The sequence below is a fragment of the Streptomyces sp. NPDC053427 genome, assembly GCF_044544985.1.
Classification (GTDB): domain Bacteria; phylum Actinomycetota; class Actinomycetes; order Streptomycetales; family Streptomycetaceae; genus Streptomyces.
In genome coordinates this window covers 354738-410162 of record NZ_JBITYA010000006.1, presented here as the reverse complement: position 1 = coordinate 410162, position 55425 = coordinate 354738, and the positions used below count along the sequence as shown (strand labels likewise).

General features: G+C 71.2%; 54 protein-coding genes and 2 tRNA genes (2 of these 56 running past the window's edge). 45 read left to right on the top strand and 11 right to left on the bottom strand.

Annotated features, from left to right (window positions below; translation table 11 throughout):
- Both ACIGWZ_RS19310 and ACIGWZ_RS19305 read left to right on the top strand, forming a co-directional pair.
- A protein-coding gene (locus tag ACIGWZ_RS19310; RefSeq protein WP_400066131.1) for an aminotransferase class IV crosses the window boundary here: on the top strand, positions 1–796 show its 3' portion. It extends 29 nt beyond the left edge of the window; the window shows 796 of its 825 coding nt (coding positions 30–825); its start codon lies beyond the left edge, outside the window; its stop codon occupies positions 794–796.
- 64 nt (positions 797–860) lie between these two features.
- Positions 861–1691: a GNAT family N-acetyltransferase gene (locus ACIGWZ_RS19305; RefSeq protein WP_400066129.1), complete on the top strand. Its 831-nt coding sequence runs from the start codon at positions 861–863 to the stop codon at positions 1689–1691.
- A 22-nt stretch (positions 1692–1713) separates the two neighbouring features.
- On the opposite strand, the gene ACIGWZ_RS19300 is transcribed toward ACIGWZ_RS19305, so the two are convergent.
- Positions 1714–2250, bottom strand: coding sequence for a DsbA family protein (locus ACIGWZ_RS19300; protein WP_400066127.1), 537 nt, complete (start codon positions 2248–2250; stop codon positions 1714–1716).
- Positions 2251–2441: 191 nt separating this feature from the next.
- On the opposite strand from ACIGWZ_RS19300, the gene ACIGWZ_RS19295 reads away from it, so the two are divergent.
- Positions 2442–2912, top strand: a complete 471-nt coding sequence (locus tag ACIGWZ_RS19295) for a hypothetical protein (protein WP_400066125.1) — start codon at positions 2442–2444, stop codon at positions 2910–2912.
- A 68-nt stretch (positions 2913–2980) separates the two neighbouring features.
- Complete coding sequence (locus tag ACIGWZ_RS19290; protein ID WP_400066123.1) at positions 2981–3136, top strand: hypothetical protein; 156 nt, start codon at positions 2981–2983, stop codon at positions 3134–3136.
- A 63-nt stretch (positions 3137–3199) separates the two neighbouring features.
- Here ACIGWZ_RS19290 and ACIGWZ_RS19285 read toward each other — a convergent pair whose 3' ends face one another.
- Positions 3200–3766 (bottom strand): CGNR zinc finger domain-containing protein, encoded by a 567-nt coding sequence (locus ACIGWZ_RS19285; RefSeq protein WP_400066121.1) that lies wholly within the window; start codon positions 3764–3766, stop codon positions 3200–3202.
- Between the two features lie 228 nt (positions 3767–3994).
- Positions 3995–4408 carry an SsgA family sporulation/cell division regulator gene (locus tag ACIGWZ_RS19280; RefSeq protein ID WP_003959770.1) on the bottom strand — a complete coding sequence of 138 codons (414 nt, stop codon included), beginning with the start codon at positions 4406–4408 and terminating at the stop codon, positions 3995–3997.
- A 189-nt stretch (positions 4409–4597) separates the two neighbouring features.
- On the opposite strand from ACIGWZ_RS19280, the gene ACIGWZ_RS19275 reads away from it, so the two are divergent.
- The 4 genes from ACIGWZ_RS19275 (at position 4598) to ACIGWZ_RS19260 (ending at position 5859) form a co-directional block, all read left to right on the top strand.
- The gene (locus ACIGWZ_RS19275; RefSeq protein ID WP_400066119.1) at positions 4598–5029 is read left to right on the top strand and encodes a TIGR02611 family protein; all 432 of its coding nucleotides are present in this window, start codon (positions 4598–4600) and stop codon (positions 5027–5029) included.
- A gap of 53 nt (positions 5030–5082) precedes the next feature.
- A tRNA-Val gene (locus ACIGWZ_RS19270) sits at positions 5083–5154 on the top strand.
- An 87-nt stretch (positions 5155–5241) separates the two neighbouring features.
- Positions 5242–5703, top strand: a complete 462-nt coding sequence (locus ACIGWZ_RS19265; protein ID WP_400066116.1) for an SRPBCC family protein — start codon at positions 5242–5244, stop codon at positions 5701–5703.
- Positions 5704–5787: 84 nt separating this feature from the next.
- Positions 5788–5859, top strand: a tRNA-Val gene (locus ACIGWZ_RS19260).
- A gap of 125 nt (positions 5860–5984) precedes the next feature.
- Here ACIGWZ_RS19260 and ACIGWZ_RS19255 read toward each other — a convergent pair.
- A complete protein-coding gene (locus ACIGWZ_RS19255; protein WP_400066465.1) occupies positions 5985–6710 on the bottom strand; it encodes an exonuclease domain-containing protein in 726 nt (241 codons plus the stop codon).
- 201 nt (positions 6711–6911) lie between these two features.
- Here ACIGWZ_RS19255 and ACIGWZ_RS19250 point away from each other — a divergent pair, with 201 nt between their 5' ends.
- The 3 genes from ACIGWZ_RS19250 to thrS all read left to right on the top strand — a co-directional run bounded on the left by ACIGWZ_RS19250 (position 6912) and on the right by thrS (position 10764).
- A complete protein-coding gene (locus ACIGWZ_RS19250; protein WP_400066114.1) occupies positions 6912–7478 on the top strand; it encodes a DUF4365 domain-containing protein in 567 nt (188 codons plus the stop codon).
- Entirely contained in the window at positions 7478–8656 is a 1179-nt protein-coding gene (locus tag ACIGWZ_RS19245) for a hypothetical protein (RefSeq protein WP_400066113.1), read from the top strand. The genes ACIGWZ_RS19250 and ACIGWZ_RS19245 overlap by 1 nt, the downstream gene beginning before the upstream one ends.
- 125 nt (positions 8657–8781) lie before the next feature.
- On the top strand, positions 8782–10764 hold the full coding sequence (gene thrS, locus ACIGWZ_RS19240) for a threonine--tRNA ligase (RefSeq protein WP_400066111.1): 1983 nt from the start codon (positions 8782–8784) through the stop codon (positions 10762–10764).
- A gap of 54 nt (positions 10765–10818) precedes the next feature.
- Here the strand turns inward: thrS and ACIGWZ_RS19235 are convergent, their stop codons facing one another.
- Positions 10819–11466, bottom strand: a complete 648-nt coding sequence (locus ACIGWZ_RS19235; RefSeq protein WP_400066109.1) for an ion channel — start codon at positions 11464–11466, stop codon at positions 10819–10821.
- A gap of 60 nt (positions 11467–11526) precedes the next feature.
- Between ACIGWZ_RS19235 and ACIGWZ_RS19230 the strand changes: the two genes are divergently transcribed.
- The 3 genes from ACIGWZ_RS19230 to ACIGWZ_RS19220 all read left to right on the top strand — a co-directional run bounded on the left by ACIGWZ_RS19230 (position 11527) and on the right by ACIGWZ_RS19220 (position 14177).
- Positions 11527–12084: an HIT family protein gene (locus tag ACIGWZ_RS19230; RefSeq protein ID WP_400066107.1), complete on the top strand. Its 558-nt coding sequence runs from the start codon at positions 11527–11529 to the stop codon at positions 12082–12084.
- A gap of 90 nt (positions 12085–12174) precedes the next feature.
- Entirely contained in the window at positions 12175–12972 is a 798-nt protein-coding gene (locus ACIGWZ_RS19225) for a polysaccharide deacetylase family protein (RefSeq protein WP_400066105.1), read from the top strand.
- Complete coding sequence (locus ACIGWZ_RS19220; protein ID WP_400066102.1) at positions 12972–14177, top strand: YncE family protein; 1206 nt, start codon at positions 12972–12974, stop codon at positions 14175–14177. The genes ACIGWZ_RS19225 and ACIGWZ_RS19220 overlap by 1 nt, the downstream gene beginning before the upstream one ends.
- Positions 14178–14210: 33 nt before the next feature.
- Here the strand turns inward: ACIGWZ_RS19220 and ACIGWZ_RS19215 are convergent, their stop codons facing one another.
- Positions 14211–15890: a hypothetical protein gene (locus tag ACIGWZ_RS19215; RefSeq protein WP_400066100.1), complete on the bottom strand. Its 1680-nt coding sequence runs from the start codon at positions 15888–15890 to the stop codon at positions 14211–14213.
- A gap of 129 nt (positions 15891–16019) precedes the next feature.
- Positions 16020–18218, bottom strand: coding sequence for an elongation factor G-like protein EF-G2 (locus ACIGWZ_RS19210; protein WP_400066098.1), 2199 nt, complete (start codon positions 18216–18218; stop codon positions 16020–16022).
- A 264-nt stretch (positions 18219–18482) separates the two neighbouring features.
- Between ACIGWZ_RS19210 and pgsA the strand changes: the two genes are divergently transcribed.
- The 15 genes from pgsA to ACIGWZ_RS19135 all read left to right on the top strand — a co-directional run bounded on the left by pgsA (position 18483) and on the right by ACIGWZ_RS19135 (position 34080).
- Complete coding sequence (gene pgsA / locus ACIGWZ_RS19205; RefSeq protein WP_400066096.1) at positions 18483–19151, top strand: phosphatidylinositol phosphate synthase; 669 nt, start codon at positions 18483–18485, stop codon at positions 19149–19151.
- Positions 19148–20086 (top strand): phosphatidylinositol mannoside acyltransferase, encoded by a 939-nt coding sequence (locus ACIGWZ_RS19200; protein ID WP_400066094.1) that lies wholly within the window; start codon positions 19148–19150, stop codon positions 20084–20086. The genes pgsA and ACIGWZ_RS19200 overlap by 4 nt, the downstream gene beginning before the upstream one ends.
- Positions 20083–21243 carry a glycosyltransferase family 4 protein gene (locus tag ACIGWZ_RS19195; RefSeq protein ID WP_400066092.1) on the top strand — a complete coding sequence of 387 codons (1161 nt, stop codon included), beginning with the start codon at positions 20083–20085 and terminating at the stop codon, positions 21241–21243. Before ACIGWZ_RS19200 ends, ACIGWZ_RS19195 begins: the two co-directional genes overlap by 4 nt.
- A 76-nt stretch (positions 21244–21319) precedes the next feature.
- Positions 21320–21865 carry a hypothetical protein gene (locus tag ACIGWZ_RS19190; RefSeq protein ID WP_400066090.1) on the top strand — a complete coding sequence of 182 codons (546 nt, stop codon included), beginning with the start codon at positions 21320–21322 and terminating at the stop codon, positions 21863–21865.
- A 222-nt stretch (positions 21866–22087) separates the two neighbouring features.
- Complete coding sequence (gene pdxS, locus ACIGWZ_RS19185; protein ID WP_400066088.1) at positions 22088–22999, top strand: pyridoxal 5'-phosphate synthase lyase subunit PdxS; 912 nt, start codon at positions 22088–22090, stop codon at positions 22997–22999.
- A 29-nt stretch (positions 23000–23028) separates the two neighbouring features.
- On the top strand, positions 23029–23619 hold the full coding sequence (pdxT, locus tag ACIGWZ_RS19180; protein ID WP_400066086.1) for a pyridoxal 5'-phosphate synthase glutaminase subunit PdxT: 591 nt from the start codon (positions 23029–23031) through the stop codon (positions 23617–23619).
- Positions 23620–23682: 63 nt separating this feature from the next.
- Complete coding sequence (locus ACIGWZ_RS19175) at positions 23683–24435, top strand: YebC/PmpR family DNA-binding transcriptional regulator (RefSeq protein WP_400066084.1); 753 nt, start codon at positions 23683–23685, stop codon at positions 24433–24435.
- Between the two features lie 247 nt (positions 24436–24682).
- Positions 24683–25231, top strand: a complete 549-nt coding sequence (ruvC, locus tag ACIGWZ_RS19170; protein ID WP_400066082.1) for a crossover junction endodeoxyribonuclease RuvC — start codon at positions 24683–24685, stop codon at positions 25229–25231.
- On the top strand, positions 25228–25848 hold the full coding sequence (ruvA, locus tag ACIGWZ_RS19165) for a Holliday junction branch migration protein RuvA (protein ID WP_400066080.1): 621 nt from the start codon (positions 25228–25230) through the stop codon (positions 25846–25848). The genes ruvC and ruvA overlap by 4 nt, the downstream gene beginning before the upstream one ends.
- An 82-nt stretch (positions 25849–25930) precedes the next feature.
- Positions 25931–27022, top strand: a complete 1092-nt coding sequence (gene ruvB / locus ACIGWZ_RS19160; protein ID WP_400066078.1) for a Holliday junction branch migration DNA helicase RuvB — start codon at positions 25931–25933, stop codon at positions 27020–27022.
- Between the two features lie 162 nt (positions 27023–27184).
- Entirely contained in the window at positions 27185–27727 is a 543-nt protein-coding gene (yajC, locus tag ACIGWZ_RS19155; RefSeq protein WP_400066076.1) for a preprotein translocase subunit YajC, read from the top strand.
- A gap of 150 nt (positions 27728–27877) precedes the next feature.
- Positions 27878–29644, top strand: coding sequence for a protein translocase subunit SecD (gene secD, locus ACIGWZ_RS19150; protein ID WP_400066074.1), 1767 nt, complete (start codon positions 27878–27880; stop codon positions 29642–29644).
- 1 nt (position 29645) lies between these two features.
- On the top strand, positions 29646–30761 hold the full coding sequence (gene secF / locus ACIGWZ_RS19145) for a protein translocase subunit SecF (protein ID WP_400066072.1): 1116 nt from the start codon (positions 29646–29648) through the stop codon (positions 30759–30761).
- Positions 30758–31306, top strand: a complete 549-nt coding sequence (locus ACIGWZ_RS19140; protein ID WP_400066070.1) for an adenine phosphoribosyltransferase — start codon at positions 30758–30760, stop codon at positions 31304–31306. The genes secF and ACIGWZ_RS19140 overlap by 4 nt, the downstream gene beginning before the upstream one ends.
- Before the next feature lie 173 nt (positions 31307–31479).
- A complete protein-coding gene (locus ACIGWZ_RS19135; protein WP_400066068.1) occupies positions 31480–34080 on the top strand; it encodes a RelA/SpoT family protein in 2601 nt (866 codons plus the stop codon).
- 63 nt (positions 34081–34143) lie between these two features.
- On the opposite strand, the gene ACIGWZ_RS19130 is transcribed toward ACIGWZ_RS19135, so the two are convergent.
- The gene (locus tag ACIGWZ_RS19130) at positions 34144–35373 is read right to left on the bottom strand and encodes a DUF349 domain-containing protein (RefSeq protein WP_400066066.1); all 1230 of its coding nucleotides are present in this window, start codon (positions 35371–35373) and stop codon (positions 34144–34146) included.
- A 252-nt stretch (positions 35374–35625) separates the two neighbouring features.
- Positions 35626–36456 (bottom strand): peptidylprolyl isomerase, encoded by an 831-nt coding sequence (locus tag ACIGWZ_RS19125; RefSeq protein WP_400066064.1) that lies wholly within the window; start codon positions 36454–36456, stop codon positions 35626–35628.
- A 198-nt stretch (positions 36457–36654) separates the two neighbouring features.
- Between ACIGWZ_RS19125 and ACIGWZ_RS19120 the strand changes: the two genes are divergently transcribed.
- The 4 genes from ACIGWZ_RS19120 to ACIGWZ_RS19105 all read left to right on the top strand — a co-directional run bounded on the left by ACIGWZ_RS19120 (position 36655) and on the right by ACIGWZ_RS19105 (position 40926).
- Positions 36655–37368, top strand: a complete 714-nt coding sequence (locus tag ACIGWZ_RS19120) for an MBL fold metallo-hydrolase (protein ID WP_400066062.1) — start codon at positions 36655–36657, stop codon at positions 37366–37368.
- An 11-nt stretch (positions 37369–37379) separates the two neighbouring features.
- A complete protein-coding gene (hisS, locus tag ACIGWZ_RS19115; protein WP_400066060.1) occupies positions 37380–38642 on the top strand; it encodes a histidine--tRNA ligase in 1263 nt (420 codons plus the stop codon).
- Positions 38643–38826: 184 nt separating this feature from the next.
- Positions 38827–39471: a vitamin K epoxide reductase family protein gene (locus ACIGWZ_RS19110; RefSeq protein WP_400066058.1), complete on the top strand. Its 645-nt coding sequence runs from the start codon at positions 38827–38829 to the stop codon at positions 39469–39471.
- A 96-nt stretch (positions 39472–39567) separates the two neighbouring features.
- Positions 39568–40926 carry a replication-associated recombination protein A gene (locus ACIGWZ_RS19105; RefSeq protein WP_400066056.1) on the top strand — a complete coding sequence of 453 codons (1359 nt, stop codon included), beginning with the start codon at positions 39568–39570 and terminating at the stop codon, positions 40924–40926.
- A 47-nt stretch (positions 40927–40973) separates the two neighbouring features.
- On the opposite strand, the gene ACIGWZ_RS19100 is transcribed toward ACIGWZ_RS19105, so the two are convergent.
- The gene (locus ACIGWZ_RS19100) at positions 40974–41726 is read right to left on the bottom strand and encodes a DUF2470 domain-containing protein (protein ID WP_400066054.1); all 753 of its coding nucleotides are present in this window, start codon (positions 41724–41726) and stop codon (positions 40974–40976) included.
- Between the two features lie 182 nt (positions 41727–41908).
- On the opposite strand from ACIGWZ_RS19100, the gene rpsD reads away from it, so the two are divergent.
- Positions 41909–42520, top strand: coding sequence for a 30S ribosomal protein S4 (gene rpsD, locus ACIGWZ_RS19095; RefSeq protein WP_393541036.1), 612 nt, complete (start codon positions 41909–41911; stop codon positions 42518–42520).
- Positions 42521–42545: 25 nt separating this feature from the next.
- Here rpsD and ACIGWZ_RS19090 read toward each other — a convergent pair whose 3' ends face one another.
- Complete coding sequence (locus tag ACIGWZ_RS19090; protein WP_400066051.1) at positions 42546–44744, bottom strand: ATP-binding protein; 2199 nt, start codon at positions 44742–44744, stop codon at positions 42546–42548.
- 181 nt (positions 44745–44925) lie between these two features.
- On the opposite strand from ACIGWZ_RS19090, the gene ACIGWZ_RS19085 reads away from it, so the two are divergent.
- The 11 genes from ACIGWZ_RS19085 to ACIGWZ_RS19035 all read left to right on the top strand — a co-directional run.
- Positions 44926–45360, top strand: a complete 435-nt coding sequence (locus ACIGWZ_RS19085) for a DUF948 domain-containing protein (protein ID WP_400066050.1) — start codon at positions 44926–44928, stop codon at positions 45358–45360.
- An 8-nt stretch (positions 45361–45368) separates the two neighbouring features.
- Positions 45369–45716, top strand: a complete 348-nt coding sequence (locus ACIGWZ_RS19080; protein WP_400066048.1) for a DUF6167 family protein — start codon at positions 45369–45371, stop codon at positions 45714–45716.
- The gene (alaS, locus tag ACIGWZ_RS19075) at positions 45716–48385 is read left to right on the top strand and encodes an alanine--tRNA ligase (protein ID WP_400066046.1); all 2670 of its coding nucleotides are present in this window, start codon (positions 45716–45718) and stop codon (positions 48383–48385) included. The genes ACIGWZ_RS19080 and alaS overlap by 1 nt, the downstream gene beginning before the upstream one ends.
- A gap of 14 nt (positions 48386–48399) precedes the next feature.
- Entirely contained in the window at positions 48400–48864 is a 465-nt protein-coding gene (gene ruvX / locus ACIGWZ_RS19070) for a Holliday junction resolvase RuvX (protein ID WP_400066463.1), read from the top strand.
- Positions 48865–48996: 132 nt separating this feature from the next.
- Entirely contained in the window at positions 48997–50709 is a 1713-nt protein-coding gene (mltG, locus tag ACIGWZ_RS19065) for an endolytic transglycosylase MltG (RefSeq protein WP_400066044.1), read from the top strand.
- On the top strand, positions 50706–51533 hold the full coding sequence (locus ACIGWZ_RS19060; protein ID WP_400066042.1) for a shikimate dehydrogenase: 828 nt from the start codon (positions 50706–50708) through the stop codon (positions 51531–51533). Before mltG ends, ACIGWZ_RS19060 begins: the two co-directional genes overlap by 4 nt.
- 113 nt (positions 51534–51646) lie before the next feature.
- Positions 51647–52831, top strand: coding sequence for a chorismate synthase (gene aroC, locus ACIGWZ_RS19055; RefSeq protein WP_400066040.1), 1185 nt, complete (start codon positions 51647–51649; stop codon positions 52829–52831).
- Positions 52828–53385: a shikimate kinase gene (locus ACIGWZ_RS19050; RefSeq protein ID WP_400066037.1), complete on the top strand. Its 558-nt coding sequence runs from the start codon at positions 52828–52830 to the stop codon at positions 53383–53385. The genes aroC and ACIGWZ_RS19050 overlap by 4 nt, the downstream gene beginning before the upstream one ends.
- Positions 53382–54473 (top strand): 3-dehydroquinate synthase, encoded by a 1092-nt coding sequence (aroB, locus tag ACIGWZ_RS19045; protein ID WP_400066035.1) that lies wholly within the window; start codon positions 53382–53384, stop codon positions 54471–54473. The genes ACIGWZ_RS19050 and aroB overlap by 4 nt, the downstream gene beginning before the upstream one ends.
- Positions 54474–54478: 5 nt before the next feature.
- The gene (aroQ, locus tag ACIGWZ_RS19040; protein WP_400066032.1) at positions 54479–54919 is read left to right on the top strand and encodes a type II 3-dehydroquinate dehydratase; all 441 of its coding nucleotides are present in this window, start codon (positions 54479–54481) and stop codon (positions 54917–54919) included.
- Between the two features lie 240 nt (positions 54920–55159).
- A protein-coding gene (locus ACIGWZ_RS19035; protein WP_400066030.1) for a Pro-rich N-terminal domain-containing protein crosses the window boundary here: on the top strand, positions 55160–55425 show its beginning. It continues 580 nt past the right edge of the window; the window shows 266 of its 846 coding nt (coding positions 1–266); it begins with the start codon at positions 55160–55162; its stop codon lies beyond the right edge, outside the window.

Genomic DNA, 55425 nt, shown 5'->3' with positions numbered 1-55425 from the left:
GGACGCCGACGGCGCCCGGATCTCGGTCTTCGACCACGGGCTGACGGTCGGCGACGGGGTCTTCGAGACCATCAAGGCCGACCGAGGACGCGCCTTCGCCCTCACCCGTCACCTCGAGCGCCTGGCCACCTCCGCCCGCGGGCTCGGCCTGCCCGAACCCGACCTCGACGAGGTGCGGCACGGCTGCGCGGCCGTCCTGGACGCCAACCCGATGGCGCTGGGCCGGCTGCGGATCACCTACACCGGTGGCCTCTCCCCGCTCGGCTCGGACCGCGGCGACAGCGGCACCACGCTGGTCATCGCGGCCTCCGAGGCCCACCGCCGCCCCGACACCACCGCCGCCGTCACCGTCCCCTGGACCCGTAACGAACGCGGCGCGCTCAGCGGTCTGAAGACCACCTCGTACGGCGAGAACGTCGTCGCGCTGGCCCGAGCCCGCGAACTGGGCGCCTCCGAGGCGCTCTTCGCCAACACGGTCGGCGCGCTGTGCGAGGGCACCGGCTCCAATGTCTTCGTCGTCCTGGACGGCGAGCTGCACACCCCGCCGCTGCACTCCGGCTGCCTGGCCGGCATCACCCGCGCCCTGACCGTCACCTGGGCGGGCGCCAAGGAGACCGATCTGCCGCTGGACGCCCTCGAGCGGGCCGAGGAGATCTTCCTGACCTCCACCTTGCGCGATGTCCAGGCCGTGACCCGCATCGACGGCCGCCAACTGGCCGACGGTCCGGGCCCGGTGACGGCCGAGGCCATGCGGATCTTCGACGAGCAGGCGGCCGCGGACTTCGACCCCCGGTAAGGCCCCGGCGGCCGCCGGGTGCGGTCCGGGTGATGCGTGGTGCGCGGCAGGGTAGGAAGTCCCCGTGACCACTACGCTGCGCCCCGCGGGAGCCGAAGAACGCCATGACGACGGGGGCCGGGCCCGTTCCTACGACGTCTGTGTCAACAGCCGCCGCGTCGGCGGGATCCGGCTGGCCACCGATGCCCGGTTCGGGCCGGTCGCCGGCCGGATCGAGGCGCTGGACATCGACCGGCCGGACCGGCACCGCGGCCGCGCCACCGTCGCCGCGCTGGCCGCCGAGGAAGTGCTGCGCGGGTGGGGCTGCAAGCAGATCGAGGTGACCGTCCCGGCCGACGCGGAGGCCGCCGTACGCCTGGCCGCCGCCCTGGGCTACACCGAGCGCAGCCGCAGGATGACCAAGGCGCTGGACGTGCCGCCCGAGCTTCCCGAAGGCAGCCATGAGCGCCGGATGAGCGCGGCGGAGTACCCGGCCTGGCGCGACGCGGCGATCGCCGAGCACATCCGGGTGCAGACGAGCCTGGGCGTGCCCCGGGAGCGGGCCGAGCGGGCGTCGTACGACGGGCACGCCGCGATGCTGCCGGACGGCGCGCAGACGCAGGGCCACGCGTTGCGGATTCTTTCGCGCCACGGGGCGGACGTCGGCACCTTGTGGCTGGCGGTGGAGATCCCCGGGCATCCCGGTGGCTATGTCGTCGACGTGACGGTGGACCCCGGGCACCGCGGCAGGGGCCACGGCCGCACGCTGATGCTCGTCGCCGAGCGCGTCTGCCTCGCGGCGGGCCGGCCGGTGCTGGGGCTCAATGTGTACGCGGACAACGCCCCCGCGCTCGGGCTGTACGGCTCGCTGGGCTACCGGCCCACCGGGTACGAGCTGTGGAAGCGGGTCCTGTAGCCGAGGGCGGGGGGCCGGCGTCTCAGTCCTGCTCGCGCTCGGCCAGCAGCCGGTCGGCGATCTCCTCGATCCGCGTGCGCAGCCCCTCCTGGCTCGTGCCGCCGTCCGGCCGCTCGCCGCCGATCACATACGTCGGGGTGCCGGTCACGCCGATCGCCTTGCCCTCGGCCTGGTCCGCGTCGACGATCAGCAGATGCCGCCCGTCGATCAGCGCGGTGTCCATCTCCTCGGCGTCCAGCCCCAGCTCCCCGGCGACCTTCAGCAGCAGCTTCTCGCCGCCCTTGGCGAGCTCCTCGGTGCGCGCCAGCACGGCCTCGATGTACGGCCAGCCCTGCCCCTGCTCGGTGGCCTCCTCGGCGGCCTGGGCCGCGGTGTAGGCATGCTTGTGCTTGGCCAGGGGGAAGTGGCGCAGCCGGATGTCCAGCCGGTCGCCGTAGCGCTCGCGCAGCGCCCGCAGATCGTCCAGGGCGGCATGGCAGTCGGGGCACTGCAGCTCGCACCACACATCGAGGACGGGGTGCGGGGGACGGGCGGGGCCGGAGGCGGTGGCGTCGTTCATGGGGCCAGTCTTCCAGCCCGTACGCCGGAGCCCGAACCGGCACCTTCGGAGGAGGCCGACCCCGAGATGTCCCTGAAGCCGGGCGGAACATGTCCGTTCGGGCGCGGGAGAGGGCAGGATGGAAGGGAACACATCGAGCACGCGGTACGGAGCACATCGCGCGCTCGGCCATCCACCGGCAGGAGGACCGGATGCTGACCTCGACCGTCTGTGCCGCGGTGTCGGCGGCGGGCCTGTGCATCGCCGCGCTGACGGCCTACCGGAAGCGGTTCCTGGCCGCCACGCGCATCGCGGCGTTCTCGCTGATCCCCATCGGCCTGGTGATGACGGGCGTCATCGACTGGGTCACCAACGTCGTCTTCAAGCCCACGGTCTGGGCCGGATTCGGCGTGCTCGCGCTCTCGGTCGTGCTGTTCATGATCAGCAGGATGGTGGAGCGCCGCAGGGGCGGAATGGGCGGCCGCAAGGAGCGCAAGGCCGCCGCGGCATCCGGATCCGACGCGGTGGCGCCGGCCGCCTCCGCGCCGTCCCTCACCACCGGTCGCGGCGCCGCTCAGCCGGTCGCGAAGCCCGCCGCAAAAGCCAAGGCCAAGGGCAAGGGCGGTGCACCGAAGGATGACTTCTCGGACATCGAAGCGATCCTGAAAAAGCACGGGATCTGATGAACTCCCGCTGCTGAGGCGGATATTGGGGGCACGAAGACGATCATCTGCGCCATGATGCGCGCGAGATGAACGATGAGTGCGCCCTGGCCCGGGACGACGTCCCGGCCCCCGAAACGCGCGGCTGTCTTTTCGCGCTGTCCCAGCCACCGCTGATGCTCTTCCTCGGCATCATCGGCTTCCTGCTCCTCCTCGGTGCCGTACACGACCTTTACATCCTGTGACCCGTCGCGGGCCGGCGCCACGCCGTCGGCCCGCCGCGCGGCGTCCCGTGGCCGCCGGGGTCCTCAGCCCGCGGCATCCCGCTGCCGGGCCCGGTACGCGGCGACATGCAGCCGGTTTCCGCAGGTGCGGCTGTCGCAGTAGCGCCGGGAGCGGTTGCGGGAGAGATCGACGAAGGCGTGCCGGCAGTCCGGTGCCTCGCAGTGCCGCAGCCGCTCGCGCTCCCCGGCGACGACGATGAAGGCCAGCGCCATCCCGCCGTCCGCGGCCAGATGATCGGCGACCGAGGCGCCCGGTGCGAAGTAGTGGACATGCCAGTTGTAGCCGTCGTGATCGGTCAGCTGCGGAGTGGTGCCGGCCGAGGCGACCAGCGCATTCAGCAGCTCGGCGGCCTCGCGGTCGTCCTGCGCCGCGAAAACCTGGGACAGCCGCGCCCGCAGCGCCCGTACGGCCGCCAGGTCGGCCTCCCCGAGGACGCCCACATCGCTGATGTCGTTGCGCTGCACGAACTCCTCGAGCGCCGCGAGACCGGCCAGCGTGTCCGGAGCGCCCGGCGCCTCGCCCTCCGGAGCGGTGTTGAGCAGATCGACGACCGCGTCGAGGGCGCACCGGGTGTCATGGGTGATCAGCACGGTTCCGCTCCCTGGCCGAGTGGGGAGCGGACGGGTCCCGCCCCCGGTGTCGTTGCCGAATGGTCGCCGACTCTAGCGCCTGGAACAAGCCTCGGCGCCGTCTCCGCGGTGGGTCCGCGGCGACGGCGCCGAAGTGTGCCGTGTGAACTTGTCGGTCCTGCGCCGTCTCCCCGAGTCGGACGGTCGCAAGTGTGAGCGGGTAGTTGCGGTGGGCGGCTGTGGTGCGTCTCAGCTCTCCGCCAGGATGTGGGAGAGCTCGGTGTCGAGATCGAAATGCCGGTGTTCCGTACCGGGCGGTACGGCGGCGTCGGTCCTCTTGAGGAAGGATTCGAGAGCCCGCGCCGGGGCCTCCAGCAGGGCTTCGCCTTCCGGAGAGCTCAGGGCGATGCAGACAACACCCTGACCGTGGCTCCGGGACGGCCATACGCGGACGTCTCCGGTGCCCGTGGGCCGGTGCAGGCCCTCGGCGAGGAGGTCGCGGGCGAAAACCCACTCCACTGTCTCCTCGGCTCCGGTGTGGAAGGTGGCATGGACGGCATAGGGATCGGCCGTGTCATACCGCAGGCCCGCGGGTACAGGCAGTGAGGACTCGCTCGACACAACGAGGCGCAGGTGCAGCTCGCAGCTGACCGTGGTGTTCATAAGCGCCAGGGCCTTTCGCTCAGTGTGCGCTCGGGGATTCGCACGTCGGCGAAATCGACATGCCACCTACGGTGCCGTTGTAAACCCCTCTGACGGTTTTGGGTGGCTTCACGTACCTCTTACGGCGGATTGCGGGATCGTCCTCGGCGGTAATTCCGGCGGACGGATCACGTCCGGTAGGTTGGCCTTATGGATACGGAGAGTAACGGGGGGCCGGAAAACGCCGATGAGGGTGCCGCGTCGACCGAACGACCGCTCGGTTCGCGGGCGCCGCACTTCATCAAGCGGTCCCGGCCGCTGCATCTGAGCTGGCAGGTCGGGGTCTTCGTGGTCGGCCTCGCGGTGGTGGTCATCGGCGTGATCATGCTGCCGCTGCCCGGCCCCGGCTGGCTGGTGATCTTTGCCGGAATGGCGATCTGGGCGACCGAATTCGTTTGGGCCCAGCTGGTGCTGCGCTGGACCAGGCGGAAGGTCACCGAGGCGGCGCAGAAGGCGCTCGACCCCAAGGTGCGGCGTCGCAACATCATTCTCACGGTCATCGGCTTGGTGATCATCGCCGTGCTGCTCGCCGTCTATGTGTGGAAGTTCGGCTTCGCGATGCCGTGGAACGTCGGCGAGTGACCCGAAATTGGTCGGGAGCGCCCTCCGACGTGCGGTAATGTTGGCCGTGCGCCGGGCGATTAGCTCAGTGGGAGAGCGCTTCGTTCACACCGAAGAGGTCACTGGTTCGAACCCAGTATCGCCCACCCCGGCAGACGGCCCGGAGACACGAAGTCTCCGGGCCGTTGCGGTTGTTGGGCGCGCCGCGCCGTCCAGGGGCGCACACTGGGATCATGCCCGACTGGTCCAGCCGACTGCACCGCTACCGCTTCCGCAGCGAATGGCTGCTCAACGCCGCACCCGCCGTCGTCTACGCCGTCCTCGAACGGGCCGAGGCCTATCCCCGCTGGTGGCCGCAGGTGCGCGAGGTGACGCCGATCGACGACCACAGCGGGCTGGTCCGGTTCCGCTCCTGGCTCCCCTATGACCTGACGGTCGTGGCGACCGAGCGGATACGGGATCCCGGGACGGGCGTGCTGGAGATAGCGCTGCGCGGCGACATGGGCGGCTGGGTGCGCTGGACGATCCGGCCGGGCCGCGGCGGGACGCGGGTCGTCTTCGAGCAGGACGTCGAGGTCTGCAAGCCGCTGCTGCGTCGGCTCGCGCTGCTGGGCCGCCCGCTGTTCCGGCTCAATCACGCGCTGATGATGCGGGCCGGGCGGCGCGGGCTGGCCGCCTGGCTGGCCCGGGGGTGAGGCGGCCGGGAACAGGAATTTGATGGAAGGCCGCGGCGGCCTGTATTGTTCTGCTCGTTCGCGAGGGAAACCCCGCAGACACCCGGGCGATTAGCTCAGTGGGAGAGCGCTTCGTTCACACCGAAGAGGTCACTGGTTCGAACCCAGTATCGCCCACCGGGATCAAGGACCGGGCCGTCAAGAGACGGCCCGGTCCTTTTCGTTGGGGCGCGCGAGGAAGAATCGCCGGTAATGCCGTACCGCCGGCAATCGGGGAATGGCCCGGAATTGGTGAGGCCCTTTCAGGCCACCGCGGGGAGTTCCGGACGCAGCGGCCAATGGGGATCGACCGCCTCGGGGGTGCCGCTGCGGTCGAACCACGCCTGGAGTCCGCGGGCCTGTGCGGCGTGCCAGATCGCCTGGCGGGTGTGCAGCTCGCCCGGCTGCAGCCCGTCCAGCCTGGCCGCGAAGCGGCTGCCCAGCGCCCGTACGACCCGCAGCGCGGCCAGCGCGTCGGCGGCCGCCTCATGGGCGTCGGTCAGCTCGACCTCGTAATGGGCGCACAGATCCGTCAGCGTGCGGCGGCCCTTGCGGTAGCGGTCGAGGTGCTTGTCCAGCACCCGGGGATCGAGGACGCACAGGGGGTGCCCGCCCAGGTACGTGGCGAGCGAGCTGGCGCGATGGCGCTTCAACTCGCGGTCCAGGAGGGTCAGATCGAACGGGGCGTTCATCACGACGAGCGGCCGGCCGGCCACCGACTGGGCGGCCAGGGCGCGCGCGACCTCCTCCAGCACCGGCGCCGGCCAGCGGCCGTGCAGGGCGAGATGGTCGGCGGTCAGGCCGTGCACCGCGGTCGCCGCCTCGGGTATCTCGACGCCCGGATTGATCAGCCAGCGGGTGATACGCGGGGCGGAGCGCGGGGTCTCCTGGATCACCAGGGCCGCGGAGACGATGCGGTCCCGCTCGACGTCGATTCCCGTCGTCTCGGTGTCGAAGGAAGCCAGTGGACCGTCGTACCAGGGCGGCATCATCCCAACTCCTCGCATTCGTGGGGCGGATGACGACGCGGGTCATCCGAGCTGGTGATACCCGACCCGCCGCCTTCTCGAACCGTCCTTTGTTTGACGGCCACTTGACGCGGAGACAACCACATGGACGGGCCGCGTCGTCCTCTGCGGTCGCCCCGTCAGCCAGACGCATCGATCGGCACGGCCCGGAAGGCACCCGCGATGACCATCGCGCAGCCCGAACCGGGCGGGCTACTGCCTCAGCGGATCACCCCGCAGCGCGGCGGACTCGCCACGACTGCCTGCATGGAGACCCTCCAGGTGGGCTATCTGCACGCGATCGCCGCCGCCTCCGGGTGCTCCCTGGCGCAGCCCTTCCCGGACAACGGAATCGACTGGCACGTCAGCCACGCCGCGCCAGGACACACCGTCGACGACGAGATCACCATCAAGGTGCAGCTCAAGTGCACCTACCAGACCGCCCCCCGCCCGCCCGGGCCGACCTTCGCCTTCACGCTCGACAACGACCATCTGGTGAAGCTGGCCCGTACGCCCGTCTCGGTGCACAAGATCCTGGTCGTGATGCTGGTGCCACGGACCCAGGACGACTGGCTGCGGGCGAGCCACGACCGTCTCGAACTGCGCCACTGCTGCTACTGGATCAATCTGGCCGGCCACCCCGTGACCGGCCGGCGCAGGACCACTGTGCGCATCCCGACCACGCGGATCTTCGACGACCGAGCGCTCTGCGAGATCATGACGCGGGTCGGGGCGGGAGGGAGACCCTGATGTACCGGCCGACCGATGGATACGACGCGCGGCTGCTGGATCCCGCGCAGCTCGACCCCGGGGTGCTCAGCGCTCTGCTGGCCCGGCACGGCTGGCGGCGCAGGGGCGGGGCCGCCGGCCACTACGCCCGGTGGACGCCGCCCGGCACCGGCGGCGGCACCAGCCTGCTGGTGCCGCACGACCGCCGGTTCCCCGACAGCGGGGAGCTGCTGGCCGAAGCGCTGGCGGCGCTGGCGCAGAGCGCCGTACCGTCCGCCCGCGAGGTGCTGGTGGGGCTCGCGGTGCCCGGCGACGAGGTGCGCTGGGAACGGGAGATCCCGGACGACGGGTCGGGGGCGGCGCACTGGGTGGCGCAGGAGCAGTTGCGCGGCGCGGCCCGCTCGATGCTGATCGCCGGGGCGCTGGGCACCTACGCCCGGGCCGGGTATTACGGCGCCCGGCACAAGCGCAAGGCGGAGGCGTTCCTGGGCGAGGTGCTGGTCGGGCCGGTCTCGGCCGGGAGCCGGTTGACGGCGTTCGTCCCGGTGCACGGCGGGCGCAGCGCCGTCTCCGGGCTGCAGCGGGCGCTGCACGCGATCCGGGACGCCACCGACTACCAGCGCGCCACGGGCCGGATGGAGGCCTTCGACGCCGCCGTGGAGCTGGGCGTCTGCCATGAGCTGGCGCAGTCGTTGATCGCGCTGGTGCGGGACGCGGAGGGGGTCCGGATCGCGGTGGAGTGGTCGCCCGCGGCGGGGACCCCGGTCGGGTTCGCGGCCCGCCCCGAGCCGGTGGAGTTCTCGCCCGGCGATCTGCCCGCGCTCCAGCAGGCCGCCCAGCGGTACGTACGGGAGGAGCCCTCGCTGCCGGTACGGGTGACCGGTGCGGTCGTCCGGCTGCGCCGGGAGCGGCCGGGCGGGCCCGGCACGGTGCGGCTGCGGGTGATCGCCGGCGCGGATGTGGGGCAGGTGCGGGTCGCGCTCGGGGAGGAGGACTACCGGATCGCCGGGCATGCGCATCTGGTCGGGCTGCCGGTTCGGGTGAGCGGGCGGCTGGAGAGCCGGGGCGGGTTCCGCCGGATCACCGGGGGCTGCGAGGTCACGCCCGTACAGGTCGACGAGGCGGAGCGGGACCGGCTGCTGAAGTCGCTCCAGGAGAATCTCGACTTCTTCGAGGAGGCGTGCGGCGGCGAGGAATAGCGGCGCGGAACACCGGCTGCCGCATCCGTGCGGGCAAACCGTTTCGCGGTCGGGTCGGATGGCTCGGTACGATTCGGCTGCGCAGCAATCGCTGACGTGGAAGAAACATGAGTCAGGAGAGACCGGTGTCAGACGTCCGTGTGACCGTCCAACGCGATTCCGAGCGGGAAGAACGCGTGGTGACCACGGGCACTACGGCCGCCGACCTCTTCCAGGGCGAGCGCAGCATCGTCGCCGCGCGGGTGGCCGGAGAGCTCAAGGACCTCGCGTACGAGATCGCGGACGGCGACGAGGTCGAGCCCGTCGAGATCACCTCCGAGGACGGCCTGAACATCCTGCGGCACTCCACCGCGCATGTGATGGCGCAGGCCGTGCAGGAGCTGTTCCCGGAGGCGAAGCTCGGCATCGGCCCGCCCATCAAGGACGGCTTCTACTACGACTTCGACGTCGAGAGCCCCTTCCACCCGGACGATCTCAAGCGCATCGAGAAGAAGATGCAGGAGATCCAGAAGCGCGGGCAGAAGTTCGCGCGCCGGGCGGTCAGCGACGACGCCGCGCGCGAGGAGCTGGTGAGCGAGCCGTACAAGCTGGAGCTGATCGGGCTCAAGGGCTCCGCCGCGGACGCCGCCGAGGGCGCCTCCGCCGAGGTCGGCGCCGGCCAGCTGACCATCTACGACAACCTCGACGCCAAGACCGGCGAGCTGTGCTGGAAGGACCTGTGCCGCGGCCCGCACCTGCCCAGCACCCGGGTCATCCCGGCGTTCAAGCTGATGCGCTCGGCCGCCGCGTACTGGCGCGGCAGCGAGAAGAACAAGCAGCTGCAGCGCATCTACGGCACCGCATGGCCGACCAAGGACGAGCTCAAGGCGTATCTGGAGTTCCTCGCCGAGGCCGAGAAGCGCGACCACCGCAAGCTCGGCGCCGAGCTGGACCTCTTCTCCTTCCCGGAGGAGCTGGGCCCGGGCCTGGCGGTCTTCCACCCCAAGGGCGGCGTCGTCCGCAAGGTGATGGAGGACTACTCGCGCAGGCGGCACGAGGTCTCCGGCTACGAGTTCGTGAACACCCCGCATCTCTCGAAGGAGCGCCTCTTCGAGATCTCCGGGCACCTCCCGCACTACTCCGAGGGCATGTTCCCGGCCATCGAGTTCGACGAGCAGAACTACCGCCTCAAGGCGATGAACTGCCCGATGCACAACCTGATCTTCAAGTCGCGCGGCCGCTCCTACCGTGAACTGCCGCTGCGCCTCTTCGAGTTCGGCACGGTGTACCGCTACGAGAAGTCGGGCGTCGTGCACGGCCTGACCCGCTCGCGCGGCTTCACCCAGGACGACTCGCACATCTACTGCACCAAGGAGCAGATGCCCCAGGAGCTCGACACGCTCCTCACCTTCGTGCTCGACCTGCTGCGCGACTACGGCCTGACCGAGTTCGAGCTGGAGCTGTCCACCCGCGACCCGGAGTCGGACAAGTTCATCGGCTCGGACGAGGACTGGGAGGAGGCCACCGAGGCGCTGCGCCAGGCCGCCGAGAAGCAGGGCCTGCCGCTGGTCCCGGACCCGGGCGGCGCCGCGTACTACGGCCCGAAGATCTCCGTGCAGGCGAAGGACGCGATCGGCCGGTCCTGGCAGATGTCGACCCTTCAGGTGGACTTCAACCAGCCCAAGCGGTTCGGCCTGGAGTACACCGCGGCGGACGGTTCCAAGCAGCAGCCCGTCATGCTGCACCGCGCCCTGTTCGGCTCCATCGAGCGGTTCTTCGGCGTGCTGCTGGAGCACTACGCGGGCGCGTTCCCGGCGTGGCTCGCGCCGGTGCAGGCCGTCGGCATTCCGATCGGCGACGCACACGTGCCGTATCTGCAGGAGTTCGCCGAGAAGGCGCGGGCCAAGGGGCTCCGGGTCGAGGTGGACTCGTCGTCGGACCGGATGCAGAAGAAGATCCGTAACGCGCAGAAGTCCAAGGTTCCGTTCATGATCCTCGCGGGTGACGAGGACATGGCCGCCGGTGCCGTCTCCTTCCGCTACCGCGACGGGTCGCAGAAGAACGGGATCCCGCGCGACGAGGCGATCGCCGAGATCCTGGACATCGTGGAGCGCCGCGCCCAGGTGTGACGCCCGCTGCATGAGCGCACGGCCCCGGGGAGCGACCCGCTCCCCGGGGCCCGCTCATGTCTCGCCCTCCTGCCGGAAGCGGCGCAGCAGCCAGGAGGAGAAGGAGCCGACCACCGCTCCGACCAGGGCGACCCCGACGAACATCAGCCCCACCCCGGTCACCCGGCCGCGTCCGGTGACGGGCGTGGCGTCGCCGTACCCGGTGGTGGTCAGGGTCGAGGCGGCCCACCACACCGCGTCGCCGAAGGTCCGGATGTCGGCGTGCGGGGCGTTGCGCTCGTCGTGGTAGACGGCGAGGCTGGCGGCGAAGCCCAGGAGGAGAGAGGTCAGGCCGGCGTAGGTCATCACGCGGGTCTCCAGGGCGAGCCGCGGATGGTCCCTGCGCCGCTGCATCCGCTCGTGCATGTCGACGATCCGCAGCGGCCGCAGCAGCGGCAGCACGGTCACGATCAGGTCCAGCCAGCGGGTGCGCACGAAGCGCTTGCGGTCCGTGCTGTACGCCAGCCGTGCGAGGTACTCCGCTGCGAAGACGCCCCAGCTCACGGCCGTGACGGTCGTCCACAAGGCATTCCAGCCGGGGGAGAGGCCGGGGACCAGGACCCGGACCGCGTAGGAGGTCAGGAAGAGGAGGGAGGCAACGAGGAGATACGGCTCGGCGTGATTCTCCCAGTCCCGCAACCGCGCTTCCCTGTCCACCGGCACAGCATCGCGAGCCCGCCGTGAGGTCCGCCCCAGCGACACGCTGCCAAAGGGCGACGCAATATGCTGGCCCGTATGACAAGCGAGCCGGAACAGCAGATCGGAGTCGGGACACAGGACGCCTTTCAGCGCCTGTGGACGCCCCACCGGATGGCCTACATCCAGGGCGAGAACAAGCCGAGCGGCCCGGGGGCCGACGACGGCTGCCCGTTCTGCACGATCCCCGCGAAGTCGGACGAGGACGGCCTCGTGATCGCTCGCGGCGAGCGGGTCTATGCGGTGCTGAACCTCTACCCGTACAACGGCGGCCACCTCATGGTGGTCCCGTTCCGGCATGTCGCGGACTACACCGAGCTGGACGGCCCGGAGACGCTGGAGCTCGCGGAGTTCACGAAGCGGGCGATGACCGCGCTGCGTACTGCCTCCGGGGCGCACGGCTTCAACATCGGGATGAACCAGGGCACCGTCGCCGGGGCCGGCATCGCGGCCCATCTCCACCAGCACGTCGTACCGCGCTGGGGCGGCGACACCAACTTCATGCCGGTGGTCGGCCACACCAAGGTGCTGCCCCAACTCCTCGCGGACACCCGGGCGATGCTCGCGCAGGCCTGGCCCGCGTAGGCGCCGGGCCGAGGGCGTCCCGGACGACACGCAATCGGATAAATCGGATAGATCACCTAAAATTCGGCTAGTTGCCACTGTAATGGTGTGGTGACCTCCCTCGCTCGTCGCTCCGTGCTGCGCGCGGCCGCCTCGGCCGCGGCGGCCGGAGCGTTCGCCTCGGGCTGCGCCCCGGCCCGCACCGGCGCCACGGCCGTACGGGCCTCCCCGCCCCCGCACTCCGGCGGGCCGAGCGCGCCCGGCCCCGCCCCGGCGCACGCCGCCCGGCCGCCGACCAGGGTGCCCGGCCGGCCCGTACAGCTCGCGCACGGGCCGCAAGACGGCCGGGCGGTCGCGCTGACCTTCCACGGCAGGGGCGACCCGGCGCTCGCCACCGCCCTGCTGGGCGAGGCCGAGCGGGCCGGCGCCCGGGTGACCGTGCTCGCCGTCGGCGACTGGCTGGACGAGCACCCCGAGATGGCCCGCCGGATCCTCGACGGCGGCCATGAGCTGGGCAATCACACGATGCATCACCGCAATATCTGCGCCCTGCCCGAGGATGCGGCATACGCCGAGATCAGCCAGTGCGCCGACCGGCTGCGGCGGCTGACCGGCAGCATCGGCAGCTGGTTCCGGCCCTCGCAGGCCCAGCGGGCCACGGACCTGGTGACCCGGCTGGCCCGGCGGGCCGGCTATCCGCACGTCCTGTCCTACGACGTGGACTCCCTCGACTCCGACGACCCCGGTGCCCGGGCCGTCCGGCGCACGGTCCTGGACCGGGCCGGTCCGGGCTCGGTCGTGAGCCTCCACCTCGGGCACGCCGGCACGGTGGCCGCGCTGCCCCCGATCCTCGACGGACTCCGCCGGCGCGGGCTGCGCGCGGTGACGACAACGGAGCTAATGACCTGATGGCTGACCGGAACCGTACCCCCGTCCGCAGATTCCCCCGCCCCGGCCGCCGCGCCGCGCTGCTCGCCGTGGCATGTGCGCTGCTGGCGGCGGGCTGCTCCGGCGGCGGTGAGACCAAGGCCGCCGGCGACAGTCCGCGCCCCGCGAAGCCGTCGGAGGCCAAGGCCGTCGGGGCGGGCCTGCCCGGGATGCCGCCGCTCGTGGACGAGAACGACCTCTACGCCGCGGACCGGCCCAACAAGCTGGCCCGGCAGGTGCGGGACTTCCCCTCACGGGTGTACGTGCCCAACACCGGCTCCGATTCGGTCAGCGTCATCGACCCGAAGACGTACAAGGTGATCAAGACGATCCCGGTGGGCGTGCAGCCCCAGCACGTCGTGCCGTCATGGGACATGAAGACGCTCTGGGTCAACAACAACCGGGGGCACGACCTCACCCCGATCGACCCCGCCACGGGCGAGGCCGGCAAGCCCGTCAAGGTCCATGACCCCTACAACCTCTACTTCACGCCCAACGGGAAGTACGCGGTCGTGATGGCCTCGATGGACCGGCAGCTGGTCTTCCGGGACCCGCACACCATGGAGGTCCGCAAGACCCTCCCGGTGAGCTGCGCGGGCGTCAACCACGCCGACTTCTCGCCCGACGGGCGGTACTTCATCGTCTCCTGCGAGTTCTCCGGCGAGCTGCTCAAGGTCGACACCGAGAAGATGAAGGTCATCGGGCAGGAGAAGCTGCCCTTCGAGGGCGCGATGCCCCAGGACGTGAAGATCTCCCCGGACGGCAGGACCTGGTACGTCGCCGACATGATGGCCGACGGGGTGTGGGTCCTGGACGGCGACCGCTTCACCAAGCCGCGGCTGCTGCCCACGGGCAAGGGCACCCACGGCCTCTACGTCAGCCGCGATTCGCAGAAGATGTACATCTCCAACCGGGGCGAGGGAACCATCTCGCTGCTCGACTTCAAGAGCGGCGATCTCGTGGAGAAATGGAAGATCCCCGGCGGCGGCAGCCCGGACATGGGCGGGGTCTCGGCGGACGGCAAGGTGCTGTGGCTGTCCGGGCGCTACAACTCCGAGGTCTACGCGATGGACGCCCGTACCGGCAAGACGCTCGCGAAGATCCCGGTGGGCCAGGGCCCGCACGGGCTGGCGGTGTATCCGCAGCCGGGACGGTACTCACTGGGCCACACGGGGATCTTCCGGTAGGAGCGGCGTCGCTCCCCGGCCGTAGGGGCGTAACTAGGCGCTGTACTCGTCGGCGTTCCTCGGCTCCACGCTCTGGACCATGCCGCTCAGCACCAGCGAGCGGTTGTCGAAGCGCTCGGTGTCCACGCCGTTCTCCTTCAGGACGCTCATGGCGGCGGAATGCACGACCCGCAGCACCGGGGTCGCGGCGCGCAGCGCGTCGTCGGCCATGAAGCGGTGCCGCCAGGGCTTGTCGGCCCAGACATGGCGCAGGCCGAACGGCTCGGGAAGGGTGAGTTTGCCGCCCAGGAAGTCCAGGACCGGCGGGAACCAGGTGAGCGGGGCGCGGGCGGCGAGGCGGACGACCTCGCCCGCGTCGATCAGCGGGAGCGTGACCTTCTTGGTCTCCCAGAACCTGACGGTCTTGGCGACGTCCTTGGTCTTGGGCTCCGGCTTGCTCGTGAAGAGGCCGTTGACCGGGCCGAGGGCGTGACCGGTCACCTCGATGCGCAGCGTCTCGTGCAGAACCGTGACCGTGATCATCAGCGTGAGCACCAGCTGGCCGTCCCACAGGACGAACTGGACGCCCAGATAGTGGCGGTTGCCGGCGCCGAACTGCTGCTCGTTGCAGATGCGCTCTATCTCGTGCCCGCGGATCTGGTACGCGTCGGTGTCCGTGCCGTCCGGGCGGGAGACCGCGCCGGCCTTCTCGCCGACCGGTGAGACGATCCAGTGGCGCACCGAGGGGGCCGGGAAGCCGCCGGTGTGCAGAGGGGAGCGCTCCAGCAGGCGCAGCTTGTCGTGGATCACCCGGACGACGTCCCAGCTGCGGAACGGATGGATCTCGACGCCCTCCTGGGCCGGCCGCAGCTCCTCGGCGAGCTGCCAGCTGCCCCAGCGCGTGCCCATGCCGAGTATCCCCTTGGGGCCGGCGTAGAAGACGACATTGCTCTGCTGCTCGGCGGAGACTTTGGCGAGATTCTGACGGAGCGTCTCGGCGGCGGTCTGGTTCGGGTCCTGGGGCACCGCCTCGGGAATCTTGGCGGCCACCCCGCCGCCCTCGAGCAGCCCCTTCCAGGCCTCCCGCATCGTCACCGCGGCCTTCTCGCTGATCTGCTTGGCCCACCACCAGCCGACCACCGGGGCGATGACCATGGCGCGGACGTACAGCGGCCACAGGCCGTTCAGCGGCAGCTTGACCATGAAGAACAGGGCGGCGCCCGCCAGCACCACCAGCAGCGCCCCGCCGAGCAGGGAGAGGCCGCCGCTCTCGCCGTCCTTGGACAGCATCTTCTTCAGCTGGAAGACGCCCAGCCACAGCAGCACGCCGGGCAGGAACAGCAGGCCGAACAGGACCATGATCAGGGTCAGTTTGGCGTCCCGCTGCTTGCGCAGCCGCGTGGCGGACAGGCAGTGCTCGACGATGGTCTGCGGTTCCGTCCCGAAGGACTGGATGAGCGCCTTGCGGCCGCCGCCGAGCATCCGGACCTGGACCGCGCGCGCGAACGCCTCGCCGAGGTTGGGCGCGAACAGCGACAGCTTCGGCTTCTTGATCTCGGACTTGCCGGAACCGGAGTCGGCCTCGGAGATCTTGGAGAGCAGACAGTCGCGATAGGCGGCCGAGGCCAAAGCCTGGGTCGCCGCCGTCTGCCCGGCGCCACCGGCGATCGGTACCTGCGCCCCCGGGCTGAAGTCAAAGCCGTCTGCCACTACCGCCCCCATCACCGCGCGCATCCGATGATGCGGCTCTTTCCCGACTACCGCTCACGGCACACCTGCTGAGCCGGTGACCTCCGCATCTCAGCGTACAGCCGCCGTCCAGCCCAAGGGGGTTGAGCCGGACGGCGGCTGACGCACCGTCGACTATGCGCCGTTCTCGGCCTCCTCCCGCACCTTGCCGGCCAGCTGCGGCGGCATCGGCTCATGCCGTACGTAGACGCGGGTGAAGCGGCCGGTGCCGTGGGAGAGCGAGCGCAGATCGACGGCGTACCGTCCGAGCTCGATCTCGGGGACCTCGGCGCGTACGAGGGTGCGGCCCGCCCCGGACTGCTCGGTGCCCACCACCCGGCCGCGCCGCCCGGACAGATCGCTCATCGCGGGGCCGACGAAATCGTCCGGAATGAGCACGGCCACCTCGGCCACCGGCTCCAGCAGATCGATCCGGACGCCGGCGGCCGCCTCGCGCAGCGCCAGCGCCCCGGCCTTCTGGAAGGCGGCGTCCGAGGAGTCGACGGAGTGCGCCTTGCCGTCGAGCAGCGTGACGCGGATGTCGACGAGCGGATGCCCGACGGCGACCCCGCGCGCGGCCTGGGCGCGCACGCCCTTCTCCACGGACGGGATGAACTGCCGGGGCACCGCGCCGCCCACCACCTTGTCGACGAACTCGATGCCGGAGCCGCCCGGCAGCGGATCGACCGTGATCTCGCAGATCGCGAACTGGCCGTGCCCGCCGGACTGTTTGACATGGCGGCCGCGCCCGGACGTGGCCTCGCCGAAGGTCTCCCGCAGCGCCACCTTGTGCGGGACCGCGTCGACCTGCACGCCGTAGCGGGAGCGCAGCCGCTCCAGCGCCACATCGACATGCGCCTCGCCCAGACACCACAGCACCATCTGATGGGTGTCCGGGTTGTGTTCCAGGCGCAGCGTCGGATCCTCCGCCACCAGGCGGGCCAGGCCCAGCGAGAGCTTGTCGTCGTCGGCCTTGCTGTGGGCCTCGATGGCGACCGGGAGCAGCGGATCCGGCATCGTCCACGGCTCCATCAGCAGCGGAGCGTCCTTGGCCGACAGGGTGTCGCCGGTCTCGGCCCGGGTCAGCTTCGCCACGCACGCCAGATCGCCGGCGATGGCCCGGGACAGCGGGCGCTGCTGCTTGCCGAACGGCGCGGTCAGCGCGCCGATCCGCTCGTCGACGTCATGGTCCTCGTGCCCGCGGTCCTCCATGCCGTGCCCGGAGACGTGCACCGTCTCGTCGGGGCGCAGCGTGCCGGAGAAGACCCGTACCAGCGAGACCCGGCCGACGTACGGGTCGGAGGAGGTCTTGACCACCTCGGCCGCGAGCGGGCCGTCGGGATCGCAGGTCAGCGCCGGGCAGGGGGAGCCGTCGGTGCCGGTCACGGCCGGTGCCTCACGCTCCGCGGGCGTCGGGAAGCCGCCGGTGATCAGCTCCAGCAGCTCGATGGTGCCCAGGCCCTGCTTGGCGCCGTCGGAGGGCGGGGCGGCGGCCAGTACGGGATGGAAGGTGCCCCGGGCGACCGCCGTCTCCAGATCCCCGACGAGCGTCTTGATGTCGATTTCCTCGCCGCCGAGGTAACGGTCCATCAAGGACTCGTCCTCGCTCTCGGCGATGATCCCCTCGATGAGGCGGTTACGGGCCCGCTCGATCAGCGGGAGCTCGTCCGCCGTCGGTGCCCGCTCGGTACGGGTGCCGGAGGAGTGGTCGAAGACCCGCTGGGAGAGCAGGCCGATCAGGCCCTCCACGGGGGCGTGGCCGTCGGCGCCCGGGGTGCCGTACAGCGGGAGGTACAGGGGCAGCACGGCATCGGGATCCTCGCCGCCGAAGGTGTCGCGGCACAGCCGGGTCATCTCTTCGAAGTCGGCGCGGGCCGCCTCCAGGTGGGTGACGACCAGGGCGCGCGGCATGCCGACCGCCGCGCATTCGTCCCAGACCATCCGGGTCGCCCCGGCCACCCCGTCGGCGGCCGAAACGACGAAGAGGGCCGCGTCCGCTGCCCGCAGACCGGCCCTCAACTCCCCGACGAAATCGGCGTATCCGGGGGTATCCAGAAGATTGATCTTGATGCCGCCCCAGTCGACCGGGACCAGGGAGAGCTGTACGGAACGCTGCTGCCGGTGCTCGATCTCGTCGTAGTCCGACAGACACGCGCCGTCCTCGACGCGGCCCGCCCGGTTGACCGCGCCGGATGCCAGCGCGAGGGCCTCGACCAGAGTGGTTTTTCCCGAGCCGCTGTGGCCGACCAGCACCACATTCCGCAGGGCGGTGGGCCGGTCGGCCGTGGGTGCCCTTCCGGCGGCTCCCGGGTGTGTACTCGACTTCTCGCTCATGTGTCTCGCCTCCAGGTCGACACTTTGCGGTGATTCGAGCTTTCCACCGAGGTCACCATGCGTCCATACATGGCACAACGGGCGCACCCGGATCCCGCCGTTTACCATGCGCCCGCGAGCGCCCCGAGGCGCACGCCGACGGCCGTGCGCCCTGCGTGGCACCCGGCGCCGCGATGCGTTCGTGGTCGCCGGTGGCCGCCTGGCTACGATGGGCCAGCCGGTGGCCTCTTGACCGCGCGGCCCGTATCGACCTCCGGGAAGGCCATGCTGAACAAGTACGCGCGTGCTTTCTTCACGCGTGTTCTCACACCGTTCGCCGCCCTGCTCATCCGCCTGGGGGTCAGCCCGGACGCGGTCACCCTCGTCGGGACCGGCGGCGTGGTGGCCGGCGCTTTGATCTTCTACCCGGAGGGCGAGTTCTTCTGGGGCACGATCGTCATCACGCTGTTCGTCTTCTCCGACCTGGTCGACGGCAACATGGCGCGGCAGCTGGGCCGCTCCAGCCGCTGGGGCGCCTTCCTCGACTCCACCCTCGACCGGGTCGCCGACTCGGCGATCTTCGGCGGGCTGGCCCTGTGGTACGCCGGAGGCGGCGACGACCTGCTGCTCTGCGCGATCGCGATCTTCTGCCTCGCCAGCGGCCAGGTGGTCTCGTACACCAAGGCGCGCGGCGAGGCGATCGGGCTGCCGGTGAACGTCAACGGCCTCGTCGAGCGCGCCGAACGCCTCGTCATCACGCTCGTGGCCTGCGGTCTCTCCGGACTGCACGCCTTCGGCGTGCCCGGCCTCGAGATCCTGCTGCCGATCGCGCTGTGGATCGTCGCCCTCGGCAGCGCCGTCACCCTCGGCCAGCGTGTGGTGACGGTACGCCGCGAGTCGGCCGAGGCCGAGGCTGAGGCCGAGGCCGTCGTACACGGGGGGAACGGCGCATGAGGACCGTCACCGACAAGCTCACCGACGCCCTGTACGGCCTGGGCTGGAGCGCCGTGAAGAAGCTGCCCGAAGGGGTCGCCACGGCGCTCGGGCGGCGGATCGCCGACACGGCCTGGAAGCGCCGCGGCAAGGGCGTCCTCCGCCTGGAGGCGAACCTCGCCCGCGTCGTCCCCGACGCCTCCCCGCAGCGCCTCGCCGAGCTCTCCCGGGCCGGCATGCGCTCGTACATGCGCTACTGGATGGAGTCCTTCCGCCTGCCGTCCTGGAGCAAGGACCGGACAAGGAACGGCTTCGCCCCCGAGGACGTGCACCATCTCGTGGACGGCCTCGCCGGCGACCGCGGCGTCATCCTGGCCCTCCCGCACATGGGCAACTACGACCTCGCCGGCGTCTGGGTCACCACCAAACTCGACACCCCCTTCACCACCGTCGCCGAACGCCTCAAGCCCGAATCCCTCTACGACCGCTTCGTCGCCTACCGCCAGGGCCTGGGCATGGAGGTGCTGCCGCACACCGGCGGCGCCGCCTTCGGCACCCTCGCCCGCCGGCTGCGGGCCGGCGGCCTGGTCTGCCTGGTCGCCGACCGCGATCTGTCCAGTTCCGGCATACCGGTGAAGTTCTTCGGCGAGGCGACGAAGATGCCGGCCGGCCCCGCGATGCTCGCCGTACAGACCGGCGCGATGCTGCTGCCCGTCACCCTCTGGTACGACGAGGGCCCCGTCATGCGCGGCCGCGTCCACCCGGAGATCGAGGTCCCCGAAACCGGCACCCGTACCGAAAAGGCCGCCCAGATGACCCAGGCGCTCGCCGACGCCTTCGCCTCCGGCATCGCCGACCACCCCGAGGACTGGCACATGCTCCAGCGTCTGTGGCTCGCCGACCTGGAGCCGCGCGAGACGCCCGGCGCACCGGCCGCCGGAACGGAGACGGCATGAAGATCGGCATCGTCTGCCCGTACGCCTGGGACGTCCCCGGCGGCGTCCAGTTCCACATCCGCGACCTGGCCGAGCACCTGATCCGCCTGGGCCACGAGGTCTCCGTCCTGGCCCCCGCCGACGACGAGACCCCGCTGCCCTCGTACGTCGTCTCCGCCGGCCGCGCCGTCCCGGTCCCGTACAACGGCTCGGTCGCCCGTCTCAACTTCGGCTTCCTCTCCGCTGCCCGGGTCCGCCGCTGGCTGCAGAACGGCGCCTTCGACGTCATCCACATCCACGAACCGGCCTCCCCCTCGCTCGGCCTGCTCTCCTGCTGGGCGGCCCAGGGCCCGATCGTGGCGACCTTCCACACCTCCAACCCGCGCTCCCGGGCCATGATCGCCGCGTACCCGATCCTGCAGCCCGCGCTGGAGAAGATCAGCGCCCGGATCGCGGTGAGCGAGTACGCCCGCCGCACCCTCGTCGAACACCTCGGCGGCGACGCGGTGGTCATCCCCAACGGCGTGGACGTCGACTTCTTCGCCCGCGCCGAGCCCGAGCCCGCATGGCAGGGCAGGACCCTCGGCTTCATCGGCCGCATCGACGAGCCCCGCAAGGGCCTGCCCGTCCTGATGAAGGCGCTCCCCGCGATCCTCGCCGAGGTGCCCGACGCCCGCCTCCTGGTGGCCGGCCGGGGCGACGAGGAAGAAGCGGTCGCGGCCCTGCCCCCCGCAATGCGCTCCCGGGTCACCTTCCTCGGCATGGTCACCGACGAGGACAAGGCCCGCCTCCTGCGCAGCGTCGACCTCTACGTGGCTCCCAACACCGGCGGCGAGTCCTTCGGCATCATCCTCGTGGAGGCCCTGTCGGCCGGCGCGCCCGTCCTGGCCAGCGACCTGGACGCGTTCGCCCAGGTCCTCGACCAGGGCGAGGCCGGCGAACTCTTCGCCAACGAGGACGCGGACGCCCTCGCCGCCGCCGCCGTACGCCTCCTGAACGACCCGGCCAGACTCGCCGAACTCCGCGAACGCGGCGCCAAGCACGTACGCCGCTTCGACTGGTCGACGGTCGGCGCCGACATCCTGGCCGTCTACGAAACGGTGACCGCGGGCGCCGCCTCGGTGGCGACGGACGAACGGGTGGGCCTGCGGGCACGGTGGGGCCTGGCCAGGGACTGAGGCCCCGCGCGGCGGGAACAGCCCGCCGCGGGCTGAACGGCGGGCGGGCCGCCGCGTCCGGGTAACGTGACGGCCCGTGACCACCCTGATCTGGATCGCCGTCGCGATCGTCCTCATCGGTATCTACCTGAGCTGGACGGCCGGCCGCCTCGACCGCCTGCACGCCCGCATCGACGCGGCCAAGGCGGCCCTCGACGCCCAGCTGCTCCGGCGGGCCTCGGTCGCCCAGGAGGTGGGAACCTCCGGCGTCCTCGACCCGGCCGCCTCGATCGTGCTCTACCAGGCCGCCCACGAGGCCCGTCAGGCCGAGGACGACCACCGCGAGGTCGCGGAGAGCGAGCTCAGCCAGGCGCTGCGCGCGATCTTCGCCGAGGACGCCCAGCTGGAGGCCGTACGCGAGGCGCCCGGCGGTGAACGGACGGTCACCGAACTCACCGCGGCCGTGCGCCGCGTCCCGATGGCCCGCCGCTTCCACAACGACGCGGTACGGGCCGCCCGGGCCGTCCGGCGCCACCGCCTCGTCCGCTATCTCCGGCTCGCGGGCCATGCGCCGTTCCCGCTGGCCTTCGAGATGGACGACGAGCCGCCGGCGGTCCTGGACGACCGCTCGGCGGGCGGCTGACAATGGGAACACCGGAGGCGGAGCGGGCCGCGAAGGCGGGAGAGGCCAGGAGGGCCAGGAAGGACGGCGGCCACCGGCCGGCAGGCCCGCGGCCCACGTCTTACGGCCATGCGACGCCAGGCCCTCACGAGCCACCCACCTTGAATTGGCCCTTTCCCTCGCCCGCACGCAAACGGTTGTGTGGTCAACACGCATAACCACCCGCAATCAGTGAGGTCAACCGTGTCCAGCACGCCCACCACGCCCCAGAACCCCGAGACCGGAACCGCGCGCGTCAAGCGCGGGATGGCCGAGCAGCTCAAGGGCGGCGTGATCATGGACGTCGTCACGCCGGAAGAGGCGAAGATCGCCGAGGACGCGGGCGCCGTCGCCGTCATGGCCCTGGAGCGGGTCCCCGCCGACATCCGCAAGGACGGCGGCGTGGCCCGTATGTCGGACCCCGACATGATCGACGGCATCATCGACGCCGTCTCCATCCCGGTCATGGCCAAGTCCCGCATCGGCCACTTCGTCGAGGCCCAGGTCCTGCAGTCCCTCGGCGTCGACTACATCGACGAGTCCGAGGTCCTCACCCCGGCCGACGAGGTCAACCACTCCGACAAGTGGGCCTTCACCACCCCCTTCGTCTGCGGTGCCACCAACCTGGGCGAGGCGCTGCGCCGGATCGCCGAGGGCGCCGCCATGATCCGCTCCAAGGGCGAGGCCGGCACCGGCAACGTCGTCGAGGCGGTCCGTCACCTGCGCCAGATCAAGGGCGAGATCGCCAAGCTGCGCGGCTGCGACAACAACGAGCTGTACGCCGCCGCCAAGGAGCTGCGCGCCCCGTTCGAGCTGGTCAAGGAGGTCGCCGAGCTCGGCAAGCTGCCGGTCGTGCTGTTCTCCGCCGGTGGCGTGGCCACCCCCGCCGACGCCGCGCTGATGCGCCAGCTCGGCGCCGAGGGCGTCTTCGTCGGCTCCGGCATCTTCAAGTCCGGTGACCCCGCCAAGCGCGCCGCCGCGATCGTGAAGGCCACCACCTTCTACGACGACCCCAAGGTCATCGCGGAGGTCTCCCGCAACCTGGGCGAGGCCATGGTCGGCATCAACTGCGACACCCTCCCCGAGGCCGAGCGCTACGCCAACCGCGGCTGGTAGGACGTAGGAACAGGGACGTAAGAACGCAGATGAGTACCCCCACCATCGGTGTGCTGGCCCTCCAGGGCGACGTCCGCGAGCACGTCAAGGCGCTCGCGGACGCCGGTGCCCAGGCGCGGCCGGTGCGCCGCCCCGAGGAGCTGGCCGAGGTCGACGGCCTGGTCGTACCGGGCGGCGAGTCCACCACGATGTCCAAGCTGGCCGTCGTCTTCGGCATGCTCGAGCCGCTGCGCGCGTTCGTCGCGGCCGGGAAGCCGGTCTACGGCACCTGCGCCGGCATGATCATGGTCGCGGACAAGCTGCTGGACGCCCGGGACGACCAGGAGACGTTCGGCGGTGTCGACATGATCGTGCGCCGTAACGCCTTCGGGCGGCAGAACGAATCCTTCGAGGCGGCCATCGAGGTCGCCGGCATCCCCGGCGGACCGGTCGAAGGCGTCTTCATCCGGGCGCCCTGGGTCGAGTCGGTCGGCGCCGCGGTCGAGGTCCTGGCGACGTACAACGGGCACACCGTGGCCGTGCGGCAGGGTAACGTCCTCGCCACGTCCTTCCACCCGGAGCTCACCGGCGACCACCGCGTTCATGCGCTGTTCGTGGACATGGTGCGTCACGCCGTGTGACGTGGCCCCGGTAGGATCGATGGCGTTCGTTTCGGAATTGGGTTACGCGAAGGAGACAGGCGGATGTCCGGCCACTCTAAATGGGCTACGACGAAGCACAAGAAGGCCGTGATCGATGCCAAGCGCGGCAAGCTCTTCGCGAAGCTGATCAAGAACATCGAGGTCGCGGCGCGCACCGGTGGCGCCGACGTCGAGGGCAACCCGACCCTCTTCGACGCCATCCAGAAGGCGAAGAAGAGCTCGGTGCCGAACAAGAACATCGACTCCGCGGTCAAGCGCGGTGCCGGTCTCGAAGCGGGCGGCGCCGACTACGAAACCATCATGTACGAGGGTTACGGCCCCAACGGTGTCGCGGTGCTCATCGAGTGCCTCACCGACAACCGCAACCGCGCCGCCTCGGACGTCCGCGTCGCGATGACCCGCAACGGCGGTTCGATGGCCGACCCGGGCTCGGTGTCCTACCTGTTCAACCGCAAGGGCGTGGTGATCGTCCCCAAGACCGGGCTGTCCGAGGACGACGTGCTCGGCGCGGTCCTGGACGCGGGCGCTGAGGAGGTCAACGACCTCGGCGAGTCCTTCGAGGTGCTCAGCGAGGCCACCGACCTGGTCGCGGTCCGCAGCGCGCTCCAGGAGGCCGGCATCGACTACGACTCGGCCGACGCCAACTTCGTCCCGACCATGCAGGTCGAGCTGGAGGAAGAGGGCGCGCGCAAGATCTTCAAGCTGATCGACGCGCTGGAGGACAGCGACGACGTGCAGAACGTCTTCGCCAACTTCGATGTCTCGGACGACGTCATGGCCAAGGTCGACGCCTAGGCCGACAGCGCGCGGCGGGCCGGACACCACGCGGCCGGGCCGCATCCGTTCGCACGACGGGCCGACGGGGACACCCCCGTCGGCCCGTCGCGTTGTCGGTGCCACTTGATTGTCAGTGCCACCCGATACTGTGCTGAGCAGGGGATCTCCGTCCCCCCATGGGGGAGCGGCGGGCCGAAACGGTACGGCACGGCACGGTAAAGCACGGTACGGACGTTCGGACGTACGGGCACGAGGGGAGGGCACCGTGAAGGTGCTCGGGGTGGACCCGGGGCTGACGCGCTGCGGCGTCGGTGTGGTCGAAGGCGTGGCCGGACGGCCGCTGACCATGGTCGGCGTCGGCGTCGTGCGCACGCCCGCGGACGCCGACATCGCGCACCGCCTCGTGCTGATCGAGCGCGGCCTGGAAGAGTGGCTGGATACCCACCGACCCGAATACGTCGCCGTGGAGCGGGTGTTCAGCCAGCACAACGTCCGCACGGTCATGGGCACCGCCCAGGCCAGCGCGGTCGCCATGCTGTGCGCCGCCCGCCGCGGGCTGCCGGTCGCGCTGCACACCCCCAGTGAGGTCAAGGCCGCCGTCACCGGATCGGGCCGGGCCGACAAGGCGCAGGTCGGCGCGATGGTCACCCGGCTGCTGCGGCTCGACGCACCGCCCAAACCGGCCGACGCCGCCGACGCCCTGGCGCTGGCCATCTGTCACATCTGGCGCGCCCCCGCGGTCAACCGCCTCCAGCAGGCGCATGCCGCGGCCCGCCGCGCCGCTCCCGTACGCACGCTGAAGGGCAACCGATGATCGCTTTTGTCTCCGGCCCGGTCGCGGCCCTGGCCCCCGACACCGCCGTCGTCGAGGTCGGCGGCATCGGCATGGCCGTCCAGTGCGCACCGAACACCCTGTCCGGGCTGCGCATCGGTGAGCACGCCAGGATCGCCACCTCCCTGGTCGTCCGCGAGGACTCCCTGACCCTGTACGGCTTCGCCGACGACGACGAGCGCCAGACCTTCGAGCTGCTGCAGACCGCCAGCGGCGTCGGGCCCCGGCTCGCGCAGGCCATGCTGGCCGTGCACTCCCCGGACACGCTGCGGACGGCGGTCGCCAACGGCGACGAGAAGACGCTGACCGCGGTGCCCGGTATCGGCAAGAAGGGCGCCCAGAAGCTGCTGCTGGAGCTCAAGGACCGGCTCGGCGCGCCGGTGGGCACCGGCCGCGCGGGCGCCGGCAGCCCCGTCACGGCCGGCTGGCGCGATCAGCTGCACGCCGCGCTCATCGGGCTCGGCTATGCCACCCGCGAGGCGGACGAGGCGCTGGACGCGGTCGCCCCGCAGGCCGAGGCGGCGCTCGCCGAGGGGACGCAGCCGCAGGTGCCCAAGCTGCTCAAGGCCGCCCTGCAGAGCCTCAACCGCGCCCGATGACCGCCGCCGGACGGGCCGCGCGCCCCCGACCGTACGACCACCCCGGCGGCCCCGCCGCCCCGACCCCGCGAGGCATTCCGCAGTGAACTGGGACGACACCGCACCGTCCGCCGCAGACGAGGCACCCACCGGCGCGCCCGACCGGCTGGTGGCGGCCGACGCCGACGGCGAGGACACCGCCGTCGAGGCCGCGCTGCGGCCCAAGGACCTGGAGGAGTTCGTCGGCCAGGAGCGGGTGCGCGAACAGCTCGACCTGGTGCTGCGGGCCGCCCGCGCCCGCGGCGCCACCGCCGACCACGTCCTGCTCTCCGGAGCCCCCGGCCTGGGCAAGACGACCCTCTCGATGATCATCGCGGCCGAGATGGGCGCCCCGATCCGGATCACCTCCGGCCCCGCCATCCAGCACGCCGGCGATCTCGCCGCGATCCTCTCCTCCCTCCAGGAGGGCGAGGTCCTCTTCCTCGACGAGATCCACCGGATGTCCCGGCCCGCCGAGGAAATGCTGTACATGGCGATGGAGGACTTCCGCGTCGACGTGATCGTCGGGAAGGGGCCGGGCGCCACCGCCATTCCCCTCGAACTTCCGCCGTTCACGCTGGTCGGCGCCACGACCCGGGCCGGTCTGCTGCCGCCCCCGCTGCGCGACCGCTTCGGCTTCACCGGCCATATGGAGTTCTACGCCCCGGCCGAGCTGGAGCGGGTCATCCACCGCTCGGCCGGCCTGCTGGATGTCGATATAGCGGCAGCGGGCGCCGCGGAGATCGCCGGACGCTCCCGCGGCACGCCCCGTATCGCCAACCGCCTGCTGCGCCGCGTCCGCGACTACGCCCAGGTCAAGGCGGACGGCGTGATCACCCGCGAGATCGCCGCCCAGGCCCTCGAGGTCTACGAGGTCGACGGCCGCGGCCTGGACCGCCTCGACCGCGCCGTGCTCACGGCCCTGCTCAAGCTCTTCGGCGGTGGCCCGGTGGGTCTGTCCACGCTGGCGGTCGCGGTGGGGGAGGAGCGCGAAACGGTGGAGGAGGTCGCCGAGCCGTTCCTCGTACGGGAAGGGCTGCTGGCCAGGACGCCCCGCGGCCGGATCGCCACTCCGGCGGCCTGGGCCCACATGGGGCTGGTCCCGCCGCAGCAGCAAGCCGGGGCGAGTGGGCAGCAGGGCCTGTTCGGGCCGTGACGGCGCGGAGACTCGCCCGGTCAGGAACTGCGGTGCGATGCTGGGCGTTGTTCCTGTGGTGGGGACTCGCTTAGACTCCGCCGATGCCGTCCGTATGGACCGGCATACCCACCCCCGTATATCAGACCGCGGAGCAGCGGTCGTGCGAAGGATTTCCGTCCCGTGAGTATCGTGACTCTCCTCCCCTTCATCGTCCTCATCGGGGCCATGTTCCTGATGACGCGGTCTGCCAAGAAGAAGCAGCAGGCGGCGCAGCAGATGCGCAACGAGATGCAGCCTGGCACCGGCATCCGGACGATCGGGGGCATGTACGCCACCGTCAAGGAAATCCACGAGGAATCTGTCCTCCTGGAGGTCGCACCGGGCGTGCACGCCATTTACGCCAAGAACGCCATCGGCGCGGTGCTCGCCGATGACGAGTACAACCGCATCCTGGACGGCGCCGACCCGATCAAGACCGACGAGCCGGTCGTTCCGGACGACGCCTCGTCGCTGACCGGTGACGTCGCGGACGAGGACACCGCCAAGGCCGAGAAGATCGACCTGGGCAAGGACGCCCCCGAGGCCGACGCCGACAAGCCGGCCGCCGAGGACGCCAAGTCCGACGACGCCGCGTCCGACGCCGATGAGGCCAAGGACGACGTCAAGGCCGACGCGGACACCGCCAAGGAGGACAAGAAGGCCGGCGGCGCCGACGCGAAGTAGTCCGCCCCGATGGAACCGCGCTGCGCCGCGCGTACGGCGCACCGCGGTTCCACGACGGTCTAGGCTCCGGCGGGGGGCACGTCCCCACAACACTTCGTGGCCGCTCGGCGACACCCGAAGCCGAGGGGTTGGACAGGGAGATACGAGAAGGTGGCAGCACCGAAAAAGGGCCGCAGGGCGCCCACGGGCCAGGGTCATCCGGGCCGCACCCTGGTCCTGATCCTGATCGCGATGATCGGGCTGGTCGGCGGGATGTTCTACTACGGCCATCTGACGCCCCGGCTGGGCATCGACCTGGCGGGCGGCACGAGCTTCACGCTGGCGGCCAAGAACCAGCCGGGCAAGCCCAACGCGATCAACGAGACCAACATGAACACCGCCGCCGGGATCATGGAGCGGCGGGTCAACGGTCTGGGTGTGTCCGAGACCGAGGTCCAGACGCAGGGCAGCGACCACATCATCGTGAACATCCCCAAGGGGACGAACGCGAAGCAGGCCCGCCAGCAGGTCGGCACCACCGCCCAGCTCGGCTTCCGGCCGGTGCTGACCACCACCGCGGGCACCAAGACCCCCGAGCAGCCCAAGCCCAGCCCCTCCAAGGGCGGCAAGAACGGTCAGGGCAAGAACGACCAGGGTGAGAAGGCCACCGGCAAGCAGGGCACCGAGCAGAAGGCCTCCGCGCCCAGCGCCACGCCCACCGCACAGGGCCGCGCCGTCACGGACTCTCTGAAGAAGGCGCCCTCCGCCAAGCCCACCCCCTCCGGCTCCCCCAAGCCGTCCACGCCGCCGGTCGGTGGCGACGAGGCGATCCCGCCGGCCCTGCAGAAGCAGCTCGCCGCGCTGGACTGCTCCACCAAGCAGGGACGGGCCGTGGCGGGCCAGCAGGCCGCCGCCGCCAAGCCGTCCGACCCGGTCGTGGCCTGCAACCAGGAGGGCTCGCAGAAGTACGTGCTCGGCCCGGTTGCCGTCGAGGGCATGGACGTCAAGGACGCCAAGGCCGTCTTCGACAGCCAGGGTGGCCAGGGCTGGATCGTCCAGATGGACTTCACGTCCGAGGGCGGCAAGAAGTTCGCGGACATCACCGGCAAGCTCGCCACCAAGGCTCCGCCGCAGAACCAGTTCGCGATCGTCCTGGACGGCGCGGTGGTCTCCGACCCGCGGGTCAGCCAGCAGCTCAACGGCGGCAGCGCCACCATCTCCGGCGGCTTCACCCAGCAGTCCGCCGAGGACCTGGGCAACATGCTGTCCTACGGCGCCCTGCCGCTCTCGTTCAAGATCGACGACGAGACCACGGTCACCGCGGCGCTCGGCGGCGAGCAGCTGCACGCCGGCCTGATCGCCGGCGCGATCGGCCTGGGGCTGGTCATCATCTACCTCGTCGCCTACTACCGGGGCCTGGCGCTGGTCGCACTGGCCAGCCTCGGGGTGTCGGCGATACTGACGTACGCGATCATGACGTTGCTCGGGCCGGCCATCGGGTTCGCACTGAACCTGCCGGCGGTCTGCGGCGCCATCGTCGCCATCGGTATCACCGCCGACTCGTTCATCGTCTACTTCGAACGCATCCGGGACGAGATCCGCGAGGGCCGCACGCTGCGCCCTGCCGTCGAGCGCGGCTGGCCCCGCGCCCGCCGGACGATCCTGGTCTCCGACTTCGTGTCGTTCCTGGCCGCCGCGGTGCTGTTCATCGTCACCGTCGGCAAGGTGAAGGGCTTCGCGTTCACGCTGGGCCTGACCACCGTGCTCGATGTCGTCGTGGTCTTCTTCTTCACCAAGCCGCTGATGACGCTGCTGGCCCGGCGGAAGTTCTTCTCCGAGGGCCACCACTGGTCCGGCCTCGATCCCAAGCGCCTGGGCGCCAAGCCGCCGCTGCGCCGCCGTCGCGGCAGCGCCCCCACCCAGACGAAGGAGGCGTGAGATGTCCAAGCTCGGAAACATCGGCGCCCGGCTCTACCGCGGTGAGGTCGGCTACGACTTCATCGGCAAGCGGAAGATCTGGTACGGCATCTCCATCCTCATCACCATCACGGCCCTCGTCGGCCTGGCGGTGCGGGGCATGAACTTCGGCATCGAGTTCTCCGGCGGCGCGGTCTTCACCACCCCGCCGACCTCCGTGTCCGCCTCGCAGGCGCAGCACGACGCAGAGTCGGCGGCCCCCGGCCATCAGGCCGTGGTGCAGAAGCTCGGCGGCAGCTCGCTGCGCATCCAGATCAGCGGCCTGGACACCAAGCAGTCGCTGCCGGTCCAGGAAGAGCTCGCCAAGGACCTGAAGGTCCCGGTCAAGGACATCAACACCCAGCTGGTCGGCCCGAGCTGGGGCGAGCAGATCGCCAACAAGGCGTGGCTGGGCCTGGGCATCTTCATGGCCCTGGTGGTGGTCTACCTGGCCATCGCCTTCGAATGGCGGATGGCGCTGGCCGCCCTGGTCGCGCTGATCCACGACCTCACGATCACCGTGGGCATCTACGCCCTGGTCGGCTTCGAGGTCACCCCGGGCACGGTCATCGGTCTGCTGACGATCCTCGGTTACTCCCTGTACGACACGGTCGTCGTCTTCGACAGCCTGAAGGAAGCCTCCAAGGACATCACCAAGCAGTCCCGCTTCACCTACAGCGAGATCGCCAACCGCTCGATCAACGGCACCCTGGTGCGGTCGATCAACACCACGGTCGTGGCGCTGCTCCCGGTCGCCGGTCTGCTGTTCGTCGGCGGCGGTGTGCTGGGCGCGGGCATGCTCAACGACATCTCGCTGGCCCTGTTCGTCGGCCTCGCCGCCGGTGCGTACTCCTCGATCTTCATCGCCACTCCGCTGGTCGCCGACCTCAAGGAGCGCGAGCCGCAGATGAAGGCGCTGGCCAAGCGGGTGAAGGCGAAGCGCGCCTCGGCGGCGGCCAAGGAGTCCGACCAGCAGGGCCCGCAGGACGGCGCCACCGGCACGTCGGACACCGAGGACGACTCCGCCGTCGTCGGCCCGCGCCACCAGCCCGCCTCCCGCAACCGCGGACGCGGCCGCCCGTCGGGCAAGCGCCGATGAGCGCCTCCGTGGCGCTGCGCGAGCTGCTGCTGAGCCGGATCGAGGACGTCCCGGACTACCCCAAGCCCGGCGTGATGTTCAAGGACATCACCCCGCTGCTGGCCGATCCGGCCGCCTTCGGCGCGCTGACCGACGCGTTCGCCGATCTGTGCGCGCGGCATCGGGTGGACAAGGTCGTCGGCCTGGAGGCGCGCGGTTTCATCCTCGCCGCCCCCGTCGCCGTACGAGCCGGCGTCGGCTTCGTCCCCGTACGCAAGGCGGGCAAGCTGCCCGGTGCGACGCTCGCGCAGGCCTACGAGCTGGAGTACGGCACGGCCGAGATCGAGATGCACGCCGATGCGCTGGCCCCGGGCGACCGGGTCCTGGTGATCGACGACGTGCTGGCCACCGGCGGCACCGCCGATGCGTCGGTGCAGCTCGTCCGCCGTGCGGGCGCCGAGGTCGCGGGCGTCGCGGTGCTGCTGGAGCTCGGCTTCCTCGCCGGGCGGCAGCGGCTGGAGCCCGGCCTCAAGGGCGCTCCGGTGGAGGCCCTGATCACGGTCTGAGCCGACCTCTCCCGGCACATCGGCAGCGGGGGCGCCCGGAAGAAATCCGGGCGCCCCCGCTGCTGTGTCATGTACGGAACCATGGCCGCGCGAGAGCGACGGCCGTGGGGTCGATACCATGGCACCCCGGCCTGTTCGTGGCCCCGGGGTCCGGAACCGCTTGAGGAGTGCTCTTGCCAGACGAGGCCCAGCCGCTCTCCCCCGGACTGCGTCCGAAGGGATCCACCGCCGCGCGCCAGGACGAGCCGAAGGCCAAGGACGCGGCGTCCCCGGCCACGCCCCGGTCCGACAAGAACGGCGCCGGGGGCAGTGACCGGCCCGGTCCGGCCTCGCAGCCGAAGCCGGGTGCCGCCGCTCCCCGGTCCGAGCCCGCCACCGGCGCAGGCGCACCCAAGCCGCCCGCCAAGGCCGAACCGGCCGGCGCGCACGCCTCCCAGGCGGCCAAGCCCGCCGCATCCGCCTCCGCGGGCCGCTCCGGCACCCCCAACCGCGTACGGGCCCGCCTCGCCCGACTGGGCGTACAGCGCTCCAGCCCGTACAACCCGGTCCTCGAACCGCTGCTGCGCGCCGTCCGCGGCAACGACCCCAAGATCGAGACCGCGACGCTGCGCCAGGTCGAGCGGGCCTATCAGGTCGCCGAGCGCTGGCACCGCGGCCAGAAGCGCAAGAGCGGCGACCCGTACATCACCCACCCGCTCGCCGTCACCACCATCCTCGCCGAGCTGGGCATGGATCCGGCCACCCTGATGGCGGGCCTGCTGCACGACACCGTCGAGGACACCGAATACGGCCTGGACACCCTGCGCCGCGACTTCGGCGACCAGGTGGCGCTGCTGGTCGACGGCGTCACCAAGCTCGACCGGGTCAAGTTCGGCGAGGCCGCGCAGGCCGAGACCGTGCGCAAGATGGTCGTCGCGATGGCCAAGGACCCGCGCGTCCTGGTGATCAAGCTCGCCGACCGGCTGCACAACATGCGCACCATGCGCTATCTCAAGCGGGAGAAGCAGGAGAAGAAGGCCCGCGAGACCCTCGAGATCTATGCCCCGCTGGCCCACCGCCTGGGCATGAACACCATCAAGTGGGAGCTGGAGGACCTCGCCTTCGCGATCCTCTACCCCAAGATGTACGACGAGATCGTGCGGCTGGTCGCCGAGCGGGCGCCCAAGCGGGACGAATACCTGGCGATAGTGACCGACGAGGTCCAGGCCGACCTGCGCGCCGCCCGCATCAAGGCCACCGTCACCGGACGCCCGAAGCACTACTACAGCGTCTACCAGAAGATGATCGTGCGCGGCCGCGACTTCGCCGAGATCTACGACCTGGTGGGCATCCGCGTCCTCGTCGACACCGTCCGCGACTGCTACGCCGCCCTCGGCACCATCCACGCGCGATGGAACCCGGTCCCCGGCCGGTTCAAGGACTACATCGCGATGCCGAAGTTCAACATGTACCAGTCGCTGCACACGACGGTCATCGGACCCAGCGGCAAGCCCGTCGAGCTGCAGATCCGCACGTTCGACATGCACCGCCGCGCCGAGTACGGCATCGCCGCCCACTGGAAGTACAAGCAGGAGGCGGTGGCCGGCGCCTCCAAGATCCGTACGGACATCCCCAAGGGTGTCGGCAAGGGCGCGGGCCAGGACACCGTCAACGACATGGCCTGGCTGCGGCAGTTGCTCGACTGGCAGAAGGAGACCGAGGACCCGGGCGAGTTCCTGGAGTCGCTGCGCTTCGACCTCTCCCGCAACGAAGTCTTCGTCTTCACGCCGAAGGGCGATGTGATAGCGCTGCCGGCCGGCGCCACCCCCGTCGACTTCGCCTACGCGGTGCACACCGAGGTCGGCCACCGCACGATAGGCGCGCGGGTCAACGGCCGCCTCGTACCGCTCGAATCGACCCTGGACAACGGCGACCTGGTGGAGGTCTTCACCTCCAAGGCGCCGGGCGCCGGACCGTCCCGCGACTGGCTCGGCTTCGTCAAGTCGCCGCGCGCCCGCAACAAGATCCGCGGCTGGTTCTCCAAGGAGCGCCGCGACGAGGCCATCGAGCAGGGCAAGGACGCCATCGCGCGCGCCATGCGCAAGCAGAACCTGCCCATCCAGCGGATCCTGACCGGCGACTCCCTGGTCACCCTGGCGCACGAGATGCGCTACCCCGACATCTCCTCCCTCTACGCCGCCATCGGCGAGGGCCATGTCGCGGCCCAGGGCGTCGTGCAGAAGCTGGTGCAGGCGCTCGGCGGCCAGGACGAGGCCACCGAGGACATCGCCGAGTCCACGCCGATCCGGCCGCGCTCCAAGCGCCGCTCCAGCGCCGACCCCGGTGTGGTCGTCAAGGGCGTCGACGATGTGTGGGTCAAGCTCGCCCGCTGCTGTACGCCGGTGCCGGGCGACCCCATCATCGGCTTCGTCACCCGCGGCAACGGCGTCTCGGTGCACCGCGCCGACTGCGTCAACGTCGACTCGCTGTCCAAGCAGCCGGAGCGGATCCTCGACGTCGAATGGGCGCCCACCCAGTCCTCGGTCTTCCTGGTCGCCATCCAGGTCGAGGCGCTGGACCGCTCCCGGCTCCTGTCGGACGTCACGCGCATCCTCTCCGACCAGCACGTCAACATCCTGTCCGCCGCCGTCCAGACGTCCCGCGACCGGGTCGCCACCTCGCGCTTCACCTTCGAGATGGGCGACCCCAAGCACCTGGGCCATGTGCTCAAGGCCGTACGGGGCGTGGAGGGCGTGTACGACGTGTATCGGGTGACGTCGGCGCGCAGGCCGTAGACGCAGACACGAAGCGGGCCCCGGTACAGGTACCGGGGCCCGCTTCGTGTGCCGCGCTCCTGCTCAGCCGCCGAACTCCTCAAGGCCCTTCAGGGCCTGGTCCAGCAGTGCCTTGCGGCCTTCCAGCTCGCGGCCCAGCTTGTCGGCCTTGGCGTTGTTGCCCGCCGCGCGCGCCGTCTCGATCTGCTTCTCCAGCTTGTCGACGGCGTCCTGGAGCTGGCCGGTCAGCCCCGCGGCACGGGCCCGCGCCTCGGGGTTCGTCCGGCGCCACTCGGTCTCCTCGGCCTCCTGGATGGCGCGCTCGACGGCATGCATCCGGCCCTCGATCTTCGGGCGGGCGTCCCGCGGGACGTGGCCGATGGCCTCCCACCGCTCGTTGATCGACCGGAACGCGGACCGCGCGCCCTTCAGGTCCGAGACCGGGAGCAGCTTCTCGGCCTCGATGGCTAGCTCCTCCTTGCGGGTGAGGTTCTCCCGCTGCTCGGCGTCGCGCTCCGCGAAGATTTCGCCGCGCGCCTGGAAGAAGATGTCCTGGGCGCCACGGAAGCGGTTCCACAGGTCGTCCTCGTGCTCGCGCTGGGCACGGCCGGCGGCCTTCCAGTCGGCCATCAGCTCGCGGTAGCGGGCGGCGGTGGTGCCCCAGTCCGTCGAGTTCGACAGCGACTCGGCCTCGGCGACCAGCTTCTCCTTGGCCTTACGGGACTCCTCGCGCTGCGCGTCCAGCGAGGCGAAGTGCGCCTTGCGCCGCTTGGAGAACGCGGAGCGGGCGTGCGAGAAGCGGTGCCACAGCTCGTCGTCCGCCTTGCGGTCCAGCCGGGGCAGGCCCTTCCAGGTGTCGACCAGCGCCCGCAGCCGCTCACCCGCCGCCCGCCACTGCTCGCTGGCGGCCAGCTCCTCGGCCTCGGCGACCAGCTTCTCCTTGGCGTGGCGGGCCTCGTCGCTCTGCTTGGCCTTCTGGGCCTTGCGCTCCTCGCGCCGCGACTCGACGGCCTCGACGAGCTTGTCCAGCCGCTTCCTCAGCGCCTCCAGATCGCCCACCGCGTGGTGCTCGTCGACCTGCTGCCGCAGATGATCGATCGCGGCGGTGGCGTCCTTCGCCGACAGGTCGGTGGTCCTGACCCGGCGCTCGAGGAGGCCGATCTCGACGACCAGGCCCTCATACTTGCGCTCGAAGTAGGCGAGGGCCTCCTCGGGAGTGCCCGCCTGCCACGATCCGACGACCTGCTCGCCGTCGGCGGTACGCACGTACACGGTCCCCGTCTCATCGACGCGGCCCCATGGGTCGCTGCTCACAGCGCCTCCTCCACATGATGCCGACGGGGGCGTGCGGCCCCCCGGCATCGTCCACAGTTTCTGTCCGGCAGAGCCGCGCCCTGACCGGTCCGACGTGCTGTCTTGCGGGCGAGGGCGGCACCCGTCGGAGCGGGCACCCTCACCCAACGCCAATCTAGGCGACCGGCGGTCGGCTGTCCGCATCCAGCACGACCGAAATTCAGCGGTTCGCCCCGCGGCGAACGGCGGAAAGCCGCATGCCGGTCAGGGCGGTCAGGATTTGGTGACGGCCGCCTTGTCGATGACGACGGTGGCGTTCGGCGCCGTGCTGCCGATTTTCGGGTCGGGGCGCGTACCGGCCGCGGCGATCTTCTTCAGGACGTCCATGCCGCCGGTGACGGTCCCGAACGGTGTGTAGTTCGGGGGCAGCGGGCTGTCCTGATAGACGAGGAAGAACTGACTGCCGCCACTGTTGCGGGTGTTGTCGTGCTTGCCGTCGTAGTTGTTGGCCATCGCGACCGTGCCCGCCGGATAGACGTCACCCTTGAGCCGGGGGTCCTTGAGGTTCTCGTCCGGGAGGGTGTAGCCGGGCGAGCCCCCGCCGGTGCCGGTCGGGTCGCCGCACTGCAGGACGTAGATCTGCTGGTCGACCAGGCGGTGGCACCTGCTGTGGTCGAAGAAGTGCTTCCCGGCCAGGAAGGCGAAGGAGTTCACGGTGTGCGGCGCCTCGGCCGCGTCCAGCTTCAGCTCGATCCCTCCGCAGGTCGTGCCCAGCTTCGCGGTGTAGGAGGCGGCGGTGTCGATGGACATGGCCGGTTCCTTCTTCCACGTCCGCTGCGAGGGTGCGCCCTTGGCGGGCTGCTCGCACGGGTCCGGGGGCGTGGTGGGCGAGGGGTCCGAGGCGGCCCGGTCGGCCTTCCCGTCGTCGCCCGCCAGCCCGGCCGAGGCGTAGGCGGCGACGCCCGCGGCGAGCACCACCGCCAGGGTGGACGCGATGATCACGTTGCGGCGCTTGGTCTTGCGCTGAGTCGCGGACCGCCGTTGCTGCTGGCGCTCGAACTTCTCCCGGGCGAGCTGCCGCCGCCGCTGATCCTTGCTGACCACCGGTCGTCTCCTTGTCTGAGCATCCGACGTCTGGGCATCTGTGCGCATCGAGGTCCGGGCATCGGGAGCTGCCGTCTGCCGTGGCCGTACCGTATACGGGTTCGCCCTGGTGGGAGTCGCGCCGGTAGGCTCTGGAGCTGCCGAGATGTTCCGGGAGCGGTCCCGCGGACCGACCTCCACCGACCTTTAAGGACGAACGTGCTGATTGCCGGGTTCCCCGCCGGGGCCTGGGGGACCAACTGCTACCTGGTCGCCCCCGCCGCAGGCGAGGAGTGCGTCATCATCGACCCGGGCCACCAGGCGGCCCAAGGAGTCGAGGACGCGGTCAGAAAGCATCGGCTCAAGCCCGTCGCGGTCATCCTCACCCACGGCCATATCGACCATGTCGCCTCGGTCGTCCCGGTGTGCGGCGCGCACGACGTCCCGGCCTGGATCCACCCCGAGGACCGCTTCATGATGAGCGACCCGGAGAAGGCGCTCGGCCGCTCCATCGGGCAGCAGCTCATGGGCGAGCTGACCGTGGGGGAGCCGGACGACGTCAAGGAGCTGACCGACGGCAGTGCGCTGGAACTCGCCGGGATGGAGTTCTCCGTCGCGCACGCACCGGGCCATACCAAGGGGTCGGTGACGTTCCGGATGCCCGAGCAGGCGGACATTCCGCCGGTGTTCTTCTCGGGCGACCTGCTGTTCGCCGGCTCCATCGGACGTACCGATCTGCCGGGCGGCGACCACGCCGAGATCCTCCAGTCGCTGGCGCGCGTGTGCCTGCCGCTGGAGGATTCCACGGTCGTCCTGTCCGGCCACGGCCCCCAGACCACCATCGGCCGCGAGCGCGCCAACAACCCGTATCTGCGGGAAGTGGCCGCCGGCCTTGGAGACGGCCTCAGTGCCCCTCCGCGACGAGGAATGTGACGAGTCTTTCCGTGAGCACCTTTCAGGCACCCAAGGGCACCTACGACCTGCTGCCGCCGAATTCCGCGACCTATCTCGCGGTCCGCGAGGCGATCTCCGGACCGCTGAAGAACTCCGGCTACGGCTACATCGAGACCCCGGGCTTCGAGAGCGTCGAGCTGTTCGCCCGCGGCGTCGGTGAGTCCACCGACATCGTGACCAAGGAGATGTACGCCTTCGAGACCAAGGGCGGCGACCGGCTCGCGCTGCGCCCCGAAGGCACCGCGTCCGTGCTGCGCGCGGCGCTGGAGGCCAACCTCCACAAGGGCGGCAACCTCCCCGTCAAGCTCTGGTACTCGGGCTCGTACTACCGCTACGAGCGTCCGCAGAAGGGCCGCTACCGCCACTTCTCGCAGGTCGGCGCCGAGGCGATCGGCGCGGAGGACCCGGCGCTGGACGCCGAGCTGATCATCCTGGCCGACCAGGCCTACCGCTCGCTGGGGCTGCGCACCTTCCGCATCCTGCTGAACTCGCTGGGCGACAAGGAGTGCCGTCCGGTCTACCGCGCCGCCCTCCAGGACTTCCTGCGCGGGCTGGAGCTGGACGAGGACACCCGGCGCCGGGTCGACATCAACCCGCTGCGCGTCCTGGACGACAAGCGCGAGGCCGTACAGAAGCAGCTGACCGGCGCGCCGATGCTGCGCGACTACCTCTGCGAGGCCTGCAAGGCGTACCACGAGCAGGTGCGCGAGCTGCTGACCGCGGCGGGCGTGGCCTTCGAGGACGACGAGAAGCTGGTGCGCGGGCTGGACTACTACACCCGCACCACCTTCGAGTTCGTCCACGACGGCCTGGGCTCGCAGTCCGCGGTGGGCGGCGGCGGCCGCTACGACGGGCTCTCCGAGATGATCGGCGGCCCCGCGCTGCCGTCCGTCGGCTGGGCGCTCGGCGTGGACCGTACGGTGCTGGCGCTGGAGGCCGAGGGGATCGAGCTGGACATCCCCTCGGCGACGGCCGTGTACGCGGTGCCGCTGGGCGAGGAGGCCCGCCGGGTGCTCTTCGGCGCGGTCACCGAGCTGCGCCGGGCCGGCATCGCGACCGACTTCGCGTACGGCGGCAAGGGCCTGAAGAACGCCATGAAGTCCGCCAACCGCTCCGGCGCGCGGCTGGCGCTGGTGGCGGGCGAGCGGGACCTGGCGGAGGGCGTCGTCCAGCTCAAGGACCTCCAGAGCGGCGAGCAGCAGCCGGTGGCGCTGGACGCCGTGGTGGACGAGGTCAGGCGGACGCTCGGCTGAGGTGTGCGGCGCCGGACACGGTCCGGCGTCAAGGGGCTGCCCGCGGATTCATCCGGTCCGGGGGCAGCCCCTTTATGCGCAGCAAACGGTGGCCGGCGGCGGAGTTGGGGCAGAATGAGGGGCGCGCCCGCGGTCTCGCGGGCCCGCCCGGCCTCATCTCCCCAGCGACCGACGGAACGGCGATATGACGACGACAGCGGTTGATGACGTGTCCCTAGACGACGAGCACACGAGCGACTCGGGCGCCGTCGGCTCGGGTCGCGGCTACGCCCTGCTCCTGGTGATCACCAGCGCGCTGGGCCTCCTGGCGGCGTGGGTCATCACCCTGGACAAGTTCGAGCTGCTGAAGGACCCCAGCTACAAGCCGGCCTGCAGCATCAACCCGATCATTTCCTGCGGCAACATCATGAAGAGCGCGCAGGCGGAGGTCTTCGGCTTCCCGAACCCGATGGCGGGTCTGGTCGGCTTCGGCGTCGTGATGGCCATCGGCGTGGGCCTGCTGGCCGGCGCCCGCTTCCGCCGCTGGTACTGGATCGGGCTGAACGTCGGCACGCTGGCCGCTTCGGTCTTCTGCATGTGGCTGATGGCCCAGTCGCTGTACGTGATCAACTCGCTGTGCCTGTGGTGCACGCTGACCTGGCTCGTCACGATCCTGATGTTCTGGTACACCACCGTGCACAACATCAAGCACGGCATCGTCCCGGCCCCCGCGGGGCTGCGCCGGACCGTGGTCGAGTTCCACTGGGCCCTGCCGGTGATCTGGTACGGCGTGATCGCGCTGCTGATCCTCACCAAGTGGTGGTCGACGTACTGGAGCACCCTGATCTAGGTTCCGCACCGCTTCGCACCGCTGCGGACCGCGCCCCGGCCGCCGTCGATGACGGGGGACGGGGCGTTGTCAGTGGGGTGACATAGGCTCGTCGACGTGGAGCCCGACCTGTTCACCGCCGCCGCCGAAGACCGCCAGGAGAAGGACCCCGCGGGGTCTCCTCTCGCCGTTCGGATGCGTCCGCGCACCCTCGACGAGGTCGTGGGCCAGCAGCATCTGCTCAAGCCGGGGTCGCCGCTGCGGCGCCTGGTGGGCGAGGGCGAGGGCGGTCCCGCGGGGCCGTCCTCCGTCTTCCTGTGGGGGCCGCCCGGCATCGGCAAGACGACGCTCGCCTATGTCGTCAGCCAGGCGACCAACAAACGCTTTGTGGAGCTCTCCGCGATCACCGCGGGCGTCAAGGAGGTCCGGGCGGTGATCGACGGCGCCCGGCGCGCCTCGGGCGGCTACGGCAAGGAGACCGTTCTCTTCCTCGACGAGATCCACCGCTTCAGCAAGGCCCAGCAGGACTCCCTGCTGCCGGCCGTGGAGAACCGCTGGGTCACCCTGATCGCGGCGACGACCGAGAACCCGTACTTCTCGGTGATCTCCCCGCTGCTGTCGCGGTCCCTGCTGCTGACGCTGGAGCCGCTGACCGACGACGATCTGCGCGGGCTGCTGCGGCGCGCGCTGACCGATGCGCGCGGGCTGGCCGGCGCGGTCACCCTCCCCGAGGACACCGAGGCGCATCTGCTGCGGATCGCGGGCGGCGACGGCCGGCGCGCGCTGACGGCGCTGGAGGCCGGGGCCGGATCCGCGCTGGCCAAGGGCGAGAAGGAGATCACCCTCCAGACGCTGGAGGAGTCCGTCGACCGCGCGGCGGTGAAGTACGACCGCGACGGCGACCAGCACTACGACGTGGCCAGCGCGCTGATCAAGTCGATCCGGGGCTCGGATGTCGATGCCGCGCTGCACTACCTGGCGCGCATGATCGAGGCGGGGGAGGACCCGCGCTTCATCGCCCGCCGGCTGATGATCTCGGCGAGCGAGGACATCGGTCTCGCCGATCCGACGGCGCTGGGGACCGCGGTCGCCGCGGCCCAGGCGGTGGCCATGATCGGTTTTCCGGAGGCCCGGATCACGCTCAGCCAGGCCACCATCGCGCTCGCGCTGGCACCGAAGTCGAACGCCGCCTATCTGGCCATCGACGCCGCGCTGGCGGATGTCCGGGCGGGTCAGGCCGGTGCGGTGCCGCCCCATCTGCGCGACAGCCACTACAAGGGCGCCCAAAAGCTCGGCCACGGCCAGGGCTACCAGTACCCGCACGACCTGCCGGGCGGCATCGCGGCCCAGCAGTACGCACCGGACGAGGTGCACGGCAAGCGGTACTACGCCCCGACGCGGCACGGCGCGGAGGCGCGCTACGCCGATGTCGCGGAGCGGGTCCGGGCGCGGCTGCGCGGGGAGAACGGCGACTGAGGGGCGGGCCCGTCACACGACGCGGGCCCGGCGTACCCGTCGGGGCGTCACTCCGCCGCGGCGTCGAACAGCACATGCATCGCCCGCCGCAGCTCCGCCACGTCGCGCACCGGCTCCGGGAAGTCGAAGCGGGCGTCGAACGAGCGCCGGTCGCTGTCGGTGAAGCGGACGCGGAGGCCGAAGCGGTCGAGGCCGACGGGGACGGCCTGCTCGCGCACCCCGCACGCCGCCGAGCGGTCGCCGAGAAGGGCGCACAGGCCACGTACCTGTTCGCTGTGGGCGGAGTGCAGATGCTGGAGCAGCTCCGCCTCGTGGGCGATCAGCGGGTCGGGGGACGCGGCGGCGAACTCGTCCGGTTCGACGGGCTCGGCGCCCCACAGGTCGTCCACCGCGCCCTCGCCGACCTCCAGGCGCAGCATCATCCAGGCGGACCGCTCGTGCAGCCCCGGCGCCGGGTGCGGCTGGAGCGCCTCGCCGATGCCCAGCAGCTCGCCGACGGGGTGCCGCTCGGCGAGCAGCATCGCGGCCTCGGCGCGCTGCTCGTTGCGTACGGCGGTGAGCCAGCCGGCCACCCAGGCGCGGCCGCGGATGCGATGGGGCACGGAGACGGGTGCGACATCCGTGATCTCCATCACGGCGGTGAGGTCGTCGTCCTGGGCGTAGGCGGCCGCGCGGGCCGCCGCAGAGTCGCCAGGAACCAGCAACAGCACGTCTCCGTCGGGTGTCACGGTCCGGCAGACGGGCGCCGAGAGCCCCGTCTCGTCGGGATCCTCGACTCCAGGAATGCTCAGCGACCCCATACCATTGGACTCGACGAGGGTTCGTGCACGCTCGGCGGCAGTGGGCCGCTGGGCGTTTTCCACGGGACGCGGCTGACCCGCCTCGGTGCTGTGTGTGCCGGGCAGGGGGATCCCAGGTCGAAACATGCGTTCTCCTCGCGCTAAGGTAAGCCTCACCTAACTTACACGGAGGTCCGTTCCACGTGAACCAGTCGCGTCCCAAGGTCAAGAAGTCCCGCGCGCTCGGCATCGCGCTGACGCCGAAGGCCGTCAAGTACTTCGAGGCCCGTCCCTACCCGCCCGGCGAGCACGGCCGTGGCCGCAAGCAGACCAGTGACTACAAGGTCCGGCTGCTCGAGAAGCAGCGTCTGCGTGCGCAGTACGACATCAGCGAGCGCCAGATGGCGCGTGCCTACGACCGCGCTCGGAAGGTCGAAGGCAAGACCGGCGAAGCGCTGATCATCGAGCTTGAGCGCCGTCTGGACGCGCTCGTCCTGCGTTCCGGCATCGCCCGCACCATCTACCAGGCCCGCCAGATGGTCGTGCACGGCCACATCGCGGTCAACGACCGCAAGGTCGACAAGCCGTCCTTCCGCGTGCGCCCCGGCGACGTCGTGCAGGTCCGCGAGCGCAGCCGCGAGAAGCACCCCTTCCAGGTCGCGCGTGAGGGTGGCTACGACACCGACGGCGAGACCCCGCGCTACCTCGAGGTCAACCTGCCGGCTCTCGCGTTCCGCCTCGACCGGGACCCGAACCGCAAGGAGATCCCGGTGATCTGCGACGAGCAGCTCGTCGTCGAGTACTACGCCCGCTAAGCACCACCGCAGGCGCAGCACCACCTCAGCCCGCCGTCTCCCCGCCGCTCGCGGAGGGGGAGGCGGCGGGCTCGTTGGTGGCCGGCGGCGCGATGCGGACCGTACGGCACGGCCCCGGCGCCCCCTCGGTGCTCCCCAGGATCCGGGCCACCGTACGGTCCAGGTCCAGCCCACCCCCGGCCCGTACGCACGCCTCGTAGCGCTCCGCGCCCAGCCGCTCCCGGGCCTGCTCCTCGCACAGCGCATGCGGCTGGTTGAAATAGCGCGAGCCGAACAGCGGCAGTCCCACCGACGGCCAGATCCGGCCCGCCGCGCCCTGGAGCACCGCCGCCTCCTCCGCGTCCCCCTCGCCGAGCGTCACCAGCGCCAGCAGCTCGATCGCCAGCACCGCCCCCAGCAGATCGTGGAAGGTGTGGTCGATGGCCAGGCACTCCTCCAGCAGCTCCCGGGCCCGTCCGCCCTCGCCGCCGGTCCACGCCGCGAAGGCCAGCACGAACAGCGCATACGCCAGCGTCCAGCGCTCGCCGTGGTCCCCGCACACCTGCTGCACGTCCTCGCACAGCCGCACCGCGTACGCGAGCTCGCCCTGGAAGGCCACCGCCATCGCCAGCTCGACCTGCCCCATCAGCACATTGCTGTTGAGCTCGCCGATCTCCCGGTAGCGCACCAGCGCCCCGCTCAGCAGCTTCTCGGCGCGCGGCATGTCGTCGCAGACCAGCGCCAGGCAGCCGGTGCGGTGCAGCGCGTACGCGGCCGCGGTGGCGTTGTCCGTACGCTCGGCCTCCTCGCGGCACTCCTGGAGCGCCGCCATCGCGCCGAGGGTGTCGCCCTGGAGCACCGCGACATAGCCGACCACCCACAGCGCCTTCAGCCGCGCTTCGTCGTGATCGCTCTCCAGCTCCAGCGCCCGGTCGAGCCACTGCCGGCCCTCCGAGAGCCGTCCGCAGCCCACCCAGTAGAACCACAGCGTGCCCGCCAGGTACTGGCCGAGATACGCGTCCCCCTCACCCTCCAGGCTCTGCTCCAACGCGACCCGCAGATTGGGCAGCTCGGCCTCGATCCGGGCCGCGACCTCGGCCTGCCGGGGGCTGAACCAGTCCAGCTCGCACCACGTGGCCAGCCCCAGGTACCAGTCCCGGTGCCGCCGCCGCAGCCGGTCGCCGTCCTGCGTCGCCTCCAGCCAGTCGGCGCCGTAGGCCCGCACGGTGTCCAGCATCCGGTAGCGCACCCCGGCCGCGATCTCCTCCCGTACGAGCACCGACTGCGCCACCAACTCCCCGATGACGTCGAGGAGTTCATCGGCGGGCAGGTCCGGGCCCGAGCAGACGTACTCCGCCGCCTCCAGGTCGAACTGCCCGGCGAAGACCGACAGCCGGGCCCACAGCAGCCGCTCCTGGGGCGTGCACAGCTCATGGCTCCAGCCGATGGCCGTACGGAGCGTCTGGTGGCGGGGCGGGGTGCCGCGGGTCGTCCCGGTCAGCAGCCGGAAGCGGTCGTCGAGGCGGTGCAGCACCTGGTCGACGGAGAGGGCGCGCAGGCGCCCGGCGGCCAGTTCCAGGGCGAGCGGGATGCCGTCGAGGCGGCGGCAGAGCTCGGCGACGGAGGCCTCGTCGGCGGGGCCGACGGCGAAGTCCGCGACGACCGCCCTGGCGCGGTCACCGAAGAGGGCGGCGGCATCGGCCTCGTTCATCGGCGCCAGCGGCAGGTTCTGCTCGCCGGGCAGCCCGAGCGGACGCCGGCCCGCGGCCAGCACCCGCAGCCCCGGGGCGCGGCGCAGCAGCTCCCCGGTCAGCTCGGCGCACTCGGCCACCAGATGCTCGTACCCGTCCAGGACGAGCAGCAGTTCGCGGCCGGCGAGGTGGTCGCACAGCGCGGCCCGCGGCGGCCGGCCGGTGTGGTCGACCGGCGCCAGTGCCTCGACGAAGGCGTGCTCCAGGACCTGGGGATCGCGCAGCGACGAGATCTCGACCAGCCGGGCACCGTCGCAGAAGCGATCCTGCAAGATCGCTGCCGCTCGGAGGGCGAGCCGGGACTTGCCGACGCCGCCCAGGCCGGTCAGCGTCACCAGGCGGGCGGATTCCAGCCGCTGCGCCAGCGCGGACAGTTCGTCGTCGCGGCCGATGAACCGATTGAGTTCCGCGGGCAGGTTCCCCGGACCTCCCGGTAGCGGCGGACGCGAGGAAGAGGGGCCGGACGAGCCGTCGGGGCGCGGAATGCGTCGCATGGCACACGGAGCGTACTCGGACCCGTGCGGACCGTACAATCGCAGCTTTCGATTGCCGTCGCGGCACGGGGAACGGGGTACGGACGGACAGTCACGGCGCGATAAGGTCGAGGTTGCCGTTCGAGCAGGACGAGGCGAGCGGGACGAGACCAGCCCCAACCAGTCGGAGAGTGGTGCCAGCGTGTCCGGTGGAGAGGTGGCCGGGATCCTCGTGGCCGTCTTCTGGGCGATCCTCGTGTCGTTCCTCGCCCTCGTGCTGGTGAGGCTGGCCGCGACCCTCAAGGCAACGACCAAGCTGGTGGCCGAGGTGTCCGACCAGGCGGTGCCCCTCCTGGCCGACGCCTCCGCAACGGTCCGCTCCGCGCACACCCAGCTGGCCCGCGTCGACGCCATCGCCGCCGATGTCCAAGAGGTCACCGCCAACGCCTCCGCGCTCTCCTCGACCGTCTCCTCCGCCTTCGGCGGACCGCTGGTCAAGGTCGCCGCGTTCGGTTACGGCGTGCGCCGCGCGATCGGCAAGAAGGGCGAAGGCGAGCCCAAGCGCACCGTCGTCGTCGGCCGAACCCTGCCCGGCGCCCGCCGCGGCGGGCGCCGTAACCGTCGCTCCAAGGACTGATCACAGCGATGTTCCGCCGCGCATTCTGGTTCACCACCGGCGCCGCCGCCGGAGTGTGGGCCACCAACAAGGTCCACCGAAAGCTGCGCAAGCTGCAGCCCGACAGCCTCGCCGCGCAGGCCGCGGACAAGGCCGTCGAGACCGGACACCGGCTGCGCCAATTTGCATTGGACGTACGCACGGGAATGGCGGACCGTGAAGAACAGCTGCACGACGCGCTCGGACTGAACGGGACGAGCGAGGTTCGCGAGCTGCCCGCGCCGCGCTCCCACGCGGCGCTCGAAACGCACCACCGCACCACGAGAACCCCGGGACAGCCCGGGTTGACCGGACCGACTGGAAATGAGGACCACTGATGGAGTCGGCTGAAATCCGCCGCCGCTGGCTGCGCTTCTTCGAAGAGCGTGGGCACACCGTCGTGCCGTCGGCGTCGCTCATCGCGGACGACCCGACGCTGCTGCTCGTCAACGCGGGCATGGTCCCCTTCAAGCCGTACTTCCTCGGCGAGGTCAAGCCGCCCGCGCCGCGCGCCACGAGCGTCCAGAAGTGCGTGCGTACGCCGGACATCGAAGAGGTCGGCAAGACCACCCGGCACGGCACGTTCTTCCAGATGTGCGGCAACTTCTCCTTCGGCGACTACTTCAAGGAAGGCGCCGTCAAGTACGCCTGGGAGCTGCTGACCGGCTCGCAGGCCGACGGCGGCTACGGCCTCGACCCGGAGAAGCTCTGGATCACCGTCTACCTCGACGACGACGAGGCCGAGCGCCTCTGGCACGAGGTCGTCGGCGTGCCCAAGGAGCGCATCCAGCGCCTGGGCAAGAAGGAGAACTACTGGTCCATGGGCGTCCCGGGCCCCTGCGGCCCGTGCTCCGAGATCAACTACGACCGCGGCCCGGAATTCGGCATCGAGGGCGGCCCGGCCGTCAACGACGAGCGGTACGTGGAGATCTGGAACCTGGTCTTCATGCAGTACGAGCGCGGCGCCGGCACGGGCAAGGAGGACTTCGAGATCCTCGGCGACCTGCCCAGCAAGAACATCGACACCGGCCTCGGCCTCGAGCGCCTGGCGATGATCCTGCAGGACGTCCCGAACATGTACGAGACGGACACCCTCCGCGTCGTCATCGACAAGGCCACCGAGCTGACCGGCGTCCGCTACGGCGCCGCGCACGACAGCGATGTCTCGCTGCGCGTCGTGGCCGACCACATCCGTACGTCCACGATGCTCATCGGCGACGGCGTCACCCCCGGCAACGAAGGCCGCGGCTACGTCCTGCGCCGCATCATGCGCCGCGCCATCCGCAACATGCGCCTGCTCGGCGCCAAGGGGCTGGTCGTCGGCGAGCTGCTGGACGTCGTCATCAAGACGATGGGCCAGCAGTACCCGGAGCTGCTGGAGGACCGCCGCCGCATCGAGACGGTCGCCCTCGCCGAGGAGGCCGCCTTCGTCAAGACGCTGAAGGCCGGCACGAACATCCTCGACACCGCCGTCACCGAAACCAAGGCCTCCGGCGGCAAGATCCTGGCCGGCGACAAGGCCTTCCTGCTCCACGACACCTGGGGCTTCCCGATCGACCTCACCCTCGAAATGGCCGCCGAGCAGGGCCTGTCGGTGGACGAGGACGGCTTCCGCCGCCTGATGAAGGAGCAGCGGGAGCGCGCCAAGGCGGACGCCCAGGCCAAGAAGAGCGGCCACGCCGACCTGTCGGCCTACCGCGAGGTCGCCGACAAGTCCGGCGCCACGGAATTCACCGGCTACAGCGCCACCGAGGGCGAGTCCGCCGTCGTCGGCCTGCTGGTCAACGGCGTCCCGGCGCCCGCCGCCCACGAGGGCGACGAGGTCGAGGTCGTCCTGGACCGCACCCCCTTCTACGCCGAGGGCGGCGGCCAGCTCGCCGACACCGGCCGGATCAAGCTGGACTCCGGCGCCGTCGTCGAGGTCCGCGACGTCCAGCAGCCGGTACCCGGCGTCACGGTCCACAAGGGCGTCGTCCAGGTCGGTGAGGTGGTGCTCGGCTCCGCCGCGTACGCCGCCATCGACGTCACCCGCCGCCGCGCCATCGCCCGCGCCCACAGCGCCACCCACCTCACCCACCAGGCGCTGCGCGACGCGCTGGGCCCGACGGCCGCCCAGGCCGGCTCGGAGAACTCCCCGGGCCGCTTCCGCTTCGACTTCGGCTCGCCGGCCGCCGTGCCCGGCACGGTCCTCACCGACGTCGAGCAGAAGATCAACGACGTCCTCGCCCGTGAGCTCGACGTCCACGCCGAGGTCATGAGCATGGAGGACGCCAAGAAGCAGGGCGCCATCGCCGAGTTCGGCGAGAAGTACGGCGACCGCGTCCGCGTGGTCACCATCGGCGACTTCTCCAAGGAGCTGTGCGGCGGTACGCACGTCCACAACACCGCCCAGCTGGGCCTGGTGAAGCTGCTCGGCGAGTCCTCCATCGGCTCCGGCGTGCGCCGCGTCGAGGCGCTGGTCGGCGTGGACGCCTACCGGTTCCTGGCCCGCGAGCACACCGTCGTCTCGCAGCTGACCGAGCTGGTCAAGGGGCGTCCGGAGGAGCTGCCGGAGAAGATCTCCGGGGTCCTGGCCAAGCTGAAGGACGCCGAGAAGGAGATCGAGAAGTTCCGCGCCGAGAAGGTGCTCCAGGCCGCCGCCGGGCTGGCCGCGGGCGCCAAGGACGTCCGCGGGGTGGCGCTGGCCGTCGGCCAGGTCCCGGACGGCACGTCCGCCGACGACCTGCGCAAGCTGGTCCTCGACGTGCGGGGCCGGATCCAGGGCGACCGCGCCGCCGTCGTGGCCCTGTTCTCGGTCGCCAACGGGCGCCCGGTGACGGTCATCGCCACCAACGAGGCCGCCCGCGAGCGCGGTATCAAGGCCGGTGACCTGGTCCGTACGGCCGCCAAGACGCTCGGCGGAGGCGGCGGCGGCAAGCCGGACGTCGCCCAGGGCGGCGGCCAGAACCCGGCCGCCGTGCCCGAGGCCATCGAGGCCGTCGAACGGCTCGTCACCGAGGCGGCCTGAAGCGCGTGAGTGAGATGCGACGCGGCCGGCGCATCGCCGTGGATGTCGGGGACGCCCGTATCGGGGTCGCCTCGTGCGACCCCGATGGGGTCCTCGCCACCCCCGTCGAGACCGTGCCGGGGCGGGACGTGCCGTCGGCGCACCGCCGTCTCAAGGCGATCATCGACGAGTACGAGCCGCTCGAGGTCGTGGTCGGCCTGCCCCGCTCCCTCAGTGGGGGAGAGGGGCCGGCCGCGGCCAAGGTGCGCGCCTTCGCCCAGGAGTTGGCAAAGAACATCGCGCCCGTGGGCGTCCGGCTGGTCGACGAGCGGATGTCGACGGTCACCGCGACCCACGGCCTGCGGGCCTCCGGAGTGCGCAGCAAGAAGGGCCGCTCGGTGGTCGACCAGGCGGCCGCGGTGGTCATCCTGCAGAGCGCGCTGGAAACCGAACGGACCTCCGGTCAGGCGCCGGGGGAGAGCGTCGAAGTGGTCATCTGATCGCGATACGGTAACGTTCCGCGCGATGTGGCGGCGGTTCGAACAGCCGCGCGTGCAAGTAGAGGCGGATCGGTAACACCGCAGTCGCGCTGCCAGGCCGGAGCGCGACCGCCTCTCGGCTCTAGGGGATCGATGACCGAGTATGGCCGGGGCTACGGCTCCGAACCGTGGCATCCCGAGGACCCGCTCTACGGAGACCAGGGTCCCTACGGAGGCCAGGCACAGCAGCCCCAGTGGAACGGACAGCAGTCCGCTCCCTACCCCCAGCAGCACCATCCCCAGCAGCAGTACGACGGCGGCTGGGACGGTACGCAGGGCGGGCAGCTGCCGTACGACCCGTACGACCCCTATGCCCAGCAGCAGCAGCAGCCGGCCGATCCGTACGGCGGGGCGGGGCAGGACTACTACGGTCAGCAGGACCCGTACCAGCAGCAGCCGCAGCAGCATGCGCAGCACCAGCAGCAGTACGCGCCACAGCAACAGCACCAGCAGCAGTACGCGCCGCAGCAGCATGCGCAGGAGTACGACCAGTACGGGCAGTACGAGCAGCACACGGAGCCGCCGTACCAGGACACGGCGGGCGACGACTGGCGGGCCGATCCCGAGCGGCCGCGGGAACCGGAGCCGGAGCACTCGTTCTTCGCCGCGGACGAGGACGACGATGACGACGGCCACCCCGACGACGACCCGCGCGGGCGCCGGGGCGGCCGCGAGCGGCGCGGCACGAAGAACGGCAAGAAGAGCGGCAAGAAGAACAAACGCCGCAGCGGCCGGGCCTGTCTGGTCGTGACGCTGGTCTTCGCCGGAGCGGTCGGCGCCGTCGGCTACTTCGGCTATGACTTCGTCATGGCCCACTTCGGGCCGGCGCCCGATTACGAGGGAGAGGGATCCGGCACCGTACAGGTCGAGATTCCGGACGGTTCGCTTGCTTCGGACATGGGCGAGATCCTCGCGAAAAAGGGCGTGATCAAGAGCGCCAAGGCGTTCAGCGACGCGGCGTCCGAGGACGACAAGAAGTCGCGGTCCCTGCAGCCCGGCACGTATTCGCTGCACAAGCACATGTCGGCGGCCGCGGCCATGGAGATGATGCTGGACCCCAAGAGCCGTAACGGCCTCACGATCCGCGAGGGTCTGCGCGCCAAGGACATCTACGCGCTCATCGACAAAAAGCTCCAGCTCAAGACGGGCACGACCAAGAACGTCGCCGAGGCCGAGGTCAAGCATCTCGGCCTGCCCTCCTGGGCCGACGACAACGGGAAGATAAAGGACCCGCTGGAAGGTTTCCTCTATCCGTCCACGTACAGCGTGGGCGACCACGCGAAGCCGGCCGCGGTCCTCAAGCAGATGGTCGCGCGCGCCAATCAGGTCTACGCGAAGTACGACCTGGAAGGCAATGCCCGCAAGCTCCACCTGCGGTCGCCGCTCCAACTGCTCACCGTCGCCAGCCTCACGCAGGCCGAGGGCAAGTACAAGCACGACTTCGTCAAGGTCGCGCGGGTCGTCTACAACCGCCTCAAGCCGGACAACACCGAGACCTACGGGCTGCTCGACTTCGACTCGACGGTGAACTACGCCAGGTCGCGAAGCACCCTGGACACCGGGACCGTCGACGATCTGCGGAAATTCAACGACGCCTACAACACCTACAAATTCAAGGGACTGCCGCCGGGGCCGATCGGCAATCCGGGTGAGGTGGCGATGAATTCGGCCATCCACCCGGCCGACGGCAACTGGTACTACTTCGTCTCGATCAGCCCGGAAAAGACGCTGTTCGCCGCGACGAACGAAGAGCAGGAGCGCAACCGCCGCATCTACCTGAAGGAACACGGAAAACCCGAGCAATGAGTCCCACATGCCGCGCCGCGGTCCTCGGTTCCCCGATCGCCCATTCCCTCTCCCCGGTCCTGCACCGCGCCGCCTATGCGGAACTGGGCCTGACGGGCTGGACGTATGACCGCTTCGAGGTGGACGAGGCCGCGCTGCCCGGATTCATCGAGAAGCTCGGCCCCGAATGGGCGGGCCTTTCCCTGACCATGCCGCTGAAGCGGGCGGTGATCCCGCTGCTCGACGAGGTCTCCGACACCGCGGCCTCGGTCGAGGCGGTGAACACCGTCGTCTTCACGGCCGACGGCCGCCGCACCGGCGACAACACCGATATCCCGGGCATGCTCGCCGCGCTGCGCGAGCGCGGCGTGGAAACGGTCGAGCGGGCATCCGTCCTGGGCGCGGGCGCCACCGCCTCCTCCGCCCTCGCCGCGCTCTCCCGTGTCTGCACCGGCGAGGTCACCGCGTACGTCCGCAGCGACGCCCGCGCCGAGGAGATGCGCGGCTGGGGCGAGCGGCTGGGCGTCGCGGTCACCACCGCCCCCTGGGAGGACGCCGCCGAGGCCTTCGGGGCGCCGCTGACCATCGCCACCACCCCGGCCGGCACCACCGACGCGCTCGCCGCCGCCGTGCCCGACCGGCCCGGCACGCTCTTCGACGTCCTTTACGAGCCCTGGCCGACGGCGCTGGCCACCGCCTGGGCCGACCGCGGCGGCGCGGTGGTCGGCGGGCTCGACCTGCTGGTCCACCAGGCCGTTCTCCAGGTCGAGCAGATGACCGGCCGCTCACCGGCCCCGCTGGCCGCGATGCGCACCGCGGGCGAGGCGGCGCTCGCCGCTCGCTGATCCACTCGACGGACGGCCCGGTCCGCTCCCTGGACCGGGCCCCGCCTCCCCGGCGCGACGTGGGAGGATCGGGGGGAGACCGTACGCGGATGAGCAGTACATGAGGAGCACCGTTGAGCAGGTTGCGCTGGCTGACGGCGGGGGAGTCGCACGGCCCCGCACTCGTGGCGACGCTGGAGGGCCTTCCGGCCGGAGTCCCGATCACCACCGATCTGGTGGCGGACGCGCTGGCGAGGCGCCGGCTCGGCTATGGCCGCGGTGCCCGGATGAAGTTCGAGCGGGACGAGATCACGTTCCTGGGCGGCGTGCGGCACGGTCTGTCGCTGGGCTCGCCGGTGGCCGTGATGGTCGGCAACACCGAGTGGCCCAAGTGGGAACAGGTCATGGCGGCCGACCCGGTGGACCCGGAGGTCCTGGCCGAGCTGGCCCGTAACGCGCCGCTGACCCGCCCCCGCCCCGGCCACGCCGACCTGGCCGGCATGCAGAAGTACGGCTTCGACGAGGCCCGCCCGATCCTGGAGCGCGCCTCCGCCCGCGAGACGGCCGCCCGGGTCGCCCTGGGCGCGGTGGCCCGCTCCTTCCTCAAGGAGACCGCCGGCATCGAGATCGTCTCGCATGTGGTGGAGCTGGCCGCGGCCAAGGCCCCGTACGGCGTCTACCCCAAGCCCTCCGACGTGGAGAAGCTGGACGCGGACCCGGTGCGCTGCCTGGACGCGGACGCGAGCAAGGCGATGGTGGCCGAGATCGACCAGGCCCACAAGGACGGCGACACCCTCGGCGGCGTCGTCGAGGTGCTGGCGTACGGCGTGCCGGTGGGCCTCGGCTCGCACGTCCACTGGGACCGCCGGCTGGACGCCCGGCTGGCCGGCGCCCTCATGGGCATCCAGGCCATCAAGGGCGTTGAGGTCGGCGACGGCTTCGACCTGGCGCGGGTGCCGGGCTCCAAGGCGCACGACGAGATCGTGGCCACCGAGGACGGCATCAAGCGCACCTCCGGCCGCTCCGGCGGCACCGAGGGCGGGCTGACCACCGGTGAACTCCTGCGGGTGCGGGCCGCGATGAAGCCGATCGCGACCGTGCCGCGGGCGCTGGCGACCATCGATGTGACCACCGGCGAGGCGGCCCAGGCGCACCACCAGCGCTCGGACGTCTGCGCGGTCCCGGCCGCCGGCATCGTCGCCGAGGCGATGGTGGCGCTGGTCCTGGCCGACGCCGTGGTGGAGAAGTTCGGCGGCGACAGCGTCGCCGAGACCCGCCGCAACGTCCGCGGCTACCTCGACAACCTGGCGATCAAGTGACGTCGCCGGCTGTCGTACTCATCGGCCCGCCCGGCGCGGGCAAGTCCACGGTGGGCGCGCTCCTGGCCGAGCGGCTCGGCGTGCGCTACCGGGACACCGACGCGGACATCGTCGCCACGGCCGGCCGGCCGATCGCGGAGATCTTCATCGACCAGGGCGAGCCGCACTTTCGTGACCTCGAGCGGGAGGCCGTACGGGTCGCGCTCGAGGACCACCCGGGCGTGCTCTCGCTCGGCGGCGGCGCGATCCTGGACGACGGCACCCGCAAGCTGCTGACCGGCCTGCCGGTGGTCTTCCTGGACGTCGAACTCGCCGACGCCGTCAAGCGGGTGGGCCTGGACGCGCCGCGCCCGCTGCTGGCCGTCAACCCGCGCAAGCAGTGGCGCGAGCTGATGGAGCGCCGCCGTCCGCTGTACACCGAGGTCGCACGCGCCGTGATCGCCACCGGCGAGCGCACCCCCGACCAGGTCGCCGAGGCGATCCTGGACGCTTTGGAGCTACGGGGGGCCGCGGCGGATGCCCCGCGGCCCGCCCACAGGGAGGAACAGGCATGACGGAGCAGGCCACCCGTATCCAGGTGGGCGGTACGGCGGGCACCGACCCGTACGAGGTGCTCGTGGGGCGGCAGCTGCTCGGCGAGCTGCCCGGCCTGATCGGCGAGGGCGTCAAGCGGGTCGCCGTGCTGCACCCGGAGGCGCTGGCCGCCACCGGTGAGGCGCTGCGCGAGGACCTCGCGTCCCAGGGCTACGAGGCGATCGCCGTCCAGCTGCCGAACGCCGAGGAGTCCAAGACCGTCGAGGTCGCCGCGTACTGCTGGAAGGCCCTGGGCCAGACCGGCTTCACCCGCACCGATGTGATCGTCGGCGTCGGCGGCGGCGCCACCACGGACCTGGCCGGCTTCGTGGCCGCCACCTGGCTGCGCGGGGTGCGCTGGATCGCCGTACCGACCACCGTGCTGGGCATGGTGGACGCGGCGGTCGGCGGCAAGACCGGCATCAACACCGCCGAGGGCAAGAACCTCGTCGGCGCCTTCCACCCGCCGGCCGGTGTCCTGTGCGACCTCGCCGCCCTCGACTCCCTCCCGGTGCACGACTACGTCTCCGGCCTGGCCGAGGTCATCAAGGCCGGCTTCATCGCCGACCCGGCGATCCTCGAGCTGATCGAGGCCGACCCGGAGGGCGCCAGGCGTCCCGACGGCGCGCACACCGCCGAGCTGATCGAGCGGGCCATCCGGGTCAAGGCGGAGGTGGTCTCCGCCGACCTCAAGGAGTCCGGTCTGCGCGAGATCCTCAACTACGGGCACACCCTCGCGCACGCCATCGAGAAGAACGAGCGCTACAACTGGCGGCACGGCGCGGCCGTTTCGGTCGGCATGGTCTTCGCCGCCGAGCTGGGCCGGATCGCCGGCCGGCTGGACGACGCCACCGCCGACCGGCACCGCGCCGTCCTGGCCTCCGTCGGACTGCCGCTGACCTACCGCGGCGACCAGTGGCCCAAGCTGCTGGAGACCATGAAGGTCGACAAGAAGTCCCGCGGCGACCGGCTGCGCTTCATCGTCCTGGACGGCCTCGCCAAGCCGACCGTCCTGGAGGGCCCGGATCCGGCCATGCTGCTGGCCGCCCACGCCGAGATCGCCGAGTGAGCCGCATGACCCACCGCGTCCTCGTCCTCAACGGGCCCAACCTCGGCCGGCTGGGCTCCCGCGAGCCCGACGTCTACGGCGCCACCTCCTACTCCGGCCTGGTCGAGCAGTGCACCGCGCTCGGCAAGGAGCTGGGCTTCGAGGTCGAGGTCCGCGAGACCAACGACGAGGGCGAGATGATCCGCTGGCTGCACGAGGCCGCGGACGGCTCGCTCCCGGTCGTGATCAACCCCGGCGCCTTCACGCACTATTCGTACGGCATGCGGGACGCGGCCGCCCAGCGCACCGCCCCGCTCATCGAGGTGCACATCTCGAACCCGTACGCGCGCGAGGAATTCCGCCACAATTCGGTTATCGCGGCCGTGGCCAGCGGTACGGTCGCCGGTTTCGGCATCGGCTCGTACCGCCTCGCGCTGCGTGCGCTGGCCGAGGAACTGAACGGCTGACCCGCCCTTGCGGGCACTCTCCGCCACCCCCGGCCGTTCCTGTAGCGAGCGCCGGGGGTGGCGGAGCACGGTAGCGCCTCCACTCAGCGGCAGTTGGGAGGGTAGCGTTCGCAGCAGCACCACCCACGCCGACGGCTGTGGGGCACAACGGCCCGCCCGGGCCGCTGGGTTACCGCACGAGCACCGGGCCGTACGGCCCGGCACCGCACACGTCGACCGCACGAGACGGAGAGCCACCGGATGCAGTACGCAGTGGGGGCTCCGCTGCCACCGCCCCGCCGGCCGGGACCGGACACGGGGGCCGGCATGAACTGGACCCCCAACCAGGGACAGCCCATACCGCCCGCCTCGCCTCCGCCTCCGCCCGCCGCCCCGCCCGCCCAGGGCCCCGGCTGGAGCGGCCCCGCGCCGTACCAGGAGGCCCCCACCCCGCACAGCACGGACATCACCGGTCACCTCCGCCTGCCGCCGGGCGCGCCGGTGGCGCTGCCCGACCCGCCCGCCGG

What these genes read in the sequence shown, in the direction of transcription:
- ACIGWZ_RS19300 (WP_400066127.1), bottom strand. Translation starts at nt 2,250, where the DNA reads ATGAACGACGCCACCGCCTCCGGCCCCGCCCGTCCCCCGCACCCCGTC.
- ACIGWZ_RS19295 (WP_400066125.1), top strand. Translation starts at nt 2,442, where the DNA reads ATGCTGACCTCGACCGTCTGTGCCGCGGTGTCGGCGGCGGGCCTGTGC.
- ACIGWZ_RS19290 (WP_400066123.1), top strand. Translation starts at nt 2,981, where the DNA reads ATGAACGATGAGTGCGCCCTGGCCCGGGACGACGTCCCGGCCCCCGAA.
- ACIGWZ_RS19280 (WP_003959770.1), bottom strand. Translation starts at nt 4,408, where the DNA reads ATGAACACCACGGTCAGCTGCGAGCTGCACCTGCGCCTCGTTGTGTCG.
- ACIGWZ_RS19275 (WP_400066119.1), top strand. Translation starts at nt 4,598, where the DNA reads ATGGATACGGAGAGTAACGGGGGGCCGGAAAACGCCGATGAGGGTGCC.
- ACIGWZ_RS19265 (WP_400066116.1), top strand. Translation starts at nt 5,242, where the DNA reads ATGCCCGACTGGTCCAGCCGACTGCACCGCTACCGCTTCCGCAGCGAA.
- ACIGWZ_RS19255 (WP_400066465.1), bottom strand. Translation starts at nt 6,710, where the DNA reads ATGCCGCCCTGGTACGACGGTCCACTGGCTTCCTTCGACACCGAGACG.
- ACIGWZ_RS19250 (WP_400066114.1), top strand. Translation starts at nt 6,912, where the DNA reads ATGACCATCGCGCAGCCCGAACCGGGCGGGCTACTGCCTCAGCGGATC.
- ACIGWZ_RS19245 (WP_400066113.1), top strand. Translation starts at nt 7,478, where the DNA reads ATGTACCGGCCGACCGATGGATACGACGCGCGGCTGCTGGATCCCGCG.
- ACIGWZ_RS19230 (WP_400066107.1), top strand. Translation starts at nt 11,527, where the DNA reads ATGCTGGCCCGTATGACAAGCGAGCCGGAACAGCAGATCGGAGTCGGG.
- ACIGWZ_RS19220 (WP_400066102.1), top strand. Translation starts at nt 12,972, where the DNA reads ATGGCTGACCGGAACCGTACCCCCGTCCGCAGATTCCCCCGCCCCGGC.
- ACIGWZ_RS19215 (WP_400066100.1), bottom strand. Translation starts at nt 15,890, where the DNA reads ATGCGCGCGGTGATGGGGGCGGTAGTGGCAGACGGCTTTGACTTCAGC.
- ACIGWZ_RS19210 (WP_400066098.1), bottom strand. Translation starts at nt 18,218, where the DNA reads ATGAGCGAGAAGTCGAGTACACACCCGGGAGCCGCCGGAAGGGCACCC.
- pgsA (WP_400066096.1), top strand. Translation starts at nt 18,483, where the DNA reads ATGCTGAACAAGTACGCGCGTGCTTTCTTCACGCGTGTTCTCACACCG.
- ACIGWZ_RS19200 (WP_400066094.1), top strand. Translation starts at nt 19,148, where the DNA reads ATGAGGACCGTCACCGACAAGCTCACCGACGCCCTGTACGGCCTGGGC.
- ACIGWZ_RS19195 (WP_400066092.1), top strand. Translation starts at nt 20,083, where the DNA reads ATGAAGATCGGCATCGTCTGCCCGTACGCCTGGGACGTCCCCGGCGGC.
- pdxT (WP_400066086.1), top strand. Translation starts at nt 23,029, where the DNA reads ATGAGTACCCCCACCATCGGTGTGCTGGCCCTCCAGGGCGACGTCCGC.
- ACIGWZ_RS19175 (WP_400066084.1), top strand. Translation starts at nt 23,683, where the DNA reads ATGTCCGGCCACTCTAAATGGGCTACGACGAAGCACAAGAAGGCCGTG.
- ruvA (WP_400066080.1), top strand. Translation starts at nt 25,228, where the DNA reads ATGATCGCTTTTGTCTCCGGCCCGGTCGCGGCCCTGGCCCCCGACACC.
- secF (WP_400066072.1), top strand. Translation starts at nt 29,646, where the DNA reads ATGTCCAAGCTCGGAAACATCGGCGCCCGGCTCTACCGCGGTGAGGTC.
- ACIGWZ_RS19140 (WP_400066070.1), top strand. Translation starts at nt 30,758, where the DNA reads ATGAGCGCCTCCGTGGCGCTGCGCGAGCTGCTGCTGAGCCGGATCGAG.
- ACIGWZ_RS19110 (WP_400066058.1), top strand. Translation starts at nt 38,827, where the DNA reads ATGACGACGACAGCGGTTGATGACGTGTCCCTAGACGACGAGCACACG.
- ACIGWZ_RS19100 (WP_400066054.1), bottom strand. Translation starts at nt 41,726, where the DNA reads ATGGGGTCGCTGAGCATTCCTGGAGTCGAGGATCCCGACGAGACGGGG.
- ACIGWZ_RS19090 (WP_400066051.1), bottom strand. Translation starts at nt 44,744, where the DNA reads ATGCGACGCATTCCGCGCCCCGACGGCTCGTCCGGCCCCTCTTCCTCG.
- ACIGWZ_RS19080 (WP_400066048.1), top strand. Translation starts at nt 45,369, where the DNA reads ATGTTCCGCCGCGCATTCTGGTTCACCACCGGCGCCGCCGCCGGAGTG.
- alaS (WP_400066046.1), top strand. Translation starts at nt 45,716, where the DNA reads ATGGAGTCGGCTGAAATCCGCCGCCGCTGGCTGCGCTTCTTCGAAGAG.
- ruvX (WP_400066463.1), top strand. Translation starts at nt 48,400, where the DNA reads ATGCGACGCGGCCGGCGCATCGCCGTGGATGTCGGGGACGCCCGTATC.
- mltG (WP_400066044.1), top strand. Translation starts at nt 48,997, where the DNA reads ATGACCGAGTATGGCCGGGGCTACGGCTCCGAACCGTGGCATCCCGAG.
- ACIGWZ_RS19060 (WP_400066042.1), top strand. Translation starts at nt 50,706, where the DNA reads ATGAGTCCCACATGCCGCGCCGCGGTCCTCGGTTCCCCGATCGCCCAT.
- aroB (WP_400066035.1), top strand. Translation starts at nt 53,382, where the DNA reads ATGACGGAGCAGGCCACCCGTATCCAGGTGGGCGGTACGGCGGGCACC.
- aroQ (WP_400066032.1), top strand. Translation starts at nt 54,479, where the DNA reads ATGACCCACCGCGTCCTCGTCCTCAACGGGCCCAACCTCGGCCGGCTG.